The 56,319-nt window shown below is 55.1% G+C and carries 55 protein-coding genes and 4 pseudogenes (1 of these 59 only partly in view); 38 read left to right on the forward strand and 21 right to left on the reverse strand.

What is annotated here, in order from left to right:
* Positions 1–257 (reverse strand): glutathione S-transferase N-terminal domain-containing protein (locus ACT3TC_RS08300; RefSeq protein ID WP_444639712.1); only part of this gene is annotated, 257 nt, incomplete at its 3' end.
* Between the two features lie 340 nt (positions 258–597).
* Between ACT3TC_RS08300 and ACT3TC_RS08305 the strand changes: the two are divergent.
* The 4 genes and pseudogenes from ACT3TC_RS08305 to ACT3TC_RS08320 form a co-directional block, all read left to right on the forward strand.
* A pseudogene (locus ACT3TC_RS08305) lies at positions 598–737 on the forward strand (IS3 family transposase); the annotation flags it as partial.
* 278 nt (positions 738–1,015) lie between these two features.
* Positions 1,016–2,005: a TRAP transporter substrate-binding protein gene (locus tag ACT3TC_RS08310; protein WP_444639714.1), complete on the forward strand. Its 990-nt coding sequence runs from the start codon at positions 1,016–1,018 to the stop codon at positions 2,003–2,005.
* 123 nt (positions 2,006–2,128) lie between these two features.
* The gene (locus ACT3TC_RS08315) at positions 2,129–2,665 is read left to right on the forward strand and encodes a TRAP transporter small permease (RefSeq protein ID WP_444639715.1); all 537 of its coding nucleotides are present in this window, start codon (positions 2,129–2,131) and stop codon (positions 2,663–2,665) included.
* 1 nt (position 2,666) lies between these two features.
* A complete protein-coding gene (locus tag ACT3TC_RS08320; RefSeq protein WP_444639716.1) occupies positions 2,667–3,947 on the forward strand; it encodes a TRAP transporter large permease in 1,281 nt (426 codons plus the stop codon).
* 9 nt (positions 3,948–3,956) lie between these two features.
* Here ACT3TC_RS08320 and ACT3TC_RS08325 read toward each other — a convergent pair whose 3' ends face one another.
* Together ACT3TC_RS08325 and ACT3TC_RS08330 are read right to left on the reverse strand one after the other, a co-directional pair.
* Positions 3,957–4,805 carry a substrate-binding domain-containing protein gene (locus tag ACT3TC_RS08325; protein ID WP_444639795.1) on the reverse strand — a complete coding sequence of 283 codons (849 nt, stop codon included), beginning with the start codon at positions 4,803–4,805 and terminating at the stop codon, positions 3,957–3,959.
* Between the two features lie 12 nt (positions 4,806–4,817).
* A pseudogene (locus tag ACT3TC_RS08330) lies at positions 4,818–4,967 on the reverse strand (LacI family DNA-binding transcriptional regulator); the annotation flags it as partial.
* 220 nt (positions 4,968–5,187) lie between these two features.
* Here ACT3TC_RS08330 and ACT3TC_RS08335 point away from each other — a divergent pair.
* The 9 genes and pseudogenes from ACT3TC_RS08335 (at position 5,188) to ACT3TC_RS08375 (ending at position 16,007) form a co-directional block, all read left to right on the forward strand.
* A complete protein-coding gene (locus ACT3TC_RS08335; RefSeq protein ID WP_444639718.1) occupies positions 5,188–6,537 on the forward strand; it encodes an LLM class flavin-dependent oxidoreductase in 1,350 nt (449 codons plus the stop codon).
* Positions 6,538–6,585: 48 nt separating this feature from the next.
* On the forward strand, positions 6,586–7,947 hold the full coding sequence (locus ACT3TC_RS08340) for an acyclic terpene utilization AtuA family protein (RefSeq protein ID WP_444639720.1): 1,362 nt from the start codon (positions 6,586–6,588) through the stop codon (positions 7,945–7,947).
* 5 nt (positions 7,948–7,952) lie between these two features.
* The gene (locus tag ACT3TC_RS08345) at positions 7,953–8,270 is read left to right on the forward strand and encodes a DUF4387 domain-containing protein (protein ID WP_444639721.1); all 318 of its coding nucleotides are present in this window, start codon (positions 7,953–7,955) and stop codon (positions 8,268–8,270) included.
* Positions 8,271–8,387: 117 nt separating this feature from the next.
* On the forward strand, positions 8,388–9,791 hold the full coding sequence (locus ACT3TC_RS08350) for an MFS transporter (RefSeq protein WP_444639722.1): 1,404 nt from the start codon (positions 8,388–8,390) through the stop codon (positions 9,789–9,791).
* Positions 9,788–10,792 carry a flavin reductase gene (locus ACT3TC_RS08355; RefSeq protein WP_444639724.1) on the forward strand — a complete coding sequence of 335 codons (1,005 nt, stop codon included), beginning with the start codon at positions 9,788–9,790 and terminating at the stop codon, positions 10,790–10,792. Before ACT3TC_RS08350 ends, ACT3TC_RS08355 begins: the two co-directional genes overlap by 4 nt.
* A gap of 11 nt (positions 10,793–10,803) precedes the next feature.
* Entirely contained in the window at positions 10,804–11,748 is a 945-nt protein-coding gene (locus ACT3TC_RS08360) for an MBL fold metallo-hydrolase (protein WP_444639726.1), read from the forward strand.
* 53 nt (positions 11,749–11,801) lie between these two features.
* Positions 11,802–12,926 carry a zinc-dependent alcohol dehydrogenase family protein gene (locus tag ACT3TC_RS08365; protein ID WP_444639727.1) on the forward strand — a complete coding sequence of 375 codons (1,125 nt, stop codon included), beginning with the start codon at positions 11,802–11,804 and terminating at the stop codon, positions 12,924–12,926.
* 447 nt (positions 12,927–13,373) lie between these two features.
* Entirely contained in the window at positions 13,374–14,816 is a 1,443-nt protein-coding gene (locus tag ACT3TC_RS08370; protein ID WP_444639729.1) for an NAD-dependent succinate-semialdehyde dehydrogenase, read from the forward strand.
* Between the two features lie 177 nt (positions 14,817–14,993).
* A pseudogene (locus tag ACT3TC_RS08375) lies at positions 14,994–16,007 on the forward strand (IS30 family transposase).
* A 514-nt stretch (positions 16,008–16,521) separates the two neighbouring features.
* Here the strand turns inward: ACT3TC_RS08375 and ACT3TC_RS08380 are convergent.
* Positions 16,522–17,022, reverse strand: a complete 501-nt coding sequence (locus tag ACT3TC_RS08380) for a cupin domain-containing protein (RefSeq protein ID WP_444639730.1) — start codon at positions 17,020–17,022, stop codon at positions 16,522–16,524.
* A gap of 174 nt (positions 17,023–17,196) precedes the next feature.
* Positions 17,197–17,820, reverse strand: a pseudogene (locus tag ACT3TC_RS08385) (recombinase family protein).
* Positions 17,821–18,105: 285 nt separating this feature from the next.
* Between ACT3TC_RS08385 and ACT3TC_RS08390 the strand changes: the two are divergent.
* Positions 18,106–18,261, forward strand: a complete 156-nt coding sequence (locus ACT3TC_RS08390) for a hypothetical protein (RefSeq protein WP_444639731.1) — start codon at positions 18,106–18,108, stop codon at positions 18,259–18,261.
* Here the strand turns inward: ACT3TC_RS08390 and ACT3TC_RS08395 are convergent, their stop codons facing one another.
* From ACT3TC_RS08395 to coaBC, 8 genes are all read right to left on the reverse strand, one after another.
* On the reverse strand, positions 18,262–18,456 hold the full coding sequence (locus tag ACT3TC_RS08395; RefSeq protein WP_444639733.1) for a hypothetical protein: 195 nt from the start codon (positions 18,454–18,456) through the stop codon (positions 18,262–18,264).
* A gap of 62 nt (positions 18,457–18,518) precedes the next feature.
* Positions 18,519–18,890 carry a hypothetical protein gene (locus tag ACT3TC_RS08400; RefSeq protein WP_444639734.1) on the reverse strand — a complete coding sequence of 124 codons (372 nt, stop codon included), beginning with the start codon at positions 18,888–18,890 and terminating at the stop codon, positions 18,519–18,521.
* A gap of 111 nt (positions 18,891–19,001) precedes the next feature.
* Positions 19,002–19,409 carry a GNAT family N-acetyltransferase gene (locus ACT3TC_RS08405; RefSeq protein WP_444639736.1) on the reverse strand — a complete coding sequence of 136 codons (408 nt, stop codon included), beginning with the start codon at positions 19,407–19,409 and terminating at the stop codon, positions 19,002–19,004.
* 210 nt (positions 19,410–19,619) lie between these two features.
* Positions 19,620–20,228 (reverse strand): nucleoid occlusion factor SlmA, encoded by a 609-nt coding sequence (gene slmA / locus ACT3TC_RS08410; RefSeq protein WP_444639737.1) that lies wholly within the window; start codon positions 20,226–20,228, stop codon positions 19,620–19,622.
* Between the two features lie 21 nt (positions 20,229–20,249).
* Positions 20,250–21,149: an acetylglutamate kinase gene (gene argB, locus ACT3TC_RS08415; protein ID WP_193055420.1), complete on the reverse strand. Its 900-nt coding sequence runs from the start codon at positions 21,147–21,149 to the stop codon at positions 20,250–20,252.
* Between the two features lie 89 nt (positions 21,150–21,238).
* The gene (locus ACT3TC_RS08420; protein WP_444639738.1) at positions 21,239–22,624 is read right to left on the reverse strand and encodes a phosphomannomutase/phosphoglucomutase; all 1,386 of its coding nucleotides are present in this window, start codon (positions 22,622–22,624) and stop codon (positions 21,239–21,241) included.
* A gap of 72 nt (positions 22,625–22,696) precedes the next feature.
* Positions 22,697–23,155, reverse strand: a complete 459-nt coding sequence (gene dut, locus ACT3TC_RS08425; RefSeq protein WP_172118511.1) for a dUTP diphosphatase — start codon at positions 23,153–23,155, stop codon at positions 22,697–22,699.
* 73 nt (positions 23,156–23,228) lie between these two features.
* Positions 23,229–24,485 (reverse strand): bifunctional phosphopantothenoylcysteine decarboxylase/phosphopantothenate--cysteine ligase CoaBC, encoded by a 1,257-nt coding sequence (coaBC, locus tag ACT3TC_RS08430; RefSeq protein ID WP_444639739.1) that lies wholly within the window; start codon positions 24,483–24,485, stop codon positions 23,229–23,231.
* A gap of 141 nt (positions 24,486–24,626) precedes the next feature.
* Here coaBC and radC point away from each other — a divergent pair, with 141 nt between their 5' ends.
* The 7 genes from radC (at position 24,627) to ald (ending at position 30,008) form a co-directional block, all read left to right on the forward strand.
* Complete coding sequence (gene radC, locus ACT3TC_RS08435; protein ID WP_172118509.1) at positions 24,627–25,301, forward strand: RadC family protein; 675 nt, start codon at positions 24,627–24,629, stop codon at positions 25,299–25,301.
* 256 nt (positions 25,302–25,557) lie between these two features.
* Positions 25,558–25,794, forward strand: a complete 237-nt coding sequence (gene rpmB, locus ACT3TC_RS08440; RefSeq protein ID WP_172118508.1) for a 50S ribosomal protein L28 — start codon at positions 25,558–25,560, stop codon at positions 25,792–25,794.
* Positions 25,795–25,820: 26 nt separating this feature from the next.
* Positions 25,821–25,976: a 50S ribosomal protein L33 gene (gene rpmG, locus ACT3TC_RS08445; RefSeq protein WP_009098622.1), complete on the forward strand. Its 156-nt coding sequence runs from the start codon at positions 25,821–25,823 to the stop codon at positions 25,974–25,976.
* A gap of 180 nt (positions 25,977–26,156) precedes the next feature.
* Positions 26,157–26,984, forward strand: coding sequence for a bifunctional DNA-formamidopyrimidine glycosylase/DNA-(apurinic or apyrimidinic site) lyase (gene mutM / locus ACT3TC_RS08450; protein WP_172118507.1), 828 nt, complete (start codon positions 26,157–26,159; stop codon positions 26,982–26,984).
* Positions 26,985–27,033: 49 nt separating this feature from the next.
* Positions 27,034–28,224, forward strand: a complete 1,191-nt coding sequence (locus ACT3TC_RS08455) for a class I SAM-dependent rRNA methyltransferase (RefSeq protein WP_444621790.1) — start codon at positions 27,034–27,036, stop codon at positions 28,222–28,224.
* A gap of 66 nt (positions 28,225–28,290) precedes the next feature.
* Positions 28,291–28,725 carry an acyl-CoA thioesterase gene (locus tag ACT3TC_RS08460; protein WP_444621791.1) on the forward strand — a complete coding sequence of 145 codons (435 nt, stop codon included), beginning with the start codon at positions 28,291–28,293 and terminating at the stop codon, positions 28,723–28,725.
* A gap of 164 nt (positions 28,726–28,889) precedes the next feature.
* Positions 28,890–30,008: an alanine dehydrogenase gene (gene ald, locus ACT3TC_RS08465; protein WP_444621792.1), complete on the forward strand. Its 1,119-nt coding sequence runs from the start codon at positions 28,890–28,892 to the stop codon at positions 30,006–30,008.
* Positions 30,009–30,075: 67 nt separating this feature from the next.
* Here the strand turns inward: ald and ACT3TC_RS08470 are convergent, their stop codons facing one another.
* Positions 30,076–30,324: a SlyX family protein gene (locus ACT3TC_RS08470; RefSeq protein WP_193055199.1), complete on the reverse strand. Its 249-nt coding sequence runs from the start codon at positions 30,322–30,324 to the stop codon at positions 30,076–30,078.
* 110 nt (positions 30,325–30,434) lie between these two features.
* Here ACT3TC_RS08470 and ACT3TC_RS08475 point away from each other — a divergent pair, with 110 nt between their 5' ends.
* Positions 30,435–30,989, forward strand: a complete 555-nt coding sequence (locus ACT3TC_RS08475) for a cold-shock protein (protein WP_216658099.1) — start codon at positions 30,435–30,437, stop codon at positions 30,987–30,989.
* A gap of 132 nt (positions 30,990–31,121) precedes the next feature.
* On the opposite strand, the gene ACT3TC_RS08480 is transcribed toward ACT3TC_RS08475, so the two are convergent.
* From ACT3TC_RS08480 to map, 7 genes are all read right to left on the reverse strand, one after another.
* Complete coding sequence (locus ACT3TC_RS08480; RefSeq protein ID WP_087110018.1) at positions 31,122–31,511, reverse strand: hypothetical protein; 390 nt, start codon at positions 31,509–31,511, stop codon at positions 31,122–31,124.
* Positions 31,508–32,680, reverse strand: coding sequence for a succinyl-diaminopimelate desuccinylase (dapE, locus tag ACT3TC_RS08485; RefSeq protein WP_444639741.1), 1,173 nt, complete (start codon positions 32,678–32,680; stop codon positions 31,508–31,510). Before dapE ends, ACT3TC_RS08480 begins: the two co-directional genes overlap by 4 nt.
* Positions 32,667–33,692, reverse strand: coding sequence for a 2,3,4,5-tetrahydropyridine-2,6-dicarboxylate N-succinyltransferase (gene dapD, locus ACT3TC_RS08490; RefSeq protein WP_172118502.1), 1,026 nt, complete (start codon positions 33,690–33,692; stop codon positions 32,667–32,669). Before dapD ends, dapE begins: the two co-directional genes overlap by 14 nt.
* A 109-nt stretch (positions 33,693–33,801) precedes the next feature.
* The gene (locus tag ACT3TC_RS08495; RefSeq protein WP_193055201.1) at positions 33,802–34,149 is read right to left on the reverse strand and encodes a Spx/MgsR family RNA polymerase-binding regulatory protein; all 348 of its coding nucleotides are present in this window, start codon (positions 34,147–34,149) and stop codon (positions 33,802–33,804) included.
* 39 nt (positions 34,150–34,188) lie between these two features.
* Complete coding sequence (gene dapC, locus ACT3TC_RS08500) at positions 34,189–35,385, reverse strand: succinyldiaminopimelate transaminase (protein ID WP_444621795.1); 1,197 nt, start codon at positions 35,383–35,385, stop codon at positions 34,189–34,191.
* Positions 35,386–35,517: 132 nt separating this feature from the next.
* Entirely contained in the window at positions 35,518–38,193 is a 2,676-nt protein-coding gene (locus tag ACT3TC_RS08505; RefSeq protein ID WP_444621796.1) for a [protein-PII] uridylyltransferase, read from the reverse strand.
* On the reverse strand, positions 38,193–38,984 hold the full coding sequence (map, locus tag ACT3TC_RS08510; protein ID WP_172118499.1) for a type I methionyl aminopeptidase: 792 nt from the start codon (positions 38,982–38,984) through the stop codon (positions 38,193–38,195). Before map ends, ACT3TC_RS08505 begins: the two co-directional genes overlap by 1 nt.
* Before the next feature lie 369 nt (positions 38,985–39,353).
* On the opposite strand from map, the gene rpsB reads away from it, so the two are divergent.
* From rpsB to dnaE, 16 genes are all read left to right on the forward strand, one after another.
* Positions 39,354–40,103 carry a 30S ribosomal protein S2 gene (gene rpsB / locus ACT3TC_RS08515; protein ID WP_193055204.1) on the forward strand — a complete coding sequence of 250 codons (750 nt, stop codon included), beginning with the start codon at positions 39,354–39,356 and terminating at the stop codon, positions 40,101–40,103.
* 217 nt (positions 40,104–40,320) lie between these two features.
* Positions 40,321–41,190 carry a translation elongation factor Ts gene (tsf, locus tag ACT3TC_RS08520; protein WP_193055205.1) on the forward strand — a complete coding sequence of 290 codons (870 nt, stop codon included), beginning with the start codon at positions 40,321–40,323 and terminating at the stop codon, positions 41,188–41,190.
* A gap of 121 nt (positions 41,191–41,311) precedes the next feature.
* Complete coding sequence (gene pyrH, locus ACT3TC_RS08525) at positions 41,312–42,085, forward strand: UMP kinase (RefSeq protein WP_172118496.1); 774 nt, start codon at positions 41,312–41,314, stop codon at positions 42,083–42,085.
* Between the two features lie 4 nt (positions 42,086–42,089).
* Positions 42,090–42,647: a ribosome recycling factor gene (gene frr, locus ACT3TC_RS08530; RefSeq protein ID WP_444621797.1), complete on the forward strand. Its 558-nt coding sequence runs from the start codon at positions 42,090–42,092 to the stop codon at positions 42,645–42,647.
* Positions 42,648–42,733: 86 nt separating this feature from the next.
* Positions 42,734–43,525: a polyprenyl diphosphate synthase gene (uppS, locus tag ACT3TC_RS08535; RefSeq protein ID WP_441677861.1), complete on the forward strand. Its 792-nt coding sequence runs from the start codon at positions 42,734–42,736 to the stop codon at positions 43,523–43,525.
* Positions 43,518–44,339, forward strand: coding sequence for a phosphatidate cytidylyltransferase (locus tag ACT3TC_RS08540; RefSeq protein WP_444621798.1), 822 nt, complete (start codon positions 43,518–43,520; stop codon positions 44,337–44,339). Before uppS ends, ACT3TC_RS08540 begins: the two co-directional genes overlap by 8 nt.
* Complete coding sequence (gene ispC / locus ACT3TC_RS08545; RefSeq protein WP_172118493.1) at positions 44,336–45,532, forward strand: 1-deoxy-D-xylulose-5-phosphate reductoisomerase; 1,197 nt, start codon at positions 44,336–44,338, stop codon at positions 45,530–45,532. Before ACT3TC_RS08540 ends, ispC begins: the two co-directional genes overlap by 4 nt.
* Positions 45,533–45,610: 78 nt before the next feature.
* Positions 45,611–46,969: an RIP metalloprotease RseP gene (gene rseP / locus ACT3TC_RS08550; RefSeq protein WP_444639742.1), complete on the forward strand. Its 1,359-nt coding sequence runs from the start codon at positions 45,611–45,613 to the stop codon at positions 46,967–46,969.
* Between the two features lie 100 nt (positions 46,970–47,069).
* The gene (gene bamA / locus ACT3TC_RS08555) at positions 47,070–49,421 is read left to right on the forward strand and encodes an outer membrane protein assembly factor BamA (RefSeq protein WP_444639743.1); all 2,352 of its coding nucleotides are present in this window, start codon (positions 47,070–47,072) and stop codon (positions 49,419–49,421) included.
* 59 nt (positions 49,422–49,480) lie between these two features.
* Positions 49,481–49,987, forward strand: a complete 507-nt coding sequence (locus tag ACT3TC_RS08560) for an OmpH family outer membrane protein (RefSeq protein ID WP_087109986.1) — start codon at positions 49,481–49,483, stop codon at positions 49,985–49,987.
* Positions 49,988–50,045: 58 nt separating this feature from the next.
* On the forward strand, positions 50,046–51,083 hold the full coding sequence (gene lpxD, locus ACT3TC_RS08565; RefSeq protein ID WP_087109984.1) for a UDP-3-O-(3-hydroxymyristoyl)glucosamine N-acyltransferase: 1,038 nt from the start codon (positions 50,046–50,048) through the stop codon (positions 51,081–51,083).
* Positions 51,084–51,216: 133 nt separating this feature from the next.
* Positions 51,217–51,660 (forward strand): 3-hydroxyacyl-ACP dehydratase FabZ, encoded by a 444-nt coding sequence (gene fabZ, locus ACT3TC_RS08570; RefSeq protein ID WP_087109982.1) that lies wholly within the window; start codon positions 51,217–51,219, stop codon positions 51,658–51,660.
* Positions 51,657–52,424 carry an acyl-ACP--UDP-N-acetylglucosamine O-acyltransferase gene (lpxA, locus tag ACT3TC_RS08575; RefSeq protein WP_172118490.1) on the forward strand — a complete coding sequence of 256 codons (768 nt, stop codon included), beginning with the start codon at positions 51,657–51,659 and terminating at the stop codon, positions 52,422–52,424. Before fabZ ends, lpxA begins: the two co-directional genes overlap by 4 nt.
* A gap of 16 nt (positions 52,425–52,440) precedes the next feature.
* Positions 52,441–53,613, forward strand: coding sequence for a lipid-A-disaccharide synthase (lpxB, locus tag ACT3TC_RS08580; protein ID WP_444639745.1), 1,173 nt, complete (start codon positions 52,441–52,443; stop codon positions 53,611–53,613).
* Positions 53,603–54,220 carry a ribonuclease HII gene (gene rnhB, locus ACT3TC_RS08585; RefSeq protein ID WP_172118488.1) on the forward strand — a complete coding sequence of 206 codons (618 nt, stop codon included), beginning with the start codon at positions 53,603–53,605 and terminating at the stop codon, positions 54,218–54,220. Before lpxB ends, rnhB begins: the two co-directional genes overlap by 11 nt.
* Positions 54,221–54,285: 65 nt before the next feature.
* Positions 54,286–56,319, forward strand: the 5' portion of a protein-coding gene (dnaE, locus tag ACT3TC_RS08590) for a DNA polymerase III subunit alpha (RefSeq protein ID WP_172118487.1). 1,473 nt of this gene lie beyond the right edge of the window; the window shows 2,034 of its 3,507 coding nt (coding positions 1–2,034); the start codon lies at positions 54,286–54,288; its stop codon lies off the right edge, out of view.

A 56,319-nucleotide genomic window follows, 5' to 3' on the forward strand; every position in this document is an offset into this window, starting at 1 on the left:
GTTTCCTTTGACAAGAGATGACCATCGCCTTCTACATCGTTGAGGTACTCGCAGATAACCGGAGAGTCATAAAGGACGTCGCCACTATCCGTCACGAGGGCGGGGATTTTTCCAAGAGGATTTACATCCCGAAATCCCGTCGAGGGATCGCGGGGATTGGTCTCTGTCATTGTCACTTTTTCGTGCAAGCCAAGCTCGTACGTGACGACTCTTACCTTTCGCGCATAGGGTGAGTTTGCTGACATGTAGAGTTCCATTGACGGCTCCAGGCATGTGTTCTGATACATATTGTTCGTTGTGTTGCCTTGATTTAAGTCATGATATTGATAAATTTCAAAAGTATTTATCAAATCAATTGATCATAAAAACGAATTACTTTGGCGGCAAGCTAAGCCCTGAGCGGGTTTTAGTGATTTTTTCTTCATAAGACATAAGGCCAATGGATGACGGATATTTAGTTCACCAGAAACCTAGGGAAGTTGAGCAGATAGCTGCGGCCTGACAATGTGTCCGATCTAACTGGTCTAAATAAATGACACAGGAAGGTTGGCATTGCCGTTAAGTTGAGCGTGACGCCGGGCGCCGGGAAGACACACCACGACCACCGAGCGTGAGCGGATCAAGGCGCTGGACGCGAGAATCGGGAGTTGAAGCAGGCCAACGAGACCCTCCTACGCAAGGCCTCCGCGTATTTTGCGACGGGCAGGCCCTCCTGCGCCGCGGCATCATCGATGATCACCGCACCTCTACGCTCATCGAGCGTTTCACTTCGGCATCTACGCGATTGCCAATATTCCTCCGCTGACCAACATAATCGAGAATATATACAGAATTTTTACCTGTGAAGCGTCCCGCTAGCGCTCTTCGTCGACGCTTATTATACGAAATGCTTATTGACCCCCCATGAGTTTAAATTTTTTACTATGCCCCGCTGCGCAACCGTTTGCACACAGGCGAGAGAGCCGCCTCGAGCATCTCGGTATGCTGGAAAATCCATTAAGAGCGAGACAACAATATGCGTAAACTAATCGCCTGTATGATAACGCCCGCGATACTCACGCTGACGCCACTGGTGCAGGCGGATGAACACCTCATTCGTATCGCTACGAGCGTTCCCGAAGCGCACTATCTGACGCAGAGCGTCAAACGCTTCGCCGATGAGGTCGCTGAGCGCACCAACGGTGACATCACCTTTGAGATCTATCCGGCCCAGTCTTTGGTCACTGACCAGCAGATGGACCAGGCGGTCAGCAACGGTACGGTCGATATCGGGGTCGCCTCGGCGTCGATCCTGGCGGGGACCATCCCTGCGTTCAATATTTTTGCTGTTCCCTTCCTCTTCGATACTAGTGAGAAACTAGAGCAGTCGGTCACCCCGAATAGCCCCATCCGCGAGATTCTCGACGGCGAGATGGAGAAAAAAGGATTCGTTACACCGTTCTGGATTCCCTACGGTTCGATCGTTCTCGTCACGCGGGAAGAACCCGTCAGAACCCCCGATGACATTCAAGACATGAAGGTCCGTACCTTTGGCTCGACGGTCAGTGATTTCATCGAGGCGGTGGGCGGCTTACCGGTCGTGACCAGCGGCGGAGAGCAGTTCCTCGCCCTGCAGCGCGGTATCGTCGATGGTGGCTTGACCGGCTGGTCGTCGGTGCTTGATCGCAGACTCTACGAGGTCACTGATAACGTCACAGCGCTCAACCACATGTACGAAACGCACTTCGCACTCATGAATCAGCAGGTCTGGCAATCGCTGAGTGATGATCAGCGCCAGATCTTCGAAGACGCCGGCCAGGCACTCGAAGCGCAGCTGAGCACCGACCTCGTCGATGAGACTGAGCAGGTCAAACAGGATTTGAGAGACCATATGACAGTCATCGAGCTCAACGACGACGAGAGGGCACAGTGGCAGGAAGCTTCGTCGTTGGTCGCCGATGATTTCTACGAGCAGAGCGATGCCGTTTCCCGCAAAGTTTTCGAGGAAGCTGAAAAAATTCAGTGATGTCGACAGCCATCGGTTTTCCGAACCGTTGTTCACGTGCCGACCCGGATAGCGGGCCGGCGGTGAAAGACGGTTCGAGATCAGCCGGGCTCCATTAGCTCATGAGCTTTAGAGATGACTGCTATGTCTGATACCCGTTTCAATCACGCCCTTCTCACCTGGCGCCGGCTCGTCCGCGGTTTGGGTGAGGCCGCATCCTGGATCTATTTCTGCATAGGTATCGCGGTAGCGTATGAGGTCGTGTCGCGATATTTCTTCAATAGTCCTACTGCCTGGGTCGAGGAAATATCGCGGGTCGGCATGGTGTGGGCAACCTTCGCGCTGCTGGCGCCATGTCTCAACCATCGCCAGATGATCTCCATTACGCTGCTTTACAATAGCGTGGGTCGCAGAGTCGGACTGCTGCTGGATTTGTTGCAGTTATTGGCCATGATCGCCGTCGGAGCGCTGGTCGGCTGGTTTGCCTTCGTGCAGATGGTGCAGTCGATCGAGATGGGGCGTGCCACTGCAACCAGCATGTCGCTGCCCTACTGGATCTTTCATCTCGCGTTGGTGATCGGCTTTGCGCTGCTCGGAGTACAGGCGATTCTGGAGATGATCTGGATCTGTTTAAGCGGTGAGCGTTTGTTCGATAAAAAAGACAGCGAGGATGCGCACTGATATGGATACCCTCATTATCCTCTGCGGGCTTTTGGCGCTACTACTGACAGGAATCCCAGTCGGCATTGCGCTGACGCTGATGGGAATCGCGCTGATTCTGTCTTTGGGCGTGCCGCTAGCAAGCATTCCTCAGGAGTTTCTCGGCTCGATAAACAGTTTCATCCTGCTGGCAGTTCCGATCTTTCTGCTGACATCCAATATTCTGCTCAAGGCGGGTGTGGCGCGTGATCTTTTCGATGCTGTTCACAGCTGGATGGGGAGCGTTCGCGGCGGTGTCGCCATCGCCACCATTCTCTCCTGCGGCATCTTTGCTGCGATCTCTGGCTCGTCCGTCGCCGTTGCCGCCATGATTGGCACCGTGGCGATCCCCGAAATGACTAGTCGCGGCTATGACAAGCGCTTCGTCATGGGGACGCTGGCCGCTGGGGCCACGCTGGGCATACTCATTCCTCCGTCGATTCCGCTGATCATCTACTCGGCAGTGGCCGAGCAATCGACTGCCAGCATGTTCCTAGCCGGTATCGGTCCGGGACTTCTGCTAATCGGGCTGTTTCTCTGCTACTGCGTGATCAAGTCGTTCATGGGCGGCGCGCCAATCGCGGACAAGGGGGAGGGTGGGGATGCCAATGCCCGGTTCCGGGCGACGCTCAAGGCGCTACCCACTCTCGGCATCGCTTTCACCATGATCGGGGGGATCTATGCTGGGGTCTTCACCCCAACGGAATCCGCGGCGGTCGGGCTGGTTCTCAGCCTAGTCTATGTGCTGGTGTTCAAACGTACCATTGCGCTTCACCAGTTACGCGAGGCGGTAACGGAGGCGGGGCTTACCACGTCAAAGCTTCTGCTGATCATTGCCGGGGCCAGTGTCTTTGGTAAGGGCATCATGCTCTATCGGATTCCCTACGAGGTCTCCAGCTGGATCGCCTCGAGTATTGCGACACCGTTCATGTTCTTCCTTGTCGTGATGCTCGTGCTGCTACTGCTGGGACTCTTCCTAGAAGGCATTGCCATGATTCTCATAGTACTGCCGATCCTACTGCCCTCGCTCGGCGTTCACGGTCTGGATCCAGTGTGGTTTGGGATCTTCTTCGTGCTGATGATCGAACTGGCTCTAATTACGCCGCCGGTGGGCATGAATCTGTTCGTCATACAGTCCGTGGCGGGGTCGCCGTTGAAGGATGTGGTGCGCGGGGTGCTGCCCTACGTAGTGATCATACTGGCGACGGTCTTCATCATCTATTTCTTCCCACAGGTGGTGCTCTATATCCCGTTTTATAGCTGAGTGGGGTAGTCAGCGTGAGCCGCTGGAACTGCGAATGATCAGCTTCCCTCTGAGGCTGACGGTTTCATCAGGTAGATGGGGACTCTCGACGCGGCTGGCAAGCATAGCGAAAGCCCGCTCGATCATCACCGACAATGGCTGCTCGATGGTGGTCAGGTCGTAAATCGGGCGGGCCGAGGAGGGCAGGCCATCGAAGCCCACCACGGCGATATCGTCGGGTACTTTTATGCCATGCAGGCGCAGCGCGTCGAGTAGCCCCATTGCCATGATATCGCTAAGTGCGAAAACAGCATCGGGTCGGCGCGATTTCGACAGTTTTACTAGCTCCAGTCCCGCCTCATAGCCGCCGTAGTAATGGGACTTGCCGTCGTAACGGTGCTTGAGCTTCAAGCCAGCCTGTGCCAGTTCGCCGGTGAAGGCATTTTCGCGTTCCTGAGCAGTCGAGCTGTGTGAAGACGTGGTCACGATGGCAAATTTCTCGCGCCCGTTATCGATCAGCAAGCGTGCTAGATCGCGTCCGCCGGAGAAGTTGTCGCAGGTCACGGCGCAGCCGTGCTGGAGCGCAACGCGGTTGACCATCACCAAGGGAACAGTATTTTTCTCACAGACCTCGGCCACTCTTGAACTCTGTATCGCGGATGAGACCAGGCAGCCGTCGACCTGATACTGCAGTAGTGCCTCGGTCGTTCGCTCTTCGACCGGCCCAGAGCCTGCGTGAATGACCAGAAAGCGATATCCCAAGGCCTCCGCCTGGCGGGTCGCCTCGTGTAATAGCTCAGTATAGAAAGGGTTGGTGGAGGGGCCGAGTACCAAACCGTAAAGACCGCTACGTCCCGACGAGAGCGTTCTAGCTAGCACGTTGGGAGTGTATCCGTGCTCGTGTGCCAAAGCCAAGATGCGCTCCCGGGTCTTTTTCGAGATACGCGTATCTCCACGTAACGCGCGAGTCACCGTGGAGGGCGCAACTCCCGCCATTTGCGAGAGCGTGACGATGGTGGCGCGGCGGCTGTCGGATAACATTGGCGTCTGCTTTATGCGTGAGATTGACTGCGTGAGCTTAACGTAAATGACGCGCTCATTTCATACCTATGTTATCTCGTGGGCTTGCTCGGCGCATCCTTATTAGCCTTATTGCTAATAGAGAAGCACTTGTCATGAATAAAAATCGGTCATAGACTCCAAAGTTGCGCAAACGTTTGCGCACCCAATGAAATTATCGAGCTTAGTGAGGTCGACTCCGATGGCAGAAACGAAACGTCAGATGAAAATGGTGGGTTTCCTGCAAGCCCAGAACTGCTCGATTGCGCCCGGATCGTGGCGCCATCCGGCCAGCGCGACGGACTTCCTGACGCCCGAGTATTACCAGCGCATTGGACGCGTGCTGGAGGAAGGCAAGTTCCATCTGGCCTTCTTCGACGATCGCTTGGCGATGCCGGACATCTACCAAGATGATCACGGCGAAGCCGTCGAGAACGGTGTGCGCGTTGTCAAAATGGATCCGGTGTCGATCATCTCGGCGATCGCAATGGCCACGAGCCGAATCGGGCTGGGCATTACCTACTCGACCACCTACTACGAGCCGTTCCACGTTGCTCGGCTCTTTGCCACGCTGGATCTAATGAGCAAGGGGCGTGCCGCGTGGAATGTGGTGACGTCACTAAACAACTCTGAAGCCGCCAATTTTGGGCGCACCGAGCATCTGGCCCACGATCTCCGCTACGAGCGTGCCGATGAATTCCTGGAAGTCGTACAGGGACTCTGGAACAGCTGGGACGGAGACGCCCTGGTCGTTGATAAACAGAGCGGTCAGTTCGCCCATGCCGACAAGGTTCATCGACTTTCTCACGAGGGTAAATTCTTCTCCTCCCGTGGCCCGCTACCTGTGCCGCGTTCGCCTCAAGGCCAACCGGTGTTGATCCAGGCTGGTCAGAGCGGCCGCGGAAGGAAGTTCGCCGGGCGTTGGGGTGAACTGATCTTTGTTGTCTATCCCAACCTAGAAGCGGGCAAGAAGCAGTATGCCGCGGTCAAGCAGGAGGTCGAGGCGGCTGGGCGCAACCCCGACGACGTAGCGATCTGCCCGGCCTGCTATGTCTGCGTCGGTGAGACCCAAGAAATCGCCGAAGAGAAGCGCGAATATATTCGCAATCTAGCCAAGCCGATCGATGCTCTGGTGCTTCTCTCGGAAGCGCTCAATTACGACTTCGGCAGCAAGTCAATGGACGACGAGTTCACCGACGAAGAACTCGAGAAACTCTCCTGGACCGGTTTCCGCGAGCGTGTGGTAGATCTGAGTGGCAAGCCCAACCCGACGGTGCGTGACTTCGTTCACTTCTCGGGGCGCGGGACCATCGGTGAATTTCCGATTTTCTGCGGTACCCCCATTGCGGTCGCCGACCAGATGGAAAAGTGGTTCGTCGAGCGCGCCTGCGACGGCTTCGTGCTCGCCGCTACTCATACCCCCGGCGCCTTTGAGGATTTCACCCGTATGGTGGTCCCCGAGCTTCAGAGACGCGGGCTCTATCACCACGACTATCCGGGCACTACTCTGCGCGACAGCTTAGGCCTGAAGGTGCCTGGTCGCTCAGTTTGATTGTCGCAAGCAAACGCCGTGATTTACCGCTTATTACGTGAGGCTGATATGAAAGAATTTCGAATGTTGTCGACGAGTGGAATCCTCGGCTACGGCTTCGCCGAGGAGTCGCTCAAGATCGGGATGTCCTGGGATCCCCACGTCATCGGTTGCGACGGTGGAAGCACGGATCCTGGGCCTTATTACCTCGGCGCCGGCAAGTCATTCTGTTCCCGGCTCTCGGTCAAGCGCGACCTGCGCCTAATGCTTCTGGCGAGCGTCGAAGCAAGAGTGCCGTGCATCGTCGGAACCGCAGGTGGCTCCGGCGGTGAACCACACTTGCAGGACATGGCGGCGCTGGTACGCGAGATCGCCCGGGAGGAGAAGCTGTCGTTTAAAATGGCTCTGATCCACTCTGAGCAGTCCAAGGAAGACGTGAAAGCGTGGATCGATGCGGGTGCGACAAAGCCGTTGGCACGTATGGCGCCACTCGATACGGCGACGGTCGATCGAGCCGAACGAATCGTGGCGATGATGGGCCCGGAGCCCTTCGCCAAAGCGCTCGACGAAGGGGCGCAGGTCATTCTCGCCGGGCGCAGCAGTGACCCCGCTCAATGGGCCGCGCCGGCGATCCGCGCAGGTATGTCACCGGCGCCTTCCTGGTACGCCGGCAAGATGCTCGAGTGCGGCGCCGAGCCCACCGTGCCTAAGGAGCCGGACTGCATTTTTCTGCGCGTGCGCGAGGATCATGTCGTGTGCGAGCCGCCCAATCCGATTCGGCGTTCTACCCCGCTGGCTGTGGCCAACTTCGCGATGCACGAGAATGCCAGCCCGATTCATCACATCGAACCTGGTGGGCTCCTCGATACCAGCGAGTGTCGCTTCGAAGCCCTCAATGACCGTGCGGTGAAAATCGATGGCATGACCTGGCAGCCCGCCGAGCGTTACACCGTCAAGCTCGAGGGCGTCGAGAGCATGGGCTATCGTGCGATCACGCTGTGTGGTACCCGCGACCCGATACTGATCCGCCAGATCGACGACTATCTGGCGGTGCACCGCGAGAAGGTGATGAGCAAGGCTGAATCATTCGGTGTCTCTCGCGAGGATTATTCGCTGATCGTGCACTGCTATGGCCGCAACGGCGTTATGGGCGACTGGGAGCCGCTCGAGACGTTCGAGTCTCACGAGCTCGGCTTTGTGATTGAGGTCGTCGGCAAGACCCAGGAGGCCGCCAACGCCGTGCTGGCCATGGCGAGAACCTCAATGCTCCATGCCGACTTCCAGGGACGACTGTGCAAGGAGGGTAACATGGCTTTCCCGTTCAGCCCCTCCGATATCGAGATGGGGGAGTGCTATCGCTTCAGTATTTTCCATGTCGTCGAGCTCGATGATCCCTGTTCAATCTTTCCTATCGAATATGAAGAGGTTTGACGACCATGGCTTTGATCAAAGACATCGCACAAATCTGCAAAAGCAAGAATGCTGGCCCTTTCTATATCACTATTGATGTCCTTTTTGAGGATCCAGAGACCTACGCCAAAGTCAAAAAGACTGGCGTACTCTGTGCCGCGCTGTTCTCTCGGCTTTATGGGGTCGAAGAGAATGACGTGCTTTTCACGCCTTACGACACGGCTTTGGCGTTCAAAGCGACCCTGCCACGCACTATTCCTGCTGGAGATTTAGGGGATACCGACGTTTACGGGGCACAGCAGCATGCTCCGTTGCTCGACGTCGATATACCCATCTCGGCTTAGTCAATAGCGACTGGGCAAGGCACTCGACTACTAGTGGCACGACTTTAACGCTTCCGTTCGGCGATGACCAATCGTCGGGCGGGCTGGAAAGGTCATGGCCCGAAGAGGTGAATAACAATGACAACTCAGACATCCGATATCCGCAAAGTCGCGCTGGCAAGCTATGTCGGCTCGACTTTGGAATGGTACGACTTTTTTATATTCGGTACCGCAGCTGCACTGGTCTTCAATCAGCTGTTCTTTCCAGATTTCGATCCCCTGACAGGTACGATTGCTGCCTTCGCGACATTCGCCGTGGGCTTCATCGCGCGTCCGCTGGGCGGCATCGTCTTCGGCCACTATGGTGATCGCATTGGGCGCAAGGCGATGTTGGTGCTGAGCCTGACAATGATGGGCGGAGTAACCTTCCTGATCGGATTGGTGCCTACCTATGCCTCGATTGGCATCTGGGCGCCGATCCTGGTCACGTTGCTGCGGTTCCTACAGGGATTCGCGGTTGGGGGCGAATGGGGCGGGGCTACGCTGATGGTTGTTGAGCACGCGCCACAGAGGCAGCGTGGCTTTTATGGGAGCTGGCCGCAGATGGGCATCCCATCGGCATTGCTGCTTTCATCCGGCGTGATGGCTGCGGTGAGCGCTCTGCTTAGCGAAGCGCAGTTCATGGCATGGGGTTGGCGATTACCCTTTCTATTCAGCGGCGTACTGCTGGTGTTGGGCATCGTATTACGTTGGACTCTCTCGGAGTCGCCGAGCTTTCGTAAAATTCAGGAGAGTGGCGAACGCGAGAAGTTCCCAGCAGCCCGAGTGTTTCGTCAGCATGGTCGCAAGACGTTTCGGCTAGTGGCTTCACAAGCCGCTGAGAACGTCAGTTTTTACGTGCTGGCCGTTTATTCGCTCTCGTATCTGACCACCGTGGTGGGCATGGAGAGATCTACCGTGCTCGAGTCACTGATGATAGCGGCCGTCTTTTGCGTAATAGCACAGCCGATCTTCGGTGCACTTTCCGATCGGATCGGCCGTCGGAAAGTCTTCGCCGGTGGCATGATCTTCAACGGCCTCTTCATTATTCCGTTTTTCTTGCTGCTCGACATGCAAAATGCCATGGCAGTGACGATCGGAATGACGGTGGCAATTGTCTTCGGGCAGGCCACAACCCAATCTACCCAGCCGAGTCTGTTCGCTGAGCAGTACGACGCATCAATGCGCTATAGCGGTGTCTCCATTGCCTATCAGTTCGCTACTGTGATCTGGAGTGGTCCCACACCCATCATCGCAGCAACGCTGTGGGCGTGGACAGGCAGCTGGATTCCGCTGGCACTTTATATCATCGCAGCGGCCTGCCTCTCCGTATTCTCGATTCTGCCGTTGCGTGAAGCAGCCGGAGCATCACTCGAGGCAGCCGATGGCAGCATTCAAGATGCGTCGGGACAACCCCACGGCCGCGACCACGAGACGTCCGTACACCCAAAATCAGGTGCCTCGGTCGTCGGCATACAAGGTACTAAAGGAGGAGCATTATGAGCGACGAAAAACGTATCCTGAGGAACGCTCTCGGGGCATTCGCCACTGGCGTGACGATTGTCACGACCAAGACACAGGACGGCAAAGATCTGGGGAGAACCGCCAATAGCTTCAGCTCCGTCTCGCTCGATCCACCGCTAATATTATGGAGTCTGTCGAAAACTTCCTCGTCTTTCGATGCCTTCAAGCAGGCGGACTACTTCGCAGTGCATATCCTTTCTGCCGATCAGGACGCGCTATCGGGAACCTTCGCCTCTTCATCGGCGAATTCATTCGACCACGTGGCTGTCAAGCGCGGACACGATAGCATACCCCTGATCGAGGAGTGTGCGGCGCGATTCGAGTGCAAGACGACCTATCAGTACGAGGGCGGCGACCACATCATTTTCGTAGGTGAAGTGATTGATTTCCAGCACTCGTCGACGCCGCCGCTGCTCTTTCACGGCGGCCGCTATGGTCAACTGGTGAGCCATAATCAGGCTGAGCTCTCTTTCGCCCGTCGTGCCGAGAGCCTCTCGCCAGAAGACTTCATTTACCTGATTTCTCGCGTGTTCTATCGGATCCGCGAGGCGGCCGTCGCCGAGCGAAAAAGACGCGGCTGGAGCGGTGCCAATTACGCCGTAATGACGTTGCTCGGGCATGAGGATGGCCGAACGCTTGACGAAATCTATCAGATCGGTCGCTCACGGGGTGATGAGGTCAACCAAGAAACATTAGAGGATCTTAAGCACCGCGGTTTAATCGAATTACACCCCAGCGGTAACGACGACATGTCAAGAGCTTGGCTTTCTTCCGACGGTAGGCGCGCGATGATTGAAATTGTGGCGATACTCAAGTCATCAGAGGCACAGTGCTTGACGCCGATGGAAGACAACGACATTCGCGTACTTAAACAACTGTTGAGTAAGCTCGCGATAGATGAAGCGGGCTCCGGCTGGCCGCCTATGCCGAGTGTGGCGACGCAAGAAGCCGGAGAGACGACAGACGCCGAGCAACGCTAGGGAGGCAAGTCATGAGCGACTTTTGCGTAGGCGATATAAGAGTGCGCGCTGTGCGAGAGATAGAGGACCACTCTTTCGAGATTCGTCAGTTCTTTCCCAAGGCCGACGAGGCGAGCCTGGCGGCCGAGAGCGACTGGTTGGCACCGCCTTTTCTCGACCCAGAGACCCGCTGCATCACGCTTAGCATTCATACTTGGGTGATCGATACCGGCAAGCATCGCGTGCTAGTGGATACCTGTGTGGGCAATAACAAGGAGCGCCACGCTCGAACTCATTGGACGCACTTGCAAACGCCTTTTCTCGAGCGCTTAGCAGACGCTGGCATTTCGCCGGAAAGCGTTGATTACGTGTTGTGTACTCATCTTCACGCTGACCACGTCGGCTGGAATACGCAACTAATCGACGGTGAGTGGCGGCCAACGTTCCCTAACGCTACCTATCTCATCGGGAGAGTCGAGTACGACTACTGGGAGAAGGCTGCCCACGACGACGATGGCACCGGACATCACCTAGCGGCCTACCGCGACAGTGTGCTACCGGTGATTGAGGCCGGCCAGGTCGAGATCATAAATGATGGCTTCACTATTGACGACTGCCTCAGCGTGCATCCGGCGCCGGGGCACACGCCGGGACATGTAGCCCTCTGGCTGCGCTCGCGCGGTGCCTCATGCGTTTTTACTGGCGACATCATTCATCACCCCATACAGCTACGCTACCCCCACTGGAGCTGCATCGGCTGCGCAGAACCCGAGCAGGCCAATGAGACCCGGCGCCAGCTGGTCGAGAAGATCACCGACACCTCGACGCTTCTGATGACCGGCCACTTCATTGCTCCGCACGCGGGCCGAGTTCGCACGCGGAAGGGCAACATGGAATTCGAATTCGCCGAAGATGGTGAAATCGGTGGACGGGATTTTCCTGCTCCAAAAATCCTTAGTTTTTCACCCTTCGCCTAATTCGCCCCTAAAAAGGTCAGTTCACAAACTTTGATCACTACGGAGACCGCCTCATGAAAACTCGAGCTGCCGTTCTAAGGGAAATGAAACCCGCTAAACCCTACAGCGCGAGCCGCCCATTGGAATTGGTGGATCTTGAGCTCGACGATCCAGGCTCGGGCGAGGTACTGGTTAGAATCCGCGCCGCAGGACTGTGTCACTCTGATTTATCCGTGATCAACGGCAACCGACCCAGGCCCATGCCAATGGCGCTCGGTCACGAGGCGGCGGGAGAGGTCGTAGCGCTGGGCGATCACGTCGACGATCTCGCCGTGGGCGACCACGTAGTGCTCACGTTCGTACCCAGTTGCGGGCATTGCTTGCCTTGCGCGGAGGGGCGGCCAGCGCTTTGTGAACCCGGTGCCGCAGCGAACGCGGCCGGTACGTTGCTCTCGGGCCATATTCGGTTTCGAGGTCAAGACACGGAGATTCATCATCACCTGGGCTGCTCCGCATTTGCCGAATACGCTGTGGTGTCGCGTCGCTCCTTGGTCAAGATCGATTCAGCTCTATCATTCGCCGAGGCGGCTTTGTTTGGTTGCGCGGTGTTGACCGGGGTAGGCGCCGTCATAAATACAGCGAAGCTTCAGGCTGGTCAGACCGCAGTCGTGATCGGTTTGGGGGGTGTCGGGCTGGCCGCGCTACTTGGTGCCTTGGCGGCCGGTGCCGAACAGGTTATTGCTATCGATCTCTCCGATGAGAAACTCGTGATCGCCCGTGAATTGGGAGCCACAACGACAATCAATGCAGCGGAGCCGGACGCGATCGAGCGAGTCCGCGAACTCACCAGAGGTGGAGCGGATGTCGTACTCGAGTTCGCGGGGTCGGGCAAGGCGCTGGAAACCGCTTATCGGATGACGCGGCGGGGAGGAACCACCGTAACGGCAGGGCTGCCTGCGCCCCATGTCGATTTGCCGGTCAATATCGTCAGTCTGGTTGCTGAAGAGCGAACTTTGAAGGGCAGCTATATCGGTACCTGCGTACCGGTGAGAGACATTCCGAGATATATAGCGCTCTATCGAGCCGGAAAGCTACCCGTGGATCGCCTGTTGAGCGACATTATCTCTCTCGAGGAGATCAATGAAGGCTTCGATAGGTTGGATCGAGGGGAAGTTATTCGGCTGGTGGTCGAGTTCTAAGAGGGTGTTTATAAATATTTCAGGCTATGTGAGTTAACTGGCGGAGCAGTTGGCGGCTGCCAGCCAACTTAATTCACAGAGTTGGGCGCGTCGGTCATAAGGCATCACCAGCCGACGTGCCATTTCGCTCCAGATGCGTCGCTCGATGCCCTAGTGTTTTGGGAGGGCAATGGTTCCCTTAGCATTCGGCTTCCGTAATGAAGAGTTCTCCTAGCTCAGCGTTCAATACCGGCCCGTTGGCATAGTCCGAATGGCGCACTACCTCTGCGTAATGCCGCCCAGCTCGCAAATGCCTGGGCAGGTTGCGCTACGTAGGGTGCTAGGGCGATCTAGACAGAAATAAAGTTCAACATACAACCGTGCGGTTAGCTATTCCCATCGGAATATATTGATCCTGGTCGAGTAGGGGTAGTGAGCCTTCTAATTAGTTCTAAAAAGGAAAATTCCATGTCGTTACCCGAGTTGCTAGTAACCAAAGCCTATATTAATGGTCAGTGGCGTGATGCTCCCCATCATTTTGCTATCACCAATCCAGTAACGGGTGAATTGCTGGCTGAGGTTCCTGATCTGGATCCTGCCGCGGCGCGCGAGGCTATTGCAGCTGCAGAGGCTGCCTGGCCTGCCTGGAGAAAGCGCACGGTAAAGGATAGGGCGGCTCTGCTTCGAAATTGGTATGAGCGTATCATGGCCAATCAGGAGGCTCTGGCTCGGTTGATGACAATGGAGCAGGGTAAGCCGCTGGCTGAGTCTCGTGGAGAAGTGGCTTATGGAGCTTCTTTCGTCGAGTTTTATGCTGAAGAAGCCAAGCGCATGGCTGGGGAGACTCTGCCCAGTCATGGCGTCAACAAGCGTATCCTGGTATTCCGTGAATCGATAGGTGTAGTCGCGGCGATCACGCCATGGAACTTTCCGCTGGCCATGATCACCCGAAAATGTGCTCCGGCCATGGCGGCTGGTTGCCCTGTGGTGATCAAGCCCGCCGAGTCCACTCCACTGACCGCGCTTGCGCTGGCGCGTTTAGCGGATGATGCTGGTATACCTGCGGGCGTACTCAATGTGATTACCGCCGAGCAACCCGCAGCTATTGGCGAGGTTTTAACCTCTGATACTCGTGTTCGTAAGGTATCCTTTACAGGCTCTACCCCTGTAGGTAAGCGGTTGTTGGCTCAATGTGCGGATACAGTTAAGAAAGCGTCCATGGAGTTGGGCGGTAATGCTCCCTTCATCGTATTTGATGACGCCGACCTGGATGCAGCAGTGGAGGGTGCCATTGCGTCAAAATTTCGCAACTCAGGACAAACGTGCGTTTGCGCCAATCGACTTCTAGTTCAAGCTGACGTATATGATGCTTTCCTTGACAAATTGTCGGTACGTATACGGGAACTTAACGTCGGTAATGGCTTAGATGAAGGTGTAGATCAAGGACCGCTGATTAACCAAGCTGCGGTGGATAAAATTCAATCCCACATCAAAGATGCTTTGAGCAAGGGCGCCCGTCTTGTCTGTGGGGGTAAGCCCCACGAGCTGGGCGGCACATTTTTTGAGCCTACCTTGTTAGCTGATGTTACCTCTGAGATGCTCGTGGCGCGAGAGGAAACGTTTGGCCCTTTAGCCCCTGTATTCCGGTTTGAGACGGATGAGGAGGCCATTGCTATGGCAAATGATACCGAATTCGGCTTGGCTGCGTATTTCTTTGCTCGAGATTACCAGCGTATTTGGCACGTCATGGAAAGTCTGGAATGTGGCATGATTGCTGTCAATGAAGGTTTGCTAACTACAGAATTAGCCCCTTTTGGTGGCATTAAAGAATCGGGCCTTGGGAGGGAGGGGGCTCATTATGGTCTGGATGAATTTACAGAGCTGAAATATGTCTGTCTAGGAGGGCTATAGTGAGAAGCGGCTGTAAAACTAGCTAGCGCCCATCGAGAAACACATATTTTCAGTCAGTTCAGCTCGCCCCTGGGAATCGGGTTGAGCTGAGCGCCCTCAGAAAATTGAAAGCGGCTAAATACGAGGGCGGTCTCAGTGACCAAGTGCAACACCTGACCTATCAGGTATCGTACTGCCATGTCACATTGCTACCACCATCTCGCCCCTGAAGATCGAGCCGCCATTATGCAGATGCAGGCAAGCCATTCCATCCGCGCTACCGCCCGACATATCGGACGAGCACCCAGTACGGTATCCCGAGAAATAGCTCGGCATGCCTTCAGGGCAGATCAACGCTACGACGCCAGCCTAGCCGGACATCGGGCTCGATTGGCGCGTCATCGATCACGTCGCCAGCCCAAGCTGCATCCCGGTGGAGAGCTGTTCGAACTGGTGGGTACCTGCTTCGCAAGTACTGGTCACCTCAACAAATAGCGCGCACACTGAGAGTTATGTGTCCCAATGATTCCCGCCGTCGGGTATCGCATGAAGCTATCTATAACCCGCTTTACGTGATGCCACGCGGCACGCTCAAGAAAGAACTCGTTGCCTGTTTACGCCAGGGAAACGGCAAGCGCCGGCCCCGTAGTCGTGGCAAGGACCGACGTGGTTAATTACCGGATCTGGTCAGCATCCACCCCCGCCCACCCGAGACCGAAGATCGTCTTATGCCCGGCCACTGGGAAGGCGACTTAATCATGGGCGCTGATAATCAGTCAGCCGTCGGCACCCTGGTGGAACGCACAACCCTCCTGGTGGTCCTGGCGAAGATGCATGGCACCACGGCAACCGCGGCCTCCATCGGCTTCAGTGACAAGCTCAACGAGGTGCCACGAGCGCTACGGTTATGACCTACGATCAAGGCAAGGAAATGGCCGCCATGCCGAGATTACCCAGAAGACGGGCACGGCGATTTACTTTGCCGATCCGCATAGTCCTTGGCAGCGCGGTTCCAACGAAATCACCAATGGTCTGCTTCGTCAGTACTTGACAAAAGGCACAGACCTATCTGTCTACAGCCAGGAAGAACTCGATGCGATCGCCGATTCGATGAATACACGACCCCGTATGACATTGGACTGGCGCACGCCGCTGGAAGTTTACGCAGAAGTCCTTAGAAAATCAGTCGCTGGACCAGACACACTTCAATAGTGTTGCGCTTGGAATTTGAGATCGCCATGTCTAATAGGTCCGTTGGCGTTGATTTCCGGTGCCTACCCGAAGCATTGGATCAAGCGGTGAGGCTCTAGGAGGGCCATAGTGAAACGTCGGCGTCGGTCATAAATACAGAATCTGGCTAGACTCTGATTAACAAATTCATTTCTAGTAATCTTGAATTCAATCAATAAGCGCAGCACCTGCGGTATGTCCACCAGTGCTTCGACTGCCAGCGTCTGGTATTCCTGGATATTCTACTTGAGCTTCATGGCGATTCTGTTTGATCTTCTCTCTGTAAATTCTCTGCAATTCGCCTATGCAGAGAGGAGCAAGATGCTGATTTTAAAGAATTGTCTGAGATGTGAATCGTCCTACTAGGTACTCTTTGCCGCCATGTCCGCTGTGGGTCGTATTCCGCTATTAAACGGACGTTCAGCGTGGGCCGACATAACGCCGCGCTCTGCCGGTGCCCCGACAGTGACGATCGACTGCAGCTACTTGTTGGGCGCTACTCAATTGGTTGATCCTTGCTTTCCCCGTCGTAATAATCCACAACCGAGGAAGTGCGGTGGAGCTGCCTCAGGCTGGGCGCCTCGGCCGCATCGGCGTAGACGCCGATTTTGTCTGAGTCCGGATATTCGCAGATCTCTACTTCTGCCACATTCGACAATGACAGATAGCGCATAGGTTTGCTGCCAGTGTTGATAAGCTGATGAGCGACCTCAGCGCCGCCAGTGGGGCATGCAATGACATCGTGCTTGCGAATACGGTAATTCTGACCACCGAACCGCAGTTCACCCTCTCCCTCGAGGACAAGGAACACCTCTTCCTCGGCACGGTGCGAGTGGAATGGGCATTGTGCCACGCCCGGTGGCAATTCCGTCAGATTGTACCCAAGTTTTCGGGCACCAATAGCAGAACTAAACCGTGCTCGCCGATAGGTGTAGTAGCCATTTTCCTCAAGATCCTTGAGCTCGAGGTCGTCAAGATTCACAAAGGGTTTTGACATGGTTCCTCCAGGCAAACGGAGCTGACATCAACCGGTGCGCCGGCGAGAGAGATACCACTGCGCCCAATATCAATAAACGTACGTGCTGCCTTCGTCGAAATTACCGCTTCAGGTCGACACAAGAAATTGGATCGTTGCCGAAGTGAACCGCTGTCCGTTACAGGTCGTCACCAACTATACAGTTGAACTGCGGGAGAGCAGCTTTACTCCGTCTGGACGACACTCGCCCTTTGGAGACACATGCCGGTAGAGCGTCTGCCGGGTAATCCCAAGCTCCCGGCACAAGTCGCCGACCTTAGTTTCCGGCTGCCCCATGCTGGCCATCGTCAGGCGCAGCTTTGCAGCTGTCATCTTGTACGGCCGGCCACCCTTTCGGCCTCGTGCTCGTGCGGATGCGAGTCCCGCCTGCGTCCGTTCGGAAATCAGTTCACGCTCGAATTCAGATAAAGCAGCAAAGATCCCGAATACCAGCTTGCCAGCGGCAGTCGTGGTGTCAATGGATGCACCATGACCGGTCAGCACCTTTAGGCCGATGCCGCAGCCGGTTAGGTCATGGACGGTATTGATCAGATGGCGCAGGTCGCGCCCGAGTCAGTCCAGCTTCCACACGACCAAAGTGTCTCCTGGCCGGAGTGCTTTCAGGCAGTTCGTCAGGCCGGGTCGATCCTCACGTTTACCGGACGCCTGGTCTTCATAGATATGTGCCGGCTCGACACCGGCAGCGCTTAGCGCGTCGCGCTGTAGGTCGGTGGCTTGGGAGCCGTCAGCCTTGGATACCCGCATGTAACCTATCAGCATGTTGCACCTGTCACATATACGTTCGATTAAGTGACAGCGTGTGCAAGGAAGTGCGGGCCGTCAAATTTTGTCACTTAACCAGTCACTTATTTTACGACATGTAAAAGGGCTATTGGGCTCATAATGTGACAGGAATCCTGAATACAGTAGTCTGGTTTTTGCTATATCGGGAACGCCCATTCGGTAAAGTGCACCAATCGTATGGCCTAACGCGTCATGCTGGCGTTTATTGCGTGCGGGAAGGTCGTTGTTTCCCTTGGGAATAACCTCCCAGGTGCGCGAGACATGGGAAATACTGCTGGAAACACTCGTCAGCTTGCTGCGCACCGCCAGCATGGTGCGCTTGAAGTGAGCGCCGAGATGGCTGCGTATGCCGGTGTTGCTAAAGCCCAGACCGAACACGCCCTGACGGCGACCGATATGCGAGCTCAATCGTCCTAATTACTCGGCGGAATTAGCGTCTTTTTCCATCTGCAGAGAAAGAATGCATAACGCAATGGTCTGCACGACTAAATAAGCGGCATGTACCACTACCATGGAGAGAGGCGATGACATTGGGTACATATCAGACATCACATAAATGCCGAAGCCGTTATGCTGGAGATAACAGAAAAAGGTATGGTCTGCGATAACCACAGCTCCCCACGTTATCGCGCGCCAGTCGCGATAGGCCAATAGCACCGACAATAAGATGAAGATCAGAAAATGCTGTCAACTTCGATCAGGCCGGAGAGCAAGTGAATCTGCAGCGCAGAGAAGACCATAATGGAAGTGGCGACCAACAGGCGCATTGCGAGTGCTGTCGGCATTAGTGTCAGCAACGGTGCTATAAGTCCGTAAAGGGGGTGCAGATGAAATCTTGGACTACATCGGAGGTAGTTCATGTATTCATCCGCACCCCCAAAGCCGACAACCTTCATCGACGTTGACATTAGGAAGATGGCGAAGAACTGCACCAGCAAGGCCCCAGCGCCGACCAGCAGCGCCGAAGCCAACGACCATGAATGGGTGCCATGGCCAGTGTCGCTACAAACAGTGAAATACGAGGTGTTCTTCCGACAACCCAGCATGTCAAGACCAACCTGACGGACCATCTATACAATTAGGGGAGTGCGGCAAATCGTAGGCCAATAGCCTCGGTTTCTATGTGGTTGTCTGCTTACCTGATGAGCTGAATAAAGTCAATTAGTAACCAAATTATTTTTCGGGGGGATTACCCTAGCAAGCGCTTTGGCAATTTCTTGGGCTTTCTCGAAAAGCAGCTTGCCGAACCCTGCTCCTTTGAACTCATGCGCGAGGTAAATTCTTTCAATCTCCAGCCCTGCTCCTTCCTGCATCTCGGTTTGAGCACTTCCCCAATTTATTTTTAGGTAGCCCGCGCATAGGCCTTCGACTTCCAGCAGCCAGAACTGGGATTGTTCGCGCTGTAACTCATTTGCCATTTGATCGACAGAAAATGCTTGGCTCAGATACTTGCTCATGACTTCGGGCGGATAGAAATCAGAAAAGGTTTCAAGGTAAGTCTTACGGCCAATATCAACGAGCCCATTAGTATCTTCGAGGGTCGCCTGTCTAATCGTTAAGCTCATTTATTTTCTCTTTGAAGCAACGCATTTTGATGGTCAGCCTGGTAGTGGCTTCTGCTATTCGTAATACCATTTATAATCTTGGGAAGATAATGATCAGCGCGATAATCGTGTGCTCAAGGTGGGTAATATTCAAAAGTGCCTTCCTGTGGCAGGGGAGAGAGCATGTTAACCAAGAATGAGCCAACGTCCCTGTTGACCAACTTGATACTCTTAGGCGGGTTGTGGCGCTTCGAGCAGTAACTGCCTTGATAGAAGCGTCCACTGATCTTCCCAGTACTCAGTGGGCAGGCGTTTAAAGTCGCTGCGCACGTATTGAGAAATGCGTCCCTCCGCCTGGGCGGCGAGCAGGTTAGCGGCCGCTGAGGCTGGAATGCTGGCGCGGCGCCCTTCGCGCAGTTCGGCTTCACGAATAATCTGCTTGAGTTGTAGTTCCAAACGCTCAAATAGCTGATGAACGCGCTGGCGCAGGCGGGCTGTTTCGCCGGTCAATACATCGCCGCCCATCACTCGGGCAAGTCCTGGGTTCTTTTCGGTAAAGCCCAGTAGTAGCGCCAGAATAGTGCCACAGCGGGGGATGGCGTCGGGCACCTCTTCTAAAATACGCGTAATGCGTGCAAAAATGCTCTCTTCAATAAAGTCGATTAAGCCCTCAAACATTCGCGCTTTGCTGGGAAAGTGGCGGTACAGTGCCGCCTCGGAAACGCCGACCTGGCGTGCAAGGGCGGCCGTGGTAATACGCTTTCCACTATCTTCTTCCAGCATTAACGCGAGTGCTTGAAGAATCTGCTCGCGACGGCGAGGTTTACGGTCGTCACTCATGACGTTAGCCCTCCGTTGCCGTTAGCTCGCGTCAGTAATAAGCGTACCTACGCCAGCGTTGGTGAAAATCTCCAACAACACTGCATGGGGAACACGACCGTCGATAATATGCGCACTGTTAACGCCATTTTTAACGGCATCAAGCGCACAGCGTATTTTGGGCAGCATGCCGCCATAAATGGTGCCGTCGGCAATCAGGGCATCCACTTGAAGCGTGCTTAGCCCGGTTAATACCTTGCCTTCCGCATCCATGAGGCCGGCGACGTTGGTCAGTAGCATTAGCTTTTCAGCGTTTAATGCCTCGGCTAATTTACCCGCCACCAGGTCGGCGTTAATGTTGTAGCTATGGCCTTCATCGTCAACGCCGATGGGCGCGATCACTGGAATGAAGTCGCGGGCAGCGAGCATTTCGATCAGGTCTGTTGAAATGGACTCGACTTCTCCCACATGTCCAATATCGATAATTTCCGGAACGGTCATTTCGGGGCTTTGGTGCTCGACCTTTAGCTGGCGAGCACGAATTTGTGCGCCATCCTTCCCTGTTAGGCCTATTGCCTTGCCACCGCTTTGGTTAATCAGGTTGACGATGCTTTTGTTCACCAGTCCGCCCAGTACCATTTCAACCACGTCCATGGTCTGGGAGTCGGTCACGCGCATCCCGTTCACAAAGCGCGATTCGATATTAAGCTTTTCAAGCAGGCTGCCAATTTGTGGACCGCCGCCATGAACCACCACGGGATTAATGCCAACTTCTTTCATTAGCACGATATCACGTGCGAAAGAGTTGATGAGCGTGTCTTCAGTCATCGCATTGCCGCCGTACTTGACCACAACGGTTTTGCCGGAGAACTGCTGAATATAGGGGAGTGCTTCGGAAAGCACCTCCACAACGACCTGCGGGTCGCGACTGGCTGAATTCATCGTGTTGTCCCTTGCTTGCTGTTTTCTTTTATCCAGATGATACGTGGCTAATGAATATTGTTATCGTGCTGCATATCACGAGTGCGCGGTTAAGCTGGCATCTCGGGAATTTTGAGTGCCGGTGCCACACGAGCTAACGCGTTGACAAAACATTCCCGTATACGCATTAGTGCCACGGCATTTTTCCCTTCAAAGCGCATCACCAAGGCAGGTGTCGTGTTGGATGCGCGACATAGGCCCCAGCCATCGGGGTAATCAACGCGAATGCCATCCAGCGTGGTTTTAATACCTTCGCCGAAGTCACCTTCACGGGCAAGTGCCTCGATCAGGCCAAATTTTTCGTCATCACTAACGAGTATATTAATTTCTGGCGTGCTTGGATCTTGAGGAAAGCGGTCAAAAAAGGCGTCTGCATCTTCGTTATAAAGCGCCAGAATTTCCAGTAGGCGCGCGGCGGAATAAAGGCCGTCATCAAAACCATACCAGCGTTCTTTGAAGAAAATATGGCCGCTCATTTCCCCGCCCAGCAGAGCGTTGGTTGCCTTCATGCGCGCTTTAATCAGCGAATGGCCGGTACGCCACATTTCTGGCTCGCCGCCCGCTTCGCTAATGACTCGGGCAAGGTTACCCGTACATTTAATATCATAGACCACCCTAGCGCTTGGGTTACGCGAAAGCATGTCGGTCGCAAAGGCCATCAGGAGGTGGTCAGCGTAGATGATGCGGCCGCGCGGTGTAACAACGGCAACTCGGTCGCCATCACCGTCAAAGGCAAGCCCGATATCCGCGCCGGTTGTCTGAACACTCTTGATCAGGTCTTGCAGGTTTTCAGGCTTGCCGGGGTCAGGGTGGTGGTTAGGAAAATGGCCGTCAATCTCACCAAACAAGACCGTTGTTTCAACCCCCAGCTGCTTGATTAGCTCGGGGCCTAGCTCACCGGCTACGCCGTTACCACAGTCTACAACAGCTTTGATAGGGCGCTTAACGCTAACATCTTCCAAAATACGGGTAAGGTACGCGTGCCGGATGTCGTATTGATGAATGCTGCCCTGGCCGCTGGTGAGGTCATGGGTGTGAATGCGTTCATACAGCGCGGCAATAGCGTCGCCTGATAATGTTTCACCTGCCAGGACAATTTTGAAGCCATTGTAGTCGGGCGGGTTATGGCTGCCGGTCACCATGACCCCTGAGCAGCTCTCAGGCATCACGTGGGTGGCAAAGTAGAGAACAGGCGTGGGCACCATGCCGATATCAATAACGTCGCGCCCAGCGGCTGTTAAGCCTCGAATCAGGGCGGCTTGCAGGCGCTCGCCGGATAAGCGACCGTCTCTGGCAACGATGACACACTGCTCACCCCGGGCGGCCGCTTCTGAACCAATCGCACGGCCAATCCACTCTGCGGTGGATTCGCTCAGCGTGTTATCGACAATGCCGCGGATATCATAGGCACGAAAAATCGAAGCAGGTACATCCATTGGCTACTCCTGTCAGCGCGTAACGTTCGCCCGAGCCTTGTTAATGACGGACAGTATTAATGCCGCCCCGTATTAATGACGGCCAGTGCTGCCAAATCCGCCGCCGCCTCGGGTGGAGTCGGTAAAGGCATCAACAATAGAGAGTTCTGCTTGCACCACCGGCACGAGAACATACTGGGCTAGCCGCTCAAAAGGCGACAGTGTAAAAGCGCTTTGGCCGCGGTTCCACACCGAAATCATCAGCTCACCCTGGTAGTCTGAATCGATCAGACCTACCAGATTGCCCAATACAATGCCGTGTTTATGGCCCAGGCCCGAGCGGGGAAGAATCATGCCAGCAAGGCTTGGGTCTTCAATATAGATGGCAAGACCCGTTCGTACGAGCTGGCATTCGCCAGGATTGAGCGTTAGCGGTTCGTCGAGCAGCGCCCGCAGGTCCATGCCCGCAGCGCCATCAGTGGCGTAGTGCGGCATGTGGTCGTGTAAGCGCTCATCAAGCACTTTGCACTGCAGGCGGGGGCGGGTGGTCATGTAGAGCTCCAACATTTAAAAAAACGATAGTAAAAAGGATATTGAAAACAGCTTTAAAAATAGGTGCTAAGGGCTAGATCAGCGCTAGCGCTTGACGAACAATGACCTGCGCAAGCTGAGTTTTTGGCTGAGGGGATTCCAAACGCTGCTCGGTGCCTTGCGCTGTGCGCCAGAGCAGCAGCGCGGCATTCTCATTGCTGCCAAAGCCCAGGCCCGCTTGAGAGACGTCATTGGCGACAATCATATCAAGCCCCTTGCGGTTAAGCTTATCGTGGGCGTAATGCTCCAGTTGCTGTGTCTCTGCGGCAAACCCTACGACCAAGGGGCGTTGTTCGGTAGGCAGCGCGGCCACATCGGCAATGATGTCAGGATTTTTGATCAGTGTAAGCGTGAACGTATCACTATCTTCCTGCTTTTTAAGCTTGTGCTCGGCAGGCGAGGCCGAGCGATAATCAGCCACTGCCGCGCAGCCAATAAACAACGCCGCCTCAGGCGCCCGGTGCATGGCTTCTTGATGCATTTGCTCGGCCGATTCAACATCAATACGCGTAACGCCGTTGGGCGTTGGCAAGGCCACAGGCCCGCTAATCAGAGTAACCGTAGCGCCCTGCGCTACCGCCGCCGCCGCCAAGGCGTAGCCCATTTTACCTGAGCTGTGATTGGATAGGTAACGCACGGGATCAAGCGCTTCACGGGTAGGGCCTGCGGTAATGACTACATGAGGGGCGTTGCCTGCCTGGGGTGCACCTGAAAAGAGGCGTGCAACAACCTCAAAGATAGCATCAGGCTCGCTCATACGCCCTGGGCCTACATCGCCACATGCCTGGTCGCCCGCCGCGGGGCCGATAAGTTGCCAGCCATCAGCGTGCAGTTGCGCTACATTGCGTTGCGTCGCCGGGTGGCGCCACATGGCCTGGTTCATGGCCGGGGCGATCAGCCTAGGGGCCTCGCTGGCCAGGCACAGCGTGGTGAGTAAATCATCCGCCATGCCGTGGACCAGCCGAGCTATCAGGTCCGCCGTTGCGGGAGCGATCAGGATAATATCCGCCCAGCGGGCGAGCTCAATATGCCCCATCCCGGCTTCCGCTTCCGGGTCAAGCAGAGACGTGCGCACCGGCTCGCCGGATAACGCCTGCAGTGTCAGTGGCGTAATAAACGCCTGAGCACCACTGGTCATTACCACACGCACTTCACAACCGGCTTGTTTAAGCAGCCGCACGATCAGCGCGCTTTTGTAAGCCGCTATGCCTGCACTAATGCCCAACAGAATGCGTTTACCTGCAAGCGTTGAGAGCGTCGTTGGAGTAACAGAGGCAGAAACAGAAACCATGGTAAAGGGCCCACATGCGCGTTCTTAAAGAGGCTTACCATACCATTCGTCTTGCTAATTTGGCATGTTGCTACAAATAATGCGTAAGCTAGGTTTACTGAGCTTTTTGCGTACATGTCTTTGGGGTGAGGAGGTAGGGGGATGGGGATAAATCATTGGCCGGAGGGTGAGCGGCCACGAGAAAAGCTATTAACCATGGGCGCGCAGACGCTTTCTGATGCAGAGTTGCTGGCGATTTTCTTGCGCGTGGGCGTGCAGGGGCGCTCGGCGGTTGATTTGGCGCGTGATCTGCTCACCGCATTTGGCGGCCTGCGTCCGCTGCTGGAAGCGGACCAGGCAAGCTTTTGCGCGGCGCACGGTTTGGGAAGTGCCAAGTTTGCCCAACTGCAGGCCACGCTTGAGATTTCAAAGCGCCATTTAGCCAGCCAATTGGCACGTGGCAACGCGCTGACATCGCCTGAACTGGTGCGTCATTACCTGAGCTCTCAACTGCGCCATTTGGGGCATGAGGAGTTCGCGGTAATTTTTTTAGACACGCAGCACCGAATTATTCGCTATGAATCCCTGTTTCGCGGTACCCTAGACAGCGCCTCCGTTTACCCCCGCGAAGTTGCCAAGCGCGCATTAGAACTTAGCGCTGGCGCCGTTATCCTGGCCCACAATCACCCCTCCGGTGTGGCTGAGCCAAGCGATGCTGACCGTCGTATCACCGAACGCTTAAAAGAGGCCCTTGGCCTCTTTGACGTACGTGTCTTGGATCATTTCGTGGTGGGAGATGGAGACGTGGTCTCTTTTGCTGAGCGCGGCTGGCTATAGGCAGTAGATAGAGGGCAGGCATTTAATGTCTGCTGTCTAGGTAAAATACCTAAAAAGTGGCTTTTTTACGCCTTTTTAGACGGTTTTGCTTGCCGGTGGTCCGGTGCTCTGGTATAAAGTGCCACCTTTAAACTTGGGTTGAATAACGGATTTGGGTACAGCTAGACGGTTAACGGCGTCGACTCCCTCTCTTCCGGTTTGCCCGACAGTTTTGAACACTCAGGCTTATATCCTGGCCAAGCGGTTGGAGGCTCTCATGTCCAAAGTATGTCAGGTTACCGGCAAGCGTCCGGTAACTGGTAATAACGTTTCACACTCCCAGCGTAAGACACGTCGTCGTTTCTTGCCGAACCTGCACTCCCATCGTTTTTGGGTTGAAGCCGAAAACCGCTTCGTCAAGCTGCGCGTTTCCTCCAAGGGCATGCGCATCATCGACAAGAAAGGTATCGAGACGGTTCTGGCTGATATCCGTAAGCGCGGCGACGCCATCTAAGACAGCATTTTTGGGAGAGTAAAACCATGCGCGATAAGATCAAGCTGGTGTCCAGTGCCGGTACAGGCCACTTCTACACCACTGATAAGAACAAGCGGAACACGCCGGATAAGTTCGAATTCAAGAAATACGACCCGGTTGTCCGTAAGCACGTTATCTACAAGGAAGCCAAGATCAAGTAATCGCGTAAGCGATGATGATCGGCTTCCACTGCAGGCGAGCGCCTGTTGAAAAACCCGGCCCGTGCCGGGTTTTTGCATACATGGGGGTTGCAGATGCAGGCGACTTAATAGTGGCTTCGCATTGCCTGCCTTGTAAGTGCCTATCCTGTCGATATCCCTATCGTTAATCAGGTTCTCTTCATGCCCGAACTGCCCGAAGTCGAAACTACCAAGCGCGGTATTGCTCCCTATTTGGAAGGCCAGGAAATTACCGAGGTGCGTGTTCGCCAGCCGCGCTTGCGTGTTCCGGTGCCTGACGATTTGGCTGAGCGTTTGGTCGGTGCGCGCATCGGCACCCTGACTCGGCGTGCCAAATACCTGCAAATCCCTGTAAAGCAGTCGCCAAACGATGCAACGTTGCTGTGGCACCTGGGAATGTCGGGCAGTTTGCGCATTGCCCAAGTGGGGGATATCCCCAAAAAGCATGATCATGTCGATGTGGTCACCGCAGACGGCTATGTGTTGCGCTATCATGACCCACGTCGCTTTGGTTTTGTGGATTGGCAGTTAGGCGATGGGACGGCAGACCGGCGCCTTGTCCACCTTGGGCCTGAGCCGTTTGATGAGGCCTTTAATGGCCAGTGGCTATATGCGCTTTCGCGTAACAAGCGCGTGGCGGTAAAACCCTTTTTAATGGATAACCGGGTCGTGGTGGGCGCGGGGAATATTTACGCCACTGAAGCGCTGTTCATGGCCGGTATTGATCCTCGTCGTGCAGCCGGGCGTATTTCTCTTGCCCGCTATGAGCAGTTAGCGGCGGCTGTAAAAGAAGTATTGGCGGCGGCTATCACTCAAGGTGGTACCACGCTGCGCGATTTTGTGAGCGGCCAGGGTGAGCCTGGTTATTTTGCTCAGCGGTTAAATGTTTATGGGCGCCAGGGGCAGCCCTGCTTACGCTGCGGTAGGGAGCTTCGGCGTATTACGCTTGGCCAGCGCGCCAGTGTGTTTTGCCCTGGCTGTCAGCATTGATAGCTGATTACCCTTTTGTTATCTGTTGTCTACGCTTTTGGAGACTGTTGTGACTCAACGCCTGCGCTTAAATAAAAACGCCGATCGCCGCTTAAAAGCAGGCCATCTGTGGATCTACTCCAACGAAGTGGATATTAAAGAAACGCCGCTTAAGAATTTCACTGCTGGCGAAACCGCGTTGGTCGAGGCCTCTAACGGTAAAGTCCTGGGCGTGGCGTATATCAATCCGCACTCGCTGATTGCGGGTCGCGTGATGTCCCGTGATCCGGACATGCGTCTGGACCGTTCACTGTTTGTGCACCGTTTCAATCAAGCGCTGTCACTGCGTCAGCGTTTATATGCCAAGCCTTTTTACCGCCTGATTCACGGTGAGGGTGACCTGTTGCCAGGTCTGGTGATTGACCGGTTTGGCGATGTATTGGTTGTTCAGCTAAATACCGCCGGCATGCAGGCGCTGGCCGATGAGATTGTCGATGCGCTTGAGAAAGTGGTTAAGCCTGACGTCATCGTGTTCCGTAACGATACCGGCGGGCGTCGTCAGGAAGGGCTGGAAACTCACGTCGATGTAGTGAAAGGCACACTGCCCGATGAAGTATTGATCGAAGAGAACGGCACACGCTTTGCCGTGCCGGTGCTTAACGGTCAGAAAACCGGTTGGTTCTTTGATCACCGCGAGAACCGTGCCTGGCTGAACCGCCAGGTGGCTGGCAAGCGCGTGCTGGATGTCTTTAGCTATGTGGGTGGCTGGGGTGTCCAGGCGGCGGCCAATGGCGCCTCTGAGGTGCTGTGTATCGATGCTTCAGGCCCCGCGCTTGAGCAAGTGGCGCGAAATGCTGAGCTTAACGGTGTGCAAGAGCAGGTCGCCATTGGCGAAGGCGATGCCTTTGAAGCTTTGGCAGCACTAAAAGCCGATGGCGAACAGTTCGACGTGGTGGTTCTGGATCCGCCTGCGTTTATCAAGAAGCGTAAGGATATTCCTAATGGCGAGCGGGCCTATGCGCGCTTGAATCGCGAAGCGATGCGTTTGCTGGGCCGCGATGGCCTGTTGCTTTCAGCGTCGTGCTCCATGCACCTGGGGGAAGATCGCTTGGTAGATGTCGTGCGAGGCGCGGTACGTCATCAGGATCGCCATGGGCAGGTGATCTTCCAGGGCCATCAAGGGCCAGATCACCCCATTCACCCGGCCATTCCAGAAACCGCTTATCTTAAAGCGCTGGGCGTGCGCGTGTTTCGCGATTAATCCATTGAGTCATTAGGCGGGGTGGGCAAGCTGGATTAGCACGGTAGTGGCACAAGGAGCAGAGCAATGGAGTGGGCGTTACCCGATCCCTTTGTGATCGATATTCATGTTAGCGAAGCGGCGATAGATGATTATCAGCACGTGAATAACAGCGAATACCTGCGCTGGGTTGAGCAGGTTAGCTGGGCCCACTCCGAAGCCTTGGGGCTTTCCATCGAGCGCTACCGCGAGCTGGACCGCGCCCTGGCCATACATCGCCATGAGCTGGACTATCTTGCTCCTGCCTTTGCGGGTGATGAGCTTCAATTAGCGACGTGGGTCGTCGCCTGTGATGGGCGCTTTAGCCTTACCCGGCGTTTCGAGCTTAAGCGGGTGCGAGATGCCAAAATACTCTTCCAGGCGCGCACCCGGTTTGCGTGTATTGCGCTTTCAAGCGGGCGCCCCAAGCGCCTGCCAGAGGAGTATCAGAGAGTCTACGGCGGGGCCTTAATAACAGAGTGACGTTAAATTTTCGGTATAAAACCCTCAAACGCTGGATTTTTACTCCTGTAAAACGCCTTAACCGGCGTTTTTTTGTTTTGTGCTTAAGGAAGTGGTGGGTCGCTTGAGCTGTGCTGTAATGCTAAGACCGTTGTTTAATCTTACGCACAAAAAGAGAGATCGCTATGCAGATTGCCGTCCCCAAAGAGATCAAAAACCATGAATATCGTGTCGCCCTAACACCCACCGGCGTGCGTGAGCTTGCCCAGCGTGGCCACACCGTTAGTGTGCAGGCAGGCGCAGGAGAGGGCGCTGGTTTTAGCGATAGCGACTATGAGGCTGCGGGTGCGCAGATCGAAAGTGATGTCGACGCCTTGTGGAAGAATGCTGAGCTGATTCTTAAAGTAAAAGAGCCACAGGTGGAAGAGGTTGCGCGCCTCACTTCCCGGCATACGCTGTTTACCTATCTGCATCTTGCAGCGGAAGAAGCCCTGACGCGGGGCTTGATGGAGAGCGGGGCTACCTGTATCGCTTATGAAACGATTACAGATGCCAATGGTGGGCTGCCGCTGCTTGCGCCAATGAGTACTGTGGCTGGGCGTATGGCCGTTCAAGCAGGGGCGCATGGCCTGGAAAAAGCCCAAGGGGGCGCTGGCGTTCTGTTGCCGGGCGTGCCGGGGGTTGCACCGGCAACCGTCACCGTAATAGGCGGCGGCGTCGTAGGTGAAAACGCCGCGAGAATGGCGCTGGGGCTGGGCGCGGATGTCACTATTCTGGATAACTCACTGGCGCGGCTAGACGTTCTGGATAGCCGCTACCAGGGGCGCATCAAAACGGTTTATTCCACCGCCGATGCGCTGGATAACGCTGTGCGCGAGTCTGATATGATTATTGGCGCCGTGTTAATCCCGGGCGCGGCGGCGCCCAAGTTGATTACCCACGCTATGCTGAGCGATATGAAGCCAGGCAGCGTGCTGGTGGATGTAGCGATTGATCAGGGTGGCTGCTTTGAAACCAGTAAGCCCACCACTCACGCCGAGCCTACGTATATCGTGGAGGGCATTGTTCATTACTGTGTAGCCAATATGCCGGGCGGCGTATCACGCACGTCAACCCTTGGACTCACCAATGCCACGCTGCCCTTCGTGCTGGCGCTGGCCGATAAAGGCTGGCAGCAGGCGCTACACGACGATCCTCACTTTCTGCCAGGGCTTAATGTGCATGCAGGGCAGGTGACCTACCAGGCCGTTGCCGATGCCTTTGGTTTGGCGTGTATCGCCCCAGCAAGCGCGGCATCACGATAAGTACGAATGACCGATCAGGTGCGCTAACCCGCAGGGCGCGACAGTGGGTTTTTAATGTTTGTCATCGTTAGTAATGAGGCGGCACCTCATCTTCAGGGCGGCTTTCCCCCTGATGGTCGCCTGCCTGGAACGCTTGATGCTGTTCACGCAGGCGTTCACGCATTAATGCGCTAAGCTGTTCTAGCTTGGCAAGCCGCTTTTCCTGTTGGGCAACTGCTTGGTCAAGCGTGTCCAGCCAGTGCTCCTGGTAAGCCAGGCGGCTTTCGAGATTTTCGAAAAGTTGATTTAGCTCAGCAGGAGAAAAGTCTTGTGTCATGGTAACATGGCAACCTTGTGTAATATGTCCGGTACTGTTAGGAATGGGCCTGATGGTTCGGGTATTGTCTTTCGTTCGTTACCCATACAACAAGAGAGCTTTTATCATCTATGAATCCAAAAGTTGTGTTTCGCTGTTTCTTAATCAGTGTATTACTAGCCGCCCCCACGCCGCTTTTGCTGGCGGGGATTGTTCATTTAACCAACGCGCCTCTGGCCGATTTATGGCAGGCAGAGTTAGCCATTAGCGGTATCAGTGGTGTTTACATTGCCGTTGCCTTGGGCAGCTTCATCGTTTTATTTATAGGTACGTTAGCGTCGGCTGCTCTGGCTCCTCCGCTAGTCGTTAAACCGAAAGTAGAAAGCTCAGGCGACACGCGTGTTAAAGCTGCGCCGCGTCAGCCCCAGCCTGCCGACGAACGGGACGATGAAGAGGAAGACGTCATCGACCCCAACGACGGTCGGGAAGAGGGTGAAGTAAAGTGGTTTAACACCAATAAAGGCTATGGCTTTATTACTCGTGATAATGGCGAAGATGTGTTTGTTCACTTTCGTGCTATTCGGGGTCGCGGCCCGCGTATGCTGGCAGAAGGCCAAATTGTGCGTTACCACGTCATCAAGAATGACCGTGGTTTACAGGCCGATGATGTGAGCATTATTGAGTAGCATGTCCACAAGCGTAGTACCAATGTGAACATAATCGACCCCGCCCCGGCGGGGTCGATTGCATTTCAAGAACAGTCTTCAAAAATAGTCTTAAAAAAAAACCGCCTTTATGCCGTCTTCTTTCAGGCAGCGTTAGCGGCCTGAGTCGGGCCACTCAATAGCGCCTTCTTTTCCACCGGGTAGCACCTGCCAGAAGCGGTCAGGATCATCGCCTGGATGCCAGCCGCCAAGCGAGCAGCGCACTTCCGTTTGCAGCGCCTCTGCGGCGTGTTGCGCGCACTCCTGGTCGGTCATCCAAGGCGTATGGCTACTGTCAAACCATAAGCTTGCAAAGCGGTCAGCTGCTTTTTCGACCAGTAGTATGGGCACCTCTTTCCCCTGGTGTTGACCATGGGTTTTCCACTTGCCTTTGCCGGCAGGGCTTAATGGCGGTGCAGCAAGCGCACTGGCAAGCCATGCGTTAAGCGCTTCCAGTGAAATGCTGGCGACATACACTTCAATGTCCGGGTAGCGCTCCATCATACGTTGACCTCATCAAGCGTGAGTAGGGCCTGAAGCGTTGCCTCATAGATGCGGCTCAAATCATCCAGGTCGCTAGCGCGTACGCGCTCATTCACTTTGTGGATAGTGTCGTTAAGCGGGCCAAGTTCCACCACTTGAGCACCCAAGGTGGCAATAAAACGCCCGTCAGAAGTACCGCCGCTGGTGGATAGCGCGGGGCGCTTGCCGGTCACGGCTTCAACACCGCGTACGGCCGCGTTAACAAGCTCGCCTTCTGCGGTTAGGAACGGCTCGCCGTTCAGCGTCCAGTCCAGCTGATACGCTAGGCCGTACTGGTCAAGAATCGCCTCGGTACGCGCCTTAAGCTGCTCATGCGTCACTTCTGTCGAGAAGCGGAAGTTGAATACTGCTTCTACTTCGCCGGGGATGACGTTAGTCGCCCCAGTGCCCGCTCGCAGGTTGGAAATCTGAAAGCTGGTGGCCGGGAAAAAATCATTGCCCTCATCCCAGTGCTCATTGATGAGCGCATCCAGCGCGGGCATCGCCTGGTGAATGGGATTACGCGCCAGGTGCGGGTAGGCCACATGCCCCTGTATCCCCTGAATACGTAAAACGCCGCCCAGCGAGCCGCGGCGACCATTCTTGATCACGTCGCCAAGGTGTTCGGTAGAGGAGGGTTCGCCGACGATACAGTAATCAAGCCGCTCATTGCGTTCGCGCAACTGCTCGACCATGGCGCGAGTGCCATCCACTGCAGGGCCTTCCTCATCGGAGGTGATTAAAAACGCAATACGCCCATCGTGGTCGGGGTAGCGAGCCACGAAACGCTCCACAGCGGTTAGCATAGCGGCCAGACTGCCCTTCATATCGGCGGCGCCACGGGCACAAAGCATGCCGTGATCGTCAATACAGGGAGCAAACGGCGGGAATTCCCAGCCATTTGGTGGCCCGCTGGGCACGACATCGGTATGACCCGCAAGGGCAATGACTGGGCCGTGGTGGCCCCGCACTGCCCAGAAGTTCTGTACATCGCCAAACGGCATGCGCTCAATATGAAAACCGAGCGCCGTTAAGCGCTCGATCATTACGTCCTGGCAGCCTTCATCATCCGGCGTCACTGACGGGCGGCTGAGCAGCTCAAAGGCAAGCTGTAGCGTGGGCGACAGCGTGTCAGGCTCAGTTATGGGCATGCAGCGCCTCATTTAGCGCGATGGCGCTTTTATTGGTCAGGCACTCGACGCGGCCATTTTTAGAGTTGCGGCGTAGCAGCAGGTCGTTTTGGCCCGCTAGTTCACGCGCCGCCAGGGTTTTCACTTCGTTGCCCTGGTCGTCCAGCAAGGCCACTTTGGTGCCTGCGGTGATATACAAGCCGGACTCCACCGTGCAGCGGTCGCCCAGCGGAATGCCGATACCGGCATTGGCGCCGATCAAGCAGCCTTCGCCGACCTTGATAACAATATTGCCACCGCCTGACAGCGTGCCCATGGTGGAGCAACCACCGCCCAGGTCAGACCCTTTGCCGACCATCACGCCGGCTGAAATACGGCCTTCAATCATGCCGGGGCCTTCGGTGCCTGCATTGAAGTTAACAAAACCTTCATGCATTACCGTGGTGCCTTCACCCAAATGAGCGCCCAGGCGTACCCGCGCCGTGTCGGCAATGCGTACACCGGCCGGCACAACGTAATCGGTCATTTTGGGGAATTTATCGACACAGTCGACGGACAGCGCACGGCCGGCGAGGCGGGCTTTCAGGCGACGCGCTGGTAGCTCTTCGATATCGATGGCGCCTTCATTGGTCCAGGCAATATTGCGCAGCAGGCCAAACATGCCGGTCAGGTCAAGACCATGCGGCTTGACCAGGCGATGCGATAGCAGGTGCAGCTTAAGATAGACCTCTGGCGCCGTTTGCGGAGCCTGATCCGTTTCCAGGAACATGGCCACTAATGGGCGCTGGCTGGTGGCCAGCGCCTCAGCAAGCTCAGCCTGTTCAGGGTGCCCGGCTGCCTCAAGCGCTTTGGCTAAGCGGGTGCAGTCTTCTGGCAAAAAGCTAACGGCGACATTGCCCTGCGGCGCATCAAGCGCTTGTTTGGCCGCATTTATCAGGCTTTCCTGCGGGCTGAAGAGCGGTGCCGGGTAGTAAATTTCCAGCCAATCGCCTTGAGTGTTTTGCGTGCCAATTCCAAGCGCAAAGCTCAGCATAAAAGTTCATCCTGTTGTTGATAACGTTGTTAACCGGGTCATTAGCTAACGTAAAAGCGGCGGAATAACAAAGTGTTGATTCAAAAATAAGCAAAATAGTGGCGTTGGATCAGCCACTGATTTTATCGTAATCGCCGTCGCGATAGCCTATTTTTAAGGCGTCACTGCCGGTGTCCAGCAGTGGTCGTTTAAGCAGTGTTGGGTGTTGGAGCAACAGCTGGCGCGCAGAGTTGGCATCCAGGCTGTCTTTGTCTTCCTGGGGAAGGTCGCGCCATGTCTTGCTGCGCTTATTGACGACTTCCAACAGCGGTGCCCGCTCTAAAAGATGCTCAAGCAGGCTCGCCGAAAGACCATCTTTACGCAAATCATGGGTTTTAAAAGGCACGCCGTTCGCTTCCAGCGCTTTGCGCGCCTTACGACACGTATCACAGGTATCAATGACATAGAGTGTAAACATGGTATCTCCTTTCGAGCTGTTGGTGCCGTAAAAGGTGAATTAACCGCGCTCAATAAGCTGGCGGATACGCTGCGCTGCTTCCAGGGTGGGGGCAAGCTCCGCCACCAGGGCTAGGCGCAGCCGCCCTGTGCCTGGGTTAATGCCCTGAGCATCAGGGCGGCCCATCAAGCTGCCGGGCAGCACGCTCACGTGTTGCTCGGTGTAAAGCCGCTGGGTGAAGCCGATATCATCCCCCCCTGGTACCGCGGGCCACAGGTAAAAGCTTGCCTCTGGCGTTGGGAAGTCCATCACCGGGGCCAGTACCTCCACCACGGCGCTGAATTTTTCACGGTACGCATCGCGATTGGCGCGTACGTGCGCTTCATCCTGCCAGGCTGCTATTGAAGCATGTTGAACCGGCAGCGACATGGCGCAGCCATGATAGGTACGGTAGCGCTTGAACGGTGTAAGAATGTCCGCATCGCCTGCCACAAAGCCTGAGCGCAAGCCCGGCAGATTGGAGCGCTTGGAGAGCGAGTGAAAGACGACGCAGCGCCGGTAATCGTTACGACCCAGCTCAGCACAAGCCTGTAATAGCCCCGGCGGGGGCGCGTTTTCATCCAGGTAAAGCTCGGAATAGCACTCATCAGAAGCAATGATGAAATCGTGCTCGTCGGCCAGCGCAATCAGCTGTTTAAACTCATCCATTGACGTAACCGCGCCGGTCGGGTTGCCTGGTGAGCAGATAAATACGATTTGCACATCACGCCAGGTATCGGGGCTGACACTGGCAAAATCTGGCCGAAAGCCGTTCTCGGCCGTGCCGTTTAAATACACCGGTTGACCGCCAGCCAACAGCGTCGCACCTTCATAAATCTGGTAAAACGGGTTGGGCACTATCACCCTGGCTGGCCGAGTACGATCCAGTGCGGCCTGTACAAACGCAAAAATGGCTTCACGCGTGCCATTAACCGGCAGTACCTGGCGCTCGGCATCAAGGCCCGCAAGCTTAAAGCGCTTGGTCGCCCACTCAGCGAGTGCTTCACGCAAGCTTGGCAGGCCGTTGGTGGCCGGATAACGCGCCATATCAAGCTGATGCTTTACCAGCGCATCAAGCGCTGCAGGGTAGGGCGCGTGCTGCGGCTCGCCGATGGTTAAGGGAATATGCGCCAAATGGGCAGGCGGCGTAAGGTCAGCTTTGAGGCCGGCCAGTTTCTCAAACGGATAAGGGTGTAGGGCGGTGAGATCAGAATTCATGGCGTATCCGTTGAGAGCGTTCTATTGAGAGCATGCCCTGCAGGCGTATTAAACGGCAGGCTAAGCGCCGATTATAAGCAAGCCTCGGGGTTGGGCTCAAATTTAACCACGGGGCGCGGCGTCTTTACGTGTTTACACGCCCAGCACCTCAATTAATCGCTCGCGCAGCTCTTGCTGGCGTATTGGGTCGGTTAAGGGTTCGCCTGCTTTCGTGGTGATAAAGAAAACGTCCTCAACACGCTCGCCCAGCGTGGCGATTTTGGCCGCCGAGAGGGCGATGCCCTGCTCCATAAAAATACGCCCTACGCGGGCCAGCAGCCCTGGTCGGTCAGGGGCCGTTAGCTCAAGGAGTGTGCGCTCGTTAGCCGGGTCCTGCTCAATCAGCACTTCGGTGGGTACCTTGAAGTGCTTTAACTGGCGCGGCGTATGACGGGTCACAATTTCTGGGTAGTCGTCTGGGTCATCCAGCTCTTCGATTAAGTGCTGACGCATCTCTTCGATACGCGCCGTGTCGCGAATCGGTTGACCGTGGCTATCCAGCACAATAAAGGTGTTTAGCGTCCAGTCATTGCGCGAGGTAGCAATGCGGGCATCATGAATGGAGAGCCCGAGCTGCTCCATGGCGGCGGCGGTGGCGGCAAACAGGTCATCCACCGAGCGTGTGTGGATAAACACTTTAGTGCCGCCCTCTGCCATATCAAGCGTCGGTGCGCTGATTAATACCAGCGGCAAGGGGGAGGCGTTATGCGCCAGGATGCCTTGGGTTTGCCAGGCAATCTCGCTGGGCGCGTACTGGAGGAAATAGTCTTCCCCAAGCGGTTCCCACAATGCATCAATCTGCGCGCGCCCAAGCCCCATGTTCTGGAGTAGCGAGCGTGCTTCAGAGCGTGTTTCCCGTACCCAGTCATCACGGTCCGGTGGGTTTTTTAGCCCGCGGCGTAAGGCGCGCTTGGTTTCAGCATATAGCTGGCGCAAAAGCGATGCCCGCCAGCCGTTCCAAAGCGTGGGGTTGGTGGCGTTAATATCGGCCACGGTGAGCACATACAGGTAATCCAGACGCATTTCGTTACGCACGATCAGTGCAAAGTCGCGGATCACGTCAGGGTCGCTAATGTCGCGCTTCTGAGCGGTCATCGACATGAGTAAATGGTGCTCGACCAGCCAACTGGCAAGCTTTGTATCGTGGGTTGAAATATGGTGGTGCTGGCAAAAATGCGTAACGTCTTTGGCGCCGATTTCCGAATGGTCGCCCCCGCGACCCTTGCCGATATCGTGAAACAGGCCCGCTATCCACAAAATGTCCAGCCTGGGAAGCTGGTGGATGAGCGCAGCCGCCACGGGGAAGTCGTCTTTGGCATCGGGTTTGCGAAAGCCGTGTAAAAACTTCAGCAGGCGCAGCGTATGCGCATCCACGGTGTAGATATGGAACAGATCATGCTGCATCAATCCTACGGCTCGGCCAAATTCGGGCAGGTACTTGCCCAGTATGCCGTAGCGGTTCATGCGCCGTAGCTGGCGCGGTACGTTGCCGGGGGCGCGCAGTATTTCCATAAACAGCCGCTGATGGTGAGGATCATCGCGGTAGTGATCATCAATCTGATGGCGGTGGTCGCGAATCAAGCGAATGGTGTCCGCCCGTACGCCTTCAATTTCCGGGTGCCTGGCCATGAGCAGGAAAAGCTCCAGCATGGCTTCAGGCTGCTCGCGAAACAGCGTGCGCGAGCGTGCTTGAATATAGCCGCCCTTGGTTTCAAAGCGCTCGTTGAGCTGGATGGTTTCCAGCGCCTCTTTGCCGCGCAAAATCACTTCGTCGAAGTGCTGAAGCAGCATGTCGTTAAGCCCGGCCAGTGCCGTTACGTGGCGATAGTAGCGCTTCATGAACTGCTCAACGGCTAACCGCTCGGGCGTATCTTTAAAGCCAAACAGCTCAGCAATCGTGCGTTGATGATCAAACAGCAGGCGGTCTTCGGCGCGGCCGGTCAACATATGCAGCGCATAACGCACCTGCCACAAAAATGCCTGGCCCTGGCTTAAGATACGCAATTCGGCATCGTTCATAAAACCGTTGGCGACAATGTCGGTGTACTGTTCCGTACCGAAGTGGCGCTTAGCGACCCAGCCAATCATCTGAATATCGCGTAGGCCGCCAGGTGAGCTCTTCAGATTCGGCTCAAGGTGGTATTCGGAATTGTTGTAACGGTAGTGGCGAGCAATCTGCTCTTGCCATTTGGCTTCAAAGAATCGGTCGGCCGGCCAAATGTGCTCGGCGCTTAAGCGCTCGCGCATTTTTTCGCGCAGTGATGCAGGGCCTGCAATCAGGCGGGACTCAAGCAGGTTGGTGATGACGGTGACATCCGCCTTGGCTTCACGCTCGCAGTCGTTTAATGAGCGTACGCTGTGACCGATTTCCAGACCGATATCCCATAAAAAAGTGATAAAGGCAGTGAGCGGTTCGCGGTAAGCGGTGTCGTCGTCATCTTCAAGCAGCAGCAGAAGGTCGATATCCGAATGGGGGTGTAGCTCCCCTCGGCCATAGCCGCCAACAGCAATCAGTGCGACGCCGTCATCTGGCCAGGCGTGCTGCGCCCAGGCAATGGCGAGCAGTTGATCCAAGTACCAAGCCCGCCCCCGCACCAGGTCGCGTATATCGGCGCCCGCACGAAACCGGTCATCCAGCTTGGCCTGGAGCTCACGAAGCGCCGTTTTAAACGGCGCTATGGGTGAGCGCGAGCCGGATAGCTCTGTACGAAAAGCCTCAAGGTCGTAAAGCGACGTATCCGGCTCGAACCGGTGGTGGTGGAGGAGCATTAGTTATCTAAAAAACTAAAGTCTTCATCGCTACGCGCGGTCAGTACTTCAACCCCGGTCTCGGTGACCAGCAAGGTGTGCTCCCATTGCGCTGAAAGGCTCTTGTCCTTGGTAACGGCGGTCCAGCCATCGCGCAAGACTTTGGTTTTGTAGCCACCCACGTTGATCATGGGTTCGATGGTAAAGCACATGCCAGCCTCTAAAGCGATATCAGCGTCTGGTGCGTAACCATCGTAATGCAGGAACTGGGGGTCTTCATGAAAGCCTGCCCCAATACCGTGGCCGCAGAAATCGCGAACGACCGAGTAGCCATGGCCTTCGGCGTGCTTTTGAATTACTCGCGCAAGCTCTGAAAGGCGTACGCCTGGCTTTACCAGCGCGATGCTTTTATACAAGCACTCCTGGGTAATCCGGCACAAGCGCTCGCCCTGTATGGTTTCGCCGATGATAAACATGGCACTGGAGTCACCGTGATAGCCGTCAGGGGTTTTAACGGTAATGTCCAGGTTCAGGATGTCACCTTTCTTGAGCTTTTTATTAAAATCCGGAAAGCCATGACAGACCACATGGTTGAGCGAGATGCACGTGGCGTGGGTATAACCGTGATAGTTGAGCGGAGCGGGAACCGAGCCCAATTCGTTAACAATATAGTCGTGACAACGCTTATCAATATCGCCGGTGCTTACGCCTTCTTGTATGTAAGGAGCAATCATTTCCAGCACGCTGGCGGCTTGGCGCCCGGCTTCGCGCATTTTCTCGATTTCTGAAGGTGTCTTGATAGGAACGTTCATGAATTCTCGATATGGGTTCAGGCTGAGGTAGTAAGTAACAGCATTAAATGACAGCGTTAAAGCGACAGTATTAAGTGACAAATAAACATCGTAACACGGGCTGTGACTTCATCTTGGTAATGATCTATGGTATAAAGCCGCGCGCTTTCCTGCAATCGCTCGCTCGCTTCTTTGTGGTGAGTCGGCGATCATGGCAAGGCGAACAACCCGCAGCGGGTTCACTTTGAAGACGCTGCTTAAATAGCAAGCCTTGAAAACACACATGCACCGACACATGGTCCCGGGTGCCGCTGATAACGTTTTATACGTGGTCAATGGTCGGATCCATGGGGTGCGTGGAGGCCTAACCCGAGTTTCAGGAGTTTTACCATGTCTCACGTTAATATGCGTGACCTGCTCAAAGCAGGCGCTCACTTCGGTCACCAGACTAAGTACTGGAATCCGAAGATGAACAAATTCATCTTCGGCGCACGCAACAAGATTCACATCATCAACCTTGAGCACACTCTTCCGGCGCTGAACGAAGCCGTTGATGTGGTTGAGAAGATGTCGGCATCCAACAACAAAATTTTGTTTGTTGGCACCAAGCGTAGCGCTAGCAAGATCATCAAAGAAGAAGCGAATCGCGTTAGTCAGCCGTTCGTCAACCATCGCTGGTTGGGCGGTATGCTGACTAACTTCAAGACTATTCGTCAGTCTATCAAGCGTCTGCGCGAACTTGAAACCATGCGCGAAGACGGCACGTTCGACAAGCTGACCAAGAAAGAAGTCCTGATGGCAACGCGTGAGCAAGATAAGCTTGAGCGTTCTATCGGTGGTATCAAGAACATGGGCGGCCTGCCGGACGCACTGTTCGTTATCGACGTTGACCACGAGCGCATCGCGATCAACGAAGCCAACAAGCTGGGTATTCCGGTTATTGGCGTGGTTGATACCAACTCTAACCCTGATGGCGTTGATTACGTTATCCCGGGTAACGATGACTCCATTCGCGCTATTCAGATCTACGTGAAAGCGATTGCTGACGCGTGTGGTCGTGCGAAAGAAGGTCGTCCGGACGAGTTCGTTGAAGTGACCGAAGAAGCGGCTTCAGCCGACACTGACGCTGCTGCTGAGTAAGATAGTAGCGGTTGCGGCGGATAGTTAAGCCGCATCGTGTTGAAGAGGGGGCCTATGCCCCCTTTTTCCCGCTTTGGATGAACATCCGGGTGGGCCGATTACGCCGGACACCAAGCACCGGCAAGCGACCTTCAAAGTGATATATGATAGTCATTTATCGTGGCTATACTCTGTAGGGCGTTTAACTCTCATAGAACCATTTCCGAGGTGAATTCTCATGGCAGCTATCAGCGCCTCTCAGGTCAAGGAACTGCGCGAACGTACTGGTCTCGGCATGATGGAGTGTAAAAAAGCACTCACCGAAACCGACGGTGATATTGAAGTCGCGATCGAAAACCTGCGTAAAAATTCAGGCTTAAAAGCCGCGAAGAAAGCCGATCGTGTTGCTGCAGAGGGTGTTGTTGTTACCCGTGTAGCAGAAGACGGTAGCTACGGCGTAATGGTTGAAATCAACTCCGAGACTGACTTTGTTGCGCGTGATGACAATTTCATTGCGTTCGCTGACAAAATCGCCGCCGCTTTCTTTGCCGCGAAAAGCGAAGATGTTGCTGCCGTTATGGCGGGCGACCTTGAAGCTGCCCGCGAGCAGCTGGTTCAGAAAATCGGTGAGAACATCGGCGTACGTCGCGCGGTAGTTGTCAACGCCGTTGACGGCGGCTTGGTCGGTGCCTACGTTCACGGTGGCCGCATTGGCGTTCTGACCGTACTTAATGGCGGTACTGCAGAAGCAGCGAAAGACGTTGCTATGCACGTGGCAGCTATTAACCCAGCCGTTGCTCACCCGGCCGATATGCCGCAAGAGCAGCTGGATCAAGAGAAAGCCATCATCCTGGGTCAGCCGGACATGGCAGGCAAGCCTGAGCAGATTGCTGAGAAAATGGTTCAAGGCCGCCTGAAGAAGTACCTGGCAGAGAACAGCCTGACCGAGCAGCCGTTTGTTAAAGATCCGAACCAATCCGTTGCTGAGTTTGTTAAATCAGCCGGTGGCGAAGTGGTTAGCTTCACGCGCTTTGAAGTGGGTGAAGGTATCGAGAAAGAAGAAGTCGACTTCGCTAAAGAAGTTATGGAACAGGCTGGCCGTCGTTAAGGTCAGACGTTCTAGTCAGAAGATGGCGTGCGCGTAAGCGCACGCCTTCGTGTATCCGGCCCCTGCTAAATAGGGGGTTGCTTCGCCCACCTGTGTCCAAGTCTGCTTCAGGAGAGATGCCATGTCACGAGATGTTCAAGAGCCTACCCCGCTTGTTGTGCCCCATAAGCTTGAAAAGTCGAAGTCAAAATACAAGCGTATTTTGCTGAAACTTTCAGGCGAGGCGCTAATGGGAGAGCACGATTTTGGTATTGACCCTAAAGTGTTAGACCGTATGGCGCTGGAAATCGGCCAGCTGGTGGGTATCGGTGTGCAGGTCGGGATCGTGATTGGAGGCGGCAACCTGTTTCGGGGTGCGGCGCTCAGCGAAGCCGGAATGGATCGGGTCACAGGCGACCACATGGGAATGCTGGCAACGGTCATGAATGCGTTGGCCATGCGCGATGCACTGGAGCGTTCAAATATTCGTTCGCGGGTAATGTCGGCGATTCCCATGAGTGGTGTGGTAGAGCATTATGACCGCCGCACTGCCATCCGTTATTTAACGTCAGGAGACGTGGTACTGTTTTCGGCAGGAACCGGTAATCCATTTTTCACAACCGACTCGGCCGCTTGTTTACGCGGTATTGAAGTGGACGTGGATGTGGTCATTAAAGCGACCAAAGTGGACGGGGTGTATAACAAGGACCCCCTAAAACATGCTGATGCCGTAAAATATGATCAGCTCTCTTACGATGACGCTCTGGACCAAAAGCTAGGCGTTATGGATTTGACCGCTATCTGCCTGGTACGTGACCATGATATGCCGGTGCGGGTATTTGATATGAATAAGCCTGGCGCCCTGCTGAACCTGGTAGTAGGGGGCAAGGAAGGCACGCTAATAGATAGAGGGTAAGAACGTGATTAATGATATTAAGAAAGACGCTGAATCTCGCATGAAAAAAAGCGTTGAAGCGCTGAACAGCAACTTCAACAAAATCCGTACCGGGCGTGCACACCCCAGTATTCTGGATGCTGTTACCGTCGATTATTACGGCAGCCAGGTGCCGCTTAGCCAGGTGGCATCGGTTAACGTTGAAGATGCGCGTACGCTTGCGGTCGCTCCTTGGGAGCAGGGCATGGTGCCGAAAATCGAAAAGGCTATCATGACCTCTGACCTGGGCTTGAACCCTTCAAGCGCGGGTAATGTGATCCGTGTACCGATGCCCATGTTGACTGAAGAGACGCGTAAGGGCTATATCAAACAGGCACGTAGCGAAGCTGAAAATGCTCGCGTGGCTGTGCGTAACGTGCGTCGCGATGCCAACGGTGATTTCAAATCCTTGCTAAAGGACAAAGAGATTACCGAAGACGATCAGCGTCAGGGTGAAGATGAAATCCAAAAGCTGACCGACAAATATATTGCCGAAATCGATAAAGCGCTTGCCGCGAAAGAGCAGGACTTGATGCAGGTATAAGCACCTGCCTTTTATTTAGCTGCGGGTAGCCAGGCTGCCCGCTAGGCCTATGGCTTTACTATGACTGAGCTTTTGTGCGAGACCTCATGACGTCACCGCAGTTTCCTCAAGAACCGCCGGACGACGCAAGCACGCCACCCAAGTGCCTGGGTGAAGCACTGCCGTCGCATGTCGCGATCATAATGGACGGCAATAATCGCTGGGCAAAGGCCCGCGGCCTCTCTGGCGTACGTGGTCATCGTGCAGGCGTCGAAGCCGTCAGAGCGGTCATTCAGCGCGCAGCCGAGCGCCAGGTAAATACGCTGAGCCTGTTTGCCTTTTCAAGCGAGAACTGGAAACGTCCAGCGGCTGAAGTGAATGCGTTGATGGAGCTCTTTTTGATGGCGCTCAAGCGCGAAGTTAAAAAGCTTAATGAGCGCAATATTCGGCTAACGATTATTGGTGAGCGGCGTGGCTTCTCTCACGCCATTCAGAAGTATATACAGCGTGCAGAAGCGCTGACCGCGGATAATACCGGCATGCACCTGGTGATCGCTGCCAATTACGGCGGGCAGTGGGACATCGCACGTGCAGCGCGACATTTGGCTGAGCAGGTATCCGCCGGTGAGTTACAGCCTGGCGATATCGATGAAGCCTGCTTTGACAGGGCAATGGAAGCAGACCATGTGCCTCCTGTTGACCTGTGTATCCGAACAAGTGGCGAACAGCGATTGTCGAATTTTATGCTGTGGCAGTTAGCGTATGCTGAACTGCATTTCTCGCCCTTACTCTGGCCCGATTTCGGTGCCGATGCGCTGGACAGCGCGCTGTACGACTTTTGTCAGCGGCGTCGACGTTTTGGCATGACCGACGAACAAATAGAGGCGCAAGGTGCTTAGACAGCGGATTATAACCGTAGCCTGGCTGGCGCCCTTGGTGCTGGTGGGTTTGTTTGGATTGCAAGGTGGCGCGTTTGCGCTTTTTACCGCTTTGATGGTGTTGCTTGGGGCCTGGGAGTGGACGAACCTGGCAGGCGTTATCCGGCAGCGTCAGCGTGTTCAGTTGGTCGCCGGGCTTGCGGTGGTGATGCTACTGATGTGGCTCACCGGTGCCGCGTTTGCAGTATGGCCTTTATGGTGCGCCGCCCTTGGCTGGCTGGCTAATCTTTACTGGGTGACCCATTATCCGGAGAAAGGGCAGCAGTGGCAGTCAACACCGCGCCGCTTGGCGATGGGGCTATGGGTGCTGCTGCCCTGCTGGGTCGGCTTTAATATTCTGCGCGATAGCGGCGGCGTATGGCTGTTATTTGTATTACTGCTGGTGTGGGCGGCGGATATCGGCGCCTATTTTGCCGGGCGTCGTTTTGGTAAGCGCAAGCTCGCCCCAAGGGTTAGTCCCGGAAAGTCCTGGGAAGGCGTTATTGGCGGGTTGGTTGCCACCACGCTACTGGCGCTTGTCTTCGCCTTTTGGCAGTCGTTAACCCCGGGTGTAGCTGTTGGCTTGGTGGTAGTCACCGTTATTGTCACGCTTATTTCAGTGCTGGGTGATCTGCTGGAAAGCATGCTCAAACGCTACCGAGACATCAAGGACTCAAGCCAGCTGCTACCGGGCCATGGCGGCGTGCTGGACCGGATTGATAGCTTGACGGCGGCGATTCCGCTCTTTGCGCTGCTCTATTTGCCCGTTCTTCAAGGGCAGGTGCCTGTCTTATGAGTCAATCGTCCTGCCAGTGGATTACCGTGTTGGGCTCAACCGGTTCTATCGGGGTGAGCACCCTGGATGTCATCGCCCGTCATCCCGAGCGTTATCGGGTGTATGCGTTGACGGCACATACCTCCAGGGAAGTGCTTCTGGAACAGTGCCTGGCCCATCATCCCCGTATCGCGGTACTCGATCATAGTGACGATGCGCAATGGCTTCGCCAAGCGCTTGATGACGCTGACCAACCGACCGTCGTGCTGGCGGGTCGTGAAGCACTCTGCCAGGTTGCCCGTGAGGCGTGTGTCGATGCCGTTATGGCCGCCATCGTTGGGGCAGCGGGGCTGCTGCCTGCGCTGGCCGCTGCAGAAGCGGGCAAGCGTGTACTACTTGCTAATAAAGAAGCGCTGGTGATGAGCGGCGCGCTGTTCATGCAGGCGGTTGAGCGCTCTGGCGCCACGCTGTTGCCTATCGATTCTGAGCATAATGCTATCTATCAGTGCCTGCCGGTAAAACATCGCGGCGGGCTTGAGCGTCACGGCGTTCGACAGCTGCTACTAACAGCGTCTGGCGGGCCTTTTCGCACCTGGAGTGCGGACAAGGTTGCCAATGCGACGCCCGACCAGGCCTGCGCCCATCCTAACTGGTCGATGGGGCGCAAGATTTCGGTTGATAGCGCCACCATGATGAACAAAGGCCTTGAATTAATTGAAGCGTGCTGGCTGTTTGATGCAACGCCCGAGCAAATTCAGGTGGTAGTGCATCCGCAGAGTGTGATTCACTCCATGGCAGCTTACATTGATGGCTCTGTCATCGCCCAGCTGGGCAACCCGGATATGCGTATACCCATTGCCTATGGACTGGCATGGCCCGAGCGTATTGAGGCCGGTGTAGAAGCCCTGGATCTGTTCCAGATCGCGCAGCTGGATTTTGAAGCACCGGATGAAGCGCGCTTTCCCTGCCTACGCTTGGCCCGTGAAGCCATACAGAAGGGCGGTGCCGCGCCGGCGATTCTCAATGCCGCCAATGAAGTCGCTGTTGAGGCGTTCCTGGCGGAAAGGCTCAGCTTTGGTGAAATAGCCAACGTGGTTGAAGAGGTTGTATCGCAGCCCTATGCAGGCAGCGCCGATACGATTGAAAATATCTTGGCTGCAGACCACTGGGCGCGTCAGCAGGCAGCGCAAAGGGTCATGTTACAAGCAGGCTAGACACTGCCGTACCGAATATTGAGAAGCAAGTAGGTCACTTAAGCATCGGCTGATGTGCAGGGTGCCAGGGAGTTTATTGTGGGCCTGTTACAAAACATTTTAGCGATCATCGTCGTGCTGGGTTTGTTGATCACCTTTCACGAGTTTGGCCACTTTTGGGTGGCGCGCCGCTGTGGCGTCAAGGTGTTACGTTTTTCGGTGGGTTTTGGCAAACCGCTCTGGTCCACCGTCGACCGCCAGGGGACGGAGTACGCGATAGCGGCCATTCCGCTGGGCGGCTATGTCAAAATGTTGGACGAGCGTGAAGCGCCGGTACCGGAAGATCAGCTTGACCAGGCCTTTAATCGCAAAACGGTATGGCAGCGTATCGCCATTGTTGCCGCTGGGCCTTTGGCAAACTTCCTGTTGGCTATTGTTGCCTACTGGGCGCTCTTTGTATCCGGGACGACCGTGGTCGCTCCCATGGTGGGAGATGTGCTGCCTGATTCACCGGCAGCTGAAGCAGGCCTTGCCCACGGCGATGAAATTATCGCTATTCAAAATGATGCCGTACGCTCCTGGGAGGAGGTCAACCTAAAGCTTATCTCGATGATTGGTTTTAGTGGCTCGCTAACCATCAATGTGTTGCCTGAGGGCAGTAGCAGTGAACGAGCTTACGCGCTGGAGGTCGATAACTACTTGGCCCGCCAGGACCCGCCCCAGCCACTGCAATCCTTGGGTATGACGCCTTGGCAGCCAGAATTCCCAGCAGTATTAGGCCTGGTGGTCGATGGCGAAGCTGCCGCCAACGCGGGGTTGCAAGCAGGCGATCATATTATTGCGATTGACGGCACGCCGGTGGAAGATTGGATGCAGTTTGTCACGATGATCCGCCGTAGTGCGGGTGAAACGCTTAGCGTAGCCTATGAGCGAAATGGCGAGCAGGGCACACTAACACTAACGCCGGGTAGCAATCTGCTGGAGAGTGGCGGTGAGGTTGGGTACATTGGTGCAGGCGTTGAGTCGGTAACGTGGCCTGAGTCGCTACAGCGCGAAATTCGTTATGGGCCTATCGAAGCGGTTGGACAAGCGCTATCGCGTACCGGTGATATGATTTTATTAACCGTTGATGCGATTCGTAAAATGTTGGTAGGTTTGATTTCACCTTCCAACCTTTCCGGTCCTATTACGATTGCGCAAATTTCGGGTGATTCGGCCCGTGCCGGAATGGAAGCCTTTGTAGGCTTTTTAGCCTATTTGTCCATCAGCCTTGGCGTGCTTAATTTATTGCCTATTCCGGTGCTCGATGGTGGACACTTGCTTTACTATTTTTTGGAAATCGTACGTGGGCGGCCGGTCTCTGAACAAACCCAAGCCATTGGATTACGCATTGGGCTTGCCATGGTTGGCGGTCTGATGGTGATGGCTCTGTATTTTGATCTGATGCGCCTTTGGTAATGACGCGTGTAGCGCGCAGGATGCCTTGTCATCTGCCTGCACAAATGTATATGGTGCTTATCTAACGTGATAGGCAGACCAACGCGAGCGAACTGACAGCATGAAAATCAAGACCCTTGGAATGGCAGCACTCTTGCTGGTAGGCGCTAGCGGCGCCCAGGCACAATCCTTTGATGTTTCGGACATTCGAGTGGAAGGACTACAGCGGGTGTCCGCTGCATCGGTCTTTAATGCGTTTCCTGTCAGTACGAATGATCGGGTTAGCGAGCAGCAGCTAGCGTCAGCCGCACGCGATTTGTTTGCCACTGGTTTATTTGAAGATGTTTCGCTAGCTCGTGAAGGCGATGTATTGGTTATTCAGGTAGTTGAACGACCGACCATCGCGCGCTTGAACCTCACTGGCAATAAGCAGATTTCAGAAGAGGACCTGCGTAACGGCTTACGTCAATCAGGGTTGTCGGAAGGGCAAGTGCTGCAACTCTCGACCCTTGAAGAGATTCAGCGTGAGCTTGAAGGTGTTTACCAGGCTCAGGGACGCTACAGTGCTCGCATTACGACCGAGGTTGAACAGGTTGATGAAGGGCGTGTACAGGTCAATATCAATATTAATGAAGGCGAGGTTGCCAAGATTCGCCAGATTAATATTGTTGGCAATGAAGATTTTGACGATGAAACGCTGCGCGATGTTTTTGAGCTGAACGACAAGCCGGGGCGCTTCTTTGGCTGGTTTTCAAGTGATGAGTACTCGCGTGAAGCGTTATCGGGCGATATCGAGCGCCTTCGCACCTTCTATCTTGATCGTGGCTATGTAAATTTTGATGTTACCTCCACGCAAGTCTCTATTGGACCTGAAAAGTCCGAAATATTTGTTACGCTTAATGTTGATGAGGGTAACCAGTATCGAGTAGGTGATGTCCGTTTTGTGGGTGATATGCAAATCAGCGAAAGCGAAGCACGCCAACTAATGGAGATCCATAGCGGAGACATTTTCTCTCGTGGTCAGGTGAACGCATCGACCGAAGCGCTACGCCAGCGTTTGGGCGCTGAAGGTTTTGCTTTCGCCGATATTCAGGGTATTCCTGAAATGGCGGATAACGGTGAAACGGTTGACCTGGTCATCGCGGTTGAACCTGGCCAGCGCACTTATGTTCGACGTATTGAGTTTTATGGTAATACCACCACCCAGGACGAAGTGCTGCGTCGGGAAATGATTCAAATGGAAGGCGCCCCCGCATCGACCGACTCAATTGCTCAGTCGCGCCAGCGCCTTGAACGGCTTGGCTTCTTTAGCCAGGTAGAAGTGGATACCCAGCCGGTACCAGGTCAGCCTGATCAGTTGGACGTCACCTACAGTGTGGAAGAGCAGCCCTCAGGCTCGGTGTCTGCCAGCGTGGGCTTTTCGCAAAGTGCCGGGGTAATCTACGGGGTTGGACTGGCACAAAACAACTTCTTGGGTACGGGTAACCGGGTCAATGTTGGCGCGCAGCGCAGCGACACCTTCACCAGCGTCAACTTTGCCTTCACGGATCCTTACTGGACACTTGACGGTATTTCTCGCGGCTACAACATATTTTACCGTGAAACGGACTATGCCGACTCGGATATCTCTACCTACTCGACCGATGCGTACGGCGCGGGTATCAACTTCGGCTATCCGGTAAGTGAACTGTCTCGCCTCAACTTCGGGGCGAGTATTGAAGAACTTAAAATTAAAACCTACAACGATACGGCGTCAGAAATTCATCGCTATGTGGATGACGAAGGGGAGCGCGCTCAAAGCCTTAAACTCACGGCGAGCTGGACGCGTAACAACCTTAACCGAGGCGTGATGCCGACAGCCGGTAACTATCAGCGCCTGTCGCTTGAAACCGGCGTGCCGGGCGGCGATGCAGAGTACTATAAGCTGCGCGCTCGGGCTCAGCAGCTATATCCGCTCAATAACGATGAGAGTTGGGCGCTTAAGTTTAGCGGTAACCTTGGCTATGCCAATACGTTTGATTCAAACGATCCTTTTCCCTTCTATGAGAATTTTTACGCAGGTGGTTTAGGATCGGTACGAGGCTTTACATCCAATACATTGGGGCAACCTACCACGCCGGGAGTTGAAGGGGGGCGTGATCGCACAATGGGCGGTAATGTGTTGGTGGAAGGTAGTGCTGAAGTTATCTTCCCCATGCCCTTTGTAGAAAACCAGCGTTCTGTGCAGCCTTCGCTGTTCCTGGATGCCGGTAATACGTTCTTGAACTCCTGCTACAAGGTATTAGAAGCTGATGTGGGTCGTCAGCAGTGTAGTTCTGGCGTCGACCTGGGCGATTTGCGCTATAGTGTGGGCGTTGGCCTTTCCTGGTTAACACCGGTTGGTCCGCTGACCTTTAGCATCGCGGAGCCGCTTAAAGACAAAAGCGGTGATGACACACAGTTCTTCCAGTTCTCGCTGGGACAAACATTCTAACTTTGCTAAAGGGGCGCGCCCTTGGTAGCGCCCCCGCTTGATGATAAGGAAGTGACTCGATGCGTAAACTGACAGCGGCCGTGTGCTTATTTGGTGCGATTGTTTTACCGGTTCATGCAGCAGAAGCTGCAGAGGTTGCCGTGCTGGATTGGCGAGCTGCGCTGATGAATACCCAGTCGGCTCAAACCTCGCTAAATCAGCTGGAAAACCAGATTGGCAGTCAGCAGAGTGAAGCTCAAAGCCTGGGAAATGAGTTACAGCAGTTGCAAGAACGCTTGCAGCGCGAAGGCGAAACGATGTCTCAGTCGCAGCGCGAAACACTGATCGCTGAGCTGCAGCAGAAAGGTTCGCGTTTTGAGCAGTTACGTCGTGATGTTATGGAGGCTCAGCAGCGTTCAGAGCAGCAGTTTCTGGAAGGTGCGGAACTCAAGCTTGAGCAAGCGGTGGAGCAAGTGCTGAACCGTCACAATATTGATGTATTGGTTGAACCTCAAGGAGTGCTTCATTCCTCGGTTGATTTGCCTAATGTGACTGATGAAGTTACGCAAATATTTGATTCGATGTAATTAATTTTTTAATGACTGTTGGTGTAGCTGTGCTGCACTATTGCTTTATTGGGCTCCCATGACGCACGCATCTCACCATCTTACACTTGCGGACATTGCTCGCCATTTAGGGGTCACCTTTGAAGGTGATGCCGCGCTACCCATTCGTGGTTTAGCAACACTTAAAGAGGCCACATCTGATCAAGTGGCCTTTTTAACAAATCGCGCTTACCTCAAGGATTTGGCCACCACTCAGGCGGCAGCCGTGCTGCTTCACCCTGAGCATGGCAAGAGTTGCCCGGTGCCAAAGCTTGAGATGGAAAACCCCTACCTAGGGTATGCCAAACTCTCTCAGCTATTTGACCCACTGCCTGCACGTGATAAGGCCGGTATCCATCCCACCGCGGTCGTTGCCGACAGCGTAACGCTGGGTGAAGGCGTCTCGATCCAGGCCCACGCCGTAGTAGAAGCGGGTGTAACACTGGGTGACCACGTTGTGGTGGGCGCTGGGAGTGTCGTTGGGGCTGATAGCGTTATCGGCGAAAATACTCGGCTGCATGCCAATGTGACCGTGTGTCATGGCGTGATTATTGGCAAGCGGGTCATTTTACAAAGTGGTTGTGTGATTGGTGGAGACGGTTTTGGGTTTGCCCACGACGGTGAAGGTTGGCACAAAATTGCCCAGTTAGGTGGCGTTGTGCTGGGTGATAATGTCGAAGTTGGCAGTTGCTCAAGCATTGACCGTGGTGCGCTAGGCGATACCCTGATTGGCGATGACGTTAAAATCGATAGTCAGGTACAAATCGCTCATAACGTCACTATTGGTGCCCATAGCGCTTTGGCGGGCTGTGTCGGTATTGCAGGGTCCACCAAAGTAGGCAAGCACTGCATGTTGGGTGGGGGGGTTGGATTATCAGGCCACCTAACGATTTGTGATGGCGTTCAGGTCACCGGAATGAGCCTTGTGACCAATTCGATTCATACTCCCGGCGTCTACTCGTCAGGTACGGGGGCAATGAGTAATTCGCAGTGGCGTAAAAATGCGGTGCGGTTTAAGCAGTTGGATGATATAGCCAAGCGGTTGTCTCGGCTGGAAAAAACGACGCGTGACGCCTAAAAGCCATATTGTTTACTAAGTAAGTAGCTTGAGACGAGAGGGCGGCAGGGTATAATTCCTTGCCCTTTAACCAGACGAAGTGCTGGTATTTGCCTGATGCCTATCAGGCGTTTTTCATTTTGAGGTCGTTACGATGGTTATGGATATTAACGAAATTCGCGAATACTTGCCCCACCGCTACCCGTTTTTATTGGTGGATCGAGTGACAGCATTAACTGTGGGCGAATCCATCGTTGCGTTCAAAAACGTTAGTATTAACGAGCCATTTTTCAACGGCCACTTTCCACATCATCCGATTATGCCGGGTGTGCTGGTAGTCGAAGCACTGGCCCAGGTTTGCGGTATTTTAGGCTTTAAAACAGTTAACAAGCTGCCAGCGGATGGCTACGTGTACTACCTGGTGGGTAGCGACAATGTACGTTTCAAGCGCCCGGTTATGCCTGGTGACCAGCTTCAACTGGAGGCTAACGTAATTCGTGGCAAGCGAGGCATTTGGAAATTTGCGTGTCGCGCCACGGTTGACGGAGAGCTTGCCTGTGAAGCAGAAATTATTTGTGCTGAGAGGAAGGTTGCTTGATACATCCTACTGCACTGGTTGACCCAACGGCAACGCTCGCAGATGACGTTGAGGTTGGCCCTTTTAGTGTTATTGGGCCTAACGTCACGATCGGCGAAGGCTCCATAATCGGCCCGCACGTAGTGGTCAAAGGACCCACTGTGTTGGGGAAGCGCACGCGTATTTTTCAGTTCGCCTCGGTAGGTGAGGATTGTCAGGACAAAAAGTACGCTGGTGAACCTACTCGTCTGGTCATGGGCGACGATAACGTTATCCGTGAAGGCGTGACGCTTCACCGTGGTACGGTACAAGACCGTGGTGAAACGACGATTGGTTCCCGCAATCTGTTTATGGCCTACGTACACGTGGGCCATGACTGTGTCATCGGCAATGACTGTATCCTTGCCAACCAGGTAACGCTCGCCGGGCACGTAACGCTGGGTGATTACGCTATCCTGGGTGGCCTGTCTGCCGTGCACCAATTTTGTCACTTTGGTGAACATGCCATGGCGGGCGGTGGCTCTATTATCACTAAAGACACGCCTGCTTATGTCATGATTAACGGCAACCCGGCAGAAGCGCGTGGTCTGAACCTGGTCGGCTTAAAACGCCGTGGCTTTAGCCGTGAGGCGATTAATGCACTGAGCGTTGCTTATAAATTGGTCTATCGCCAGGGGCTTACCGTCGAGCAAGCGCTTGAAGAGATGCGTGCGCGCTTTGATATAGAGGAAGTGACGGAGTTCGCTGACTCTATCGAACGTTCGACCCGCGGCATTACGCGCTAACCATGTCCATTCGCTTATGACCTTGCAGCGTGTTTATCTGGTGGCTGGCGAGCTTTCGGGGGATATCCTTGGGGCTGGTTTGATGCGTGCGCTTAAGTCGCGCCATCCAGAGGTTGAGTTTCGTGGGATTGGCGGGCCTCGCATGATCGCTGAGGGGATGCAAAGCCGCTTTCCGTTGGAAACGCTTTCTGTGATGGGGCTGGTTGAGGTCATCAAACACCTGCCTGAGCTGGTAGGTGTGCGCCGCACGCTGCGTCGCGAAGCGCTCGCCTGGCAGCCGGATATCATGGTGGGTATCGACGCGCCTGATTTTACGCTCGGCCTGGAAAAGCAACTACGTAATGCCGGAATCAAAACGGCCCACTACGTCAGTCCTTCTGTTTGGGCGTGGCGACAGGGGCGTGTGAAAGGCATTGCCAAATCCGTTGATGGAATGCTCACTCTGCTGCCCTTTGAGGCCGATTTTTACCGGCACCACAGTGTTCCTGTCGTGTTCGTGGGTCATCCGCTTGCCGATGAGCTGCCGCTTGAAAATGACCGCATCGCAACGCGACAGGCACTAGGTCTTGATGAAGATGCGCCGGTGCTTGCTTTGTTGCCAGGCTCGCGCAGCAGCGAAATACGTTTCCTGGGTCATACGTTTTTAGCCGCCGCTGAACTGCTGTGCCAGCGCCATGCCACGCTAAGGGTTTTGATTCCGGCTGCCTCAGCACTGCGTCATGATGAAATTCAGGCGCTCTTGTCTCACTATCCAACGCTTGCCGAGCGTGTGCAGCTGTTAAATGGCCAAGCGCGAGAGGCAATGGTCGCCAGTGATGTGGTGCTCTTGGCTTCCGGGACCGCCGCGCTTGAAGCCATGCTGTGTCACCGGGCGATGCTGGTTGCGTACAAGATGGCGCCGGCCACGCATTGGCTCGCCAAGCGTATGGTGAAAACCCAGTGGATATCGCTACCCAATCTGATCGCGCAGCAAAGCGTGGTGCCTGAGCTTATTCAGGACGCGGCGACACCGGAAGCTATCGCAGACCAGCTTTATGAGTTGCTTAGCAATCACGAAGCACGCTTGGCGTTAGAGGCACGCTTTGCAACGATGCACGCCGACTTGCAGCGCAACGCCAGTCGACGCGCCGCTGAGGCAATCACCGCTATCGCCTTAGGCCAGTCACTGGAGCAGCACAATGCCCGCTAAATCAGGCGATTTTCCGCCGCTTGAAATCGCCTATGTGGGCGAGCGCTTGGCGGGGGTCGACGAGGTTGGGCGTGGGCCGTTAATCGGTAGCGTCGTGGCTGCGGCGGTGATTCTGGACCCAGCACGCCCCATTGACGGTCTGACTGACTCTAAAAAGCTCACCGCCCGTAAGCGTGAAGCGTTAGACGTGCTGATACGCGAACAGGCGTTAGCCTTTGTAGTCGCTGAGGCAAGCGCTGCCGAAGTTGATCAGTTCAATATTTACCACGCCACGCACTTGGCAATGCGTCGTGCGATTGATGGTTTAGCCCCTGCGGCCGAGTACTTGCTGGTGGACGGTAACCGTTTGCCGGGACATAGTTTGCCGGGGCAAGCCGTAGTCAAAGGCGATGCGCGCCATCCCGCCATTGCTGCGGCGTCGATTCTTGCCAAGGTCGCGCGCGATGCCCAGATGGTTACGCTGGATATGCGCTATCCTGAGTACGGCTTTGCACGTCACAAAGGCTACCCAACGAAAGAGCATCTTGAGGCGCTATCCGCTCACGGGCCGCTTGAAGAGCACCGCCGAAGCTTCGCCCCCGTTCAGCGCCAATTAGCCCTCATTTAAGTGCTGTCGCTACGTTAAATTAACGTTATTTCATTTCTTTTTACCGAGATTCTACCGAGAGTGTCATGACGGTACCGTTTGTTCATCTACGTTTGCACAGTGAATACTCCCTGGTCGACGGCTTGGTAAAACTTAAGTCGTTGGTCAGCACTACCTTTGATCGCGGTATGCCGGCATTGGCGCTAACCGACGAAACAAATCTGTTCGGCTTGGTGAAGTTTTACAAGGCCGCTCAAGGGGCCGCACTCAAGCCCATTATTGGCAGCGACTTATGGCTCTTTAATCCCCACGATGAGTCACATCCTTACCGTATAACGCTGCTGGCGATGAACGATGTCGGCTATCGCAACCTGACCGAGCTGATCTCCAAGGGCTGGACCCACGGCCAGCGTCAGGGGCGGGCCATTTTGGATAAGCGCTGGGTGCTTGAACAAAGTGAAGGCCTGATTGCGCTTTCCGGTGCGCGGGAGGGCGAAATTGGCCGCCATCTGCTTTCCGACCATGAACGTGAAGCGCGCCAACTGCTAGAAGAGTGGCAGGTTGCCTTTCCGGATCGTTTCTATCTGGAGCTGATTCGTACCGGGCGTCCGCTTGAAGAGGCGTGCGTGCATGCCAGCGTCAAGCTTGCCATCGATACCGGCACGCCAGTGGTGGCTACCAATGACGTACGCTTTCTTGAGCGGGAGGATTTCTGGGCGCATGAAACGCGTGTCGCCATTGGTGAAGGCAAGGCGCTGGACGACCCGCGCCGTGAACGCCGCTACACTGAAGAGCAGTATTTAAAAAGCCCGGACGAGATGGCAGCACTGTTCTCGGATATCCCCGAGGCGCTGGAAAACAGCGTGATGATTGCCGAGCGCTGCAGCGTGGATGTACGTCTGGGTGAGATATTTTTGCCTGAGTTCGAAATCCCCGAGGGAATGACCCTGGATGAGTTTTTCCGCAAGGTCTCCCACGACGGCCTGACGGATCGCCTGAACTTCCTGTTTCCTGTCGAGCGCTACCCGCGCGACAGCGACGAATACAAGGAAATTGACCAGCGTTACCGCGACCGGCTGGAGTTTGAACTCAACGTTATTATTCAGATGGGCTTCCCCGGCTACTTTCTGATCGTCATGGACTTCATTCAGTGGGCCAAGGATAACAACGTACCGGTCGGGCCTGGGCGAGGTTCCGGTGCGGGCTCTCTGGTTGCCTACGCGCAAAAGATCACCGACCTTGACCCCATCGGCTACGACCTGCTGTTTGAGCGCTTTTTGAACCCTGAGCGTGTTTCCATGCCCGACTTTGACGTCGATTTCTGCATGGAAAAACGCGACAAGGTGATCGAGTACGTGGCCGAGCGCTACGGGCGTGACGCGGTATCGCAGATTGTTACCTTCGGCACCATGGCGGCCAAAGCCGTGGTACGCGATGTGGCACGCGCTCAGGGGCGACCGTACTCACTGGGTGACAAGCTCTCCAAGTTGATCCCGTTTGAAGTGGGCATGACGCTTGGCAAGGCGATTGAGCAGGAGGCTGCGCTTAAAGAGTTCATTGCTAACGACGAAGAAGCTGAAGAGATCTGGGAAATGGCCCTCAAGCTTGAGGGCACGACCCGTGGCACCGGCAAGCACGCGGGTGGCGTGGTCATCGCGCCCACCAAGCTGACCGATTTCTCGCCCTTACTGTGCGATGAAAGCGGCAATGGGCTGGTGGTTCAGTTCGATAAAAACGATATCGAAGACGCCGGGCTGGTCAAGTTCGACTTTTTGGGACTGCGTACGCTGACCATTATCGACTGGGCGCTTGAGATGGTCGATAAGGTTCGCGGCGTGAACGGCCAGGAACCGCTGAACATCGATGCGATTCCGTTGGATGATGGCAAAACGTTTGAAATGCTCAAGCGTGCTGAAACTACCGCCGTTTTCCAGCTCGAATCTCGCGGCATGAAGGAGCTGATCAAGCGCCTGCTACCGGATTCGCTGGACGACATGATCGCTCTGGTGGCGCTGTTCCGCCCCGGCCCGCTGCAGTCAGGCATGGTCGATGACTTTATCAACCGTAAGCACGGCCGTGCCGAAGTATCTTATCCACACCCGGATTACCAGCACGAGCTG

This window comes from Halomonas sp. AOP27-A1-41, assembly GCF_052378605.1.
GTDB lineage: Bacteria > Pseudomonadota > Gammaproteobacteria > Pseudomonadales > Halomonadaceae > Vreelandella > Vreelandella citrativorans.

What these genes read in the sequence shown, in the direction of transcription:
- ACT3TC_RS08460 (WP_444621791.1), top strand. Translation starts at nt 28,291, where the DNA reads ATGGAGTGGGCGTTACCCGATCCCTTTGTGATCGATATTCATGTTAGC.
- rpmB (WP_172118508.1), top strand. Translation starts at nt 25,558, where the DNA reads ATGTCCAAAGTATGTCAGGTTACCGGCAAGCGTCCGGTAACTGGTAAT.
- ACT3TC_RS08495 (WP_193055201.1), bottom strand. Translation starts at nt 34,149, where the DNA reads ATGTTTACACTCTATGTCATTGATACCTGTGATACGTGTCGTAAGGCG.
- ACT3TC_RS08370 (WP_444639729.1), top strand. Translation starts at nt 13,374, where the DNA reads ATGTCGTTACCCGAGTTGCTAGTAACCAAAGCCTATATTAATGGTCAG.
- dapC (WP_444621795.1), bottom strand. Translation starts at nt 35,385, where the DNA reads ATGAATTCTGATCTCACCGCCCTACACCCTTATCCGTTTGAGAAACTG.
- ACT3TC_RS08340 (WP_444639720.1), top strand. Translation starts at nt 6,586, where the DNA reads ATGAAAGAATTTCGAATGTTGTCGACGAGTGGAATCCTCGGCTACGGC.
- ACT3TC_RS08310 (WP_444639714.1), top strand. Translation starts at nt 1,016, where the DNA reads ATGCGTAAACTAATCGCCTGTATGATAACGCCCGCGATACTCACGCTG.
- ACT3TC_RS08345 (WP_444639721.1), top strand. Translation starts at nt 7,953, where the DNA reads ATGGCTTTGATCAAAGACATCGCACAAATCTGCAAAAGCAAGAATGCT.
- ACT3TC_RS08390 (WP_444639731.1), top strand. Translation starts at nt 18,106, where the DNA reads ATGGGAAATACTGCTGGAAACACTCGTCAGCTTGCTGCGCACCGCCAG.
- dut (WP_172118511.1), bottom strand. Translation starts at nt 23,155, where the DNA reads ATGACCACCCGCCCCCGCCTGCAGTGCAAAGTGCTTGATGAGCGCTTA.
- ACT3TC_RS08560 (WP_087109986.1), top strand. Translation starts at nt 49,481, where the DNA reads ATGCGTAAACTGACAGCGGCCGTGTGCTTATTTGGTGCGATTGTTTTA.
- ACT3TC_RS08335 (WP_444639718.1), top strand. Translation starts at nt 5,188, where the DNA reads ATGGCAGAAACGAAACGTCAGATGAAAATGGTGGGTTTCCTGCAAGCC.
- uppS (WP_441677861.1), top strand. Translation starts at nt 42,734, where the DNA reads ATGACGTCACCGCAGTTTCCTCAAGAACCGCCGGACGACGCAAGCACG.
- ACT3TC_RS08355 (WP_444639724.1), top strand. Translation starts at nt 9,788, where the DNA reads ATGAGCGACGAAAAACGTATCCTGAGGAACGCTCTCGGGGCATTCGCC.
- dapD (WP_172118502.1), bottom strand. Translation starts at nt 33,692, where the DNA reads ATGCTGAGCTTTGCGCTTGGAATTGGCACGCAAAACACTCAAGGCGAT.
- ACT3TC_RS08365 (WP_444639727.1), top strand. Translation starts at nt 11,802, where the DNA reads ATGAAAACTCGAGCTGCCGTTCTAAGGGAAATGAAACCCGCTAAACCC.
- ACT3TC_RS08315 (WP_444639715.1), top strand. Translation starts at nt 2,129, where the DNA reads ATGTCTGATACCCGTTTCAATCACGCCCTTCTCACCTGGCGCCGGCTC.
- ACT3TC_RS08360 (WP_444639726.1), top strand. Translation starts at nt 10,804, where the DNA reads ATGAGCGACTTTTGCGTAGGCGATATAAGAGTGCGCGCTGTGCGAGAG.
- rpsB (WP_193055204.1), top strand. Translation starts at nt 39,354, where the DNA reads ATGTCTCACGTTAATATGCGTGACCTGCTCAAAGCAGGCGCTCACTTC.
- ald (WP_444621792.1), top strand. Translation starts at nt 28,890, where the DNA reads ATGCAGATTGCCGTCCCCAAAGAGATCAAAAACCATGAATATCGTGTC.
- slmA (WP_444639737.1), bottom strand. Translation starts at nt 20,228, where the DNA reads ATGAGTGACGACCGTAAACCTCGCCGTCGCGAGCAGATTCTTCAAGCA.
- fabZ (WP_087109982.1), top strand. Translation starts at nt 51,217, where the DNA reads ATGGTTATGGATATTAACGAAATTCGCGAATACTTGCCCCACCGCTAC.
- ispC (WP_172118493.1), top strand. Translation starts at nt 44,336, where the DNA reads ATGAGTCAATCGTCCTGCCAGTGGATTACCGTGTTGGGCTCAACCGGT.
- lpxD (WP_087109984.1), top strand. Translation starts at nt 50,046, where the DNA reads ATGACGCACGCATCTCACCATCTTACACTTGCGGACATTGCTCGCCAT.
- dapE (WP_444639741.1), bottom strand. Translation starts at nt 32,680, where the DNA reads ATGCCCATAACTGAGCCTGACACGCTGTCGCCCACGCTACAGCTTGCC.
- ACT3TC_RS08350 (WP_444639722.1), top strand. Translation starts at nt 8,388, where the DNA reads ATGACAACTCAGACATCCGATATCCGCAAAGTCGCGCTGGCAAGCTAT.
- ACT3TC_RS08480 (WP_087110018.1), bottom strand. Translation starts at nt 31,511, where the DNA reads ATGATGGAGCGCTACCCGGACATTGAAGTGTATGTCGCCAGCATTTCA.
- rpmG (WP_009098622.1), top strand. Translation starts at nt 25,821, where the DNA reads ATGCGCGATAAGATCAAGCTGGTGTCCAGTGCCGGTACAGGCCACTTC.
- ACT3TC_RS08405 (WP_444639736.1), bottom strand. Translation starts at nt 19,409, where the DNA reads ATGAGCTTAACGATTAGACAGGCGACCCTCGAAGATACTAATGGGCTC.
- ACT3TC_RS08420 (WP_444639738.1), bottom strand. Translation starts at nt 22,624, where the DNA reads ATGGATGTACCTGCTTCGATTTTTCGTGCCTATGATATCCGCGGCATT.
- bamA (WP_444639743.1), top strand. Translation starts at nt 47,070, where the DNA reads ATGAAAATCAAGACCCTTGGAATGGCAGCACTCTTGCTGGTAGGCGCT.
- tsf (WP_193055205.1), top strand. Translation starts at nt 40,321, where the DNA reads ATGGCAGCTATCAGCGCCTCTCAGGTCAAGGAACTGCGCGAACGTACT.
- ACT3TC_RS08505 (WP_444621796.1), bottom strand. Translation starts at nt 38,193, where the DNA reads ATGCTCCTCCACCACCACCGGTTCGAGCCGGATACGTCGCTTTACGAC.
- ACT3TC_RS08470 (WP_193055199.1), bottom strand. Translation starts at nt 30,324, where the DNA reads ATGACACAAGACTTTTCTCCTGCTGAGCTAAATCAACTTTTCGAAAAT.
- mutM (WP_172118507.1), top strand. Translation starts at nt 26,157, where the DNA reads ATGCCCGAACTGCCCGAAGTCGAAACTACCAAGCGCGGTATTGCTCCC.
- pyrH (WP_172118496.1), top strand. Translation starts at nt 41,312, where the DNA reads ATGTCACGAGATGTTCAAGAGCCTACCCCGCTTGTTGTGCCCCATAAG.
- coaBC (WP_444639739.1), bottom strand. Translation starts at nt 24,485, where the DNA reads ATGGTTTCTGTTTCTGCCTCTGTTACTCCAACGACGCTCTCAACGCTT.
- map (WP_172118499.1), bottom strand. Translation starts at nt 38,984, where the DNA reads ATGAACGTTCCTATCAAGACACCTTCAGAAATCGAGAAAATGCGCGAA.
- ACT3TC_RS08320 (WP_444639716.1), top strand. Translation starts at nt 2,667, where the DNA reads ATGGATACCCTCATTATCCTCTGCGGGCTTTTGGCGCTACTACTGACA.
- ACT3TC_RS08475 (WP_216658099.1), top strand. Translation starts at nt 30,435, where the DNA reads ATGAATCCAAAAGTTGTGTTTCGCTGTTTCTTAATCAGTGTATTACTA.
- ACT3TC_RS08400 (WP_444639734.1), bottom strand. Translation starts at nt 18,890, where the DNA reads ATGCTGGGTTGTCGGAAGAACACCTCGTATTTCACTGTTTGTAGCGAC.
- lpxB (WP_444639745.1), top strand. Translation starts at nt 52,441, where the DNA reads ATGACCTTGCAGCGTGTTTATCTGGTGGCTGGCGAGCTTTCGGGGGAT.
- radC (WP_172118509.1), top strand. Translation starts at nt 24,627, where the DNA reads ATGGGGATAAATCATTGGCCGGAGGGTGAGCGGCCACGAGAAAAGCTA.
- argB (WP_193055420.1), bottom strand. Translation starts at nt 21,149, where the DNA reads ATGAATTCAGCCAGTCGCGACCCGCAGGTCGTTGTGGAGGTGCTTTCC.
- rnhB (WP_172118488.1), top strand. Translation starts at nt 53,603, where the DNA reads ATGCCCGCTAAATCAGGCGATTTTCCGCCGCTTGAAATCGCCTATGTG.
- ACT3TC_RS08380 (WP_444639730.1), bottom strand. Translation starts at nt 17,022, where the DNA reads ATGTCAAAACCCTTTGTGAATCTTGACGACCTCGAGCTCAAGGATCTT.